The organism is Trichococcus alkaliphilus, from assembly GCF_003008695.1.
Classification (GTDB): Bacteria; Bacillota; Bacilli; order Lactobacillales; family Aerococcaceae; genus Trichococcus; species Trichococcus alkaliphilus.
This window is the reverse complement of record NZ_PXZT01000004.1, coordinates 115344-173014: the sequence shown is the minus strand read 5'-3', so window position 1 is coordinate 173014 and position 57671 is coordinate 115344. Positions and strand designations below refer to the sequence as shown.

53 protein-coding genes (2 of these 53 cut by a window edge) are annotated in these 57671 nt (G+C 47.7%); 21 read left to right on the top strand and 32 right to left on the bottom strand.

Annotation, left to right across the window (positions count from 1 at the left end; all coding sequences use genetic code 11):
- From pyrF to rpoN, 3 genes are all read left to right on the top strand, one after another.
- Positions 1–124 carry the 3' portion of an orotidine-5'-phosphate decarboxylase gene (gene pyrF / locus C7R73_RS05580; RefSeq protein WP_106449536.1) on the top strand. 590 nt of this gene lie to the left of the window's left edge, so the window shows 124 of its 714 coding nt (coding positions 591–714); the start codon falls outside the window, past its left edge; its stop codon occupies positions 122–124.
- A 1-nt stretch (position 125) separates the two neighbouring features.
- On the top strand, positions 126–758 hold the full coding sequence (pyrE, locus tag C7R73_RS05575) for an orotate phosphoribosyltransferase (protein ID WP_106449535.1): 633 nt from the start codon (positions 126–128) through the stop codon (positions 756–758).
- Between the two features lie 152 nt (positions 759–910).
- Positions 911–2242 (top strand): RNA polymerase factor sigma-54, encoded by a 1332-nt coding sequence (gene rpoN / locus C7R73_RS05570; RefSeq protein ID WP_153060351.1) that lies wholly within the window; start codon positions 911–913, stop codon positions 2240–2242.
- A gap of 197 nt (positions 2243–2439) precedes the next feature.
- Here the strand turns inward: rpoN and C7R73_RS05565 are convergent, their stop codons facing one another.
- On the bottom strand, positions 2440–4143 hold the full coding sequence (locus tag C7R73_RS05565) for an NFACT RNA binding domain-containing protein (RefSeq protein ID WP_106449533.1): 1704 nt from the start codon (positions 4141–4143) through the stop codon (positions 2440–2442).
- A gap of 1887 nt (positions 4144–6030) precedes the next feature.
- On the opposite strand from C7R73_RS05565, the gene trpX reads away from it, so the two are divergent.
- The 11 genes from trpX (at position 6031) to coaBC (ending at position 16766) form a co-directional block, all read left to right on the top strand.
- Positions 6031–7074 carry a tryptophan ABC transporter substrate-binding protein gene (trpX, locus tag C7R73_RS05560; protein WP_239992574.1) on the top strand — a complete coding sequence of 348 codons (1044 nt, stop codon included), beginning with the start codon at positions 6031–6033 and terminating at the stop codon, positions 7072–7074.
- Between the two features lie 5 nt (positions 7075–7079).
- Complete coding sequence (locus C7R73_RS05555) at positions 7080–7976, top strand: ABC transporter permease (protein ID WP_106449532.1); 897 nt, start codon at positions 7080–7082, stop codon at positions 7974–7976.
- Positions 7969–8763: an ABC transporter ATP-binding protein gene (locus tag C7R73_RS05550; protein WP_106449531.1), complete on the top strand. Its 795-nt coding sequence runs from the start codon at positions 7969–7971 to the stop codon at positions 8761–8763. Before C7R73_RS05555 ends, C7R73_RS05550 begins: the two co-directional genes overlap by 8 nt.
- A 19-nt stretch (positions 8764–8782) precedes the next feature.
- Entirely contained in the window at positions 8783–9637 is an 855-nt protein-coding gene (locus C7R73_RS05545) for an LD-carboxypeptidase (protein ID WP_106449530.1), read from the top strand.
- A 397-nt stretch (positions 9638–10034) separates the two neighbouring features.
- Positions 10035–10976, top strand: a complete 942-nt coding sequence (locus C7R73_RS05540; protein ID WP_106449529.1) for an aspartate carbamoyltransferase catalytic subunit — start codon at positions 10035–10037, stop codon at positions 10974–10976.
- 29 nt (positions 10977–11005) lie between these two features.
- Positions 11006–12283, top strand: coding sequence for a dihydroorotase (locus C7R73_RS05535; protein ID WP_106449528.1), 1278 nt, complete (start codon positions 11006–11008; stop codon positions 12281–12283).
- An 89-nt stretch (positions 12284–12372) separates the two neighbouring features.
- Entirely contained in the window at positions 12373–13026 is a 654-nt protein-coding gene (locus C7R73_RS05530; RefSeq protein WP_106449527.1) for a YczE/YyaS/YitT family protein, read from the top strand.
- A 121-nt stretch (positions 13027–13147) separates the two neighbouring features.
- Entirely contained in the window at positions 13148–13387 is a 240-nt protein-coding gene (gene nrdH / locus C7R73_RS05525) for a glutaredoxin-like protein NrdH (protein WP_086941426.1), read from the top strand.
- Between the two features lie 136 nt (positions 13388–13523).
- Complete coding sequence (locus tag C7R73_RS05520; protein WP_106449526.1) at positions 13524–13940, top strand: OsmC family protein; 417 nt, start codon at positions 13524–13526, stop codon at positions 13938–13940.
- A 102-nt stretch (positions 13941–14042) separates the two neighbouring features.
- Positions 14043–15521, top strand: a complete 1479-nt coding sequence (locus tag C7R73_RS05515) for a phosphate:AMP phosphotransferase (protein WP_106449525.1) — start codon at positions 14043–14045, stop codon at positions 15519–15521.
- A gap of 24 nt (positions 15522–15545) precedes the next feature.
- Positions 15546–16766 (top strand): bifunctional phosphopantothenoylcysteine decarboxylase/phosphopantothenate--cysteine ligase CoaBC, encoded by a 1221-nt coding sequence (gene coaBC / locus C7R73_RS05510; protein ID WP_106449524.1) that lies wholly within the window; start codon positions 15546–15548, stop codon positions 16764–16766.
- A gap of 672 nt (positions 16767–17438) precedes the next feature.
- Here the strand turns inward: coaBC and C7R73_RS05505 are convergent.
- Positions 17439–17822, bottom strand: coding sequence for a hypothetical protein (locus C7R73_RS05505; protein ID WP_106449523.1), 384 nt, complete (start codon positions 17820–17822; stop codon positions 17439–17441).
- A 173-nt stretch (positions 17823–17995) separates the two neighbouring features.
- Complete coding sequence (locus tag C7R73_RS05500) at positions 17996–18550, bottom strand: redoxin domain-containing protein (protein ID WP_161525871.1); 555 nt, start codon at positions 18548–18550, stop codon at positions 17996–17998.
- A gap of 278 nt (positions 18551–18828) precedes the next feature.
- Between C7R73_RS05500 and C7R73_RS05495 the strand changes: the two genes are divergently transcribed.
- Positions 18829–19974: a hypothetical protein gene (locus C7R73_RS05495; RefSeq protein WP_205076473.1), complete on the top strand. Its 1146-nt coding sequence runs from the start codon at positions 18829–18831 to the stop codon at positions 19972–19974.
- 13 nt (positions 19975–19987) lie between these two features.
- Positions 19988–20665 carry a PspA/IM30 family protein gene (locus tag C7R73_RS05490; protein ID WP_106449521.1) on the top strand — a complete coding sequence of 226 codons (678 nt, stop codon included), beginning with the start codon at positions 19988–19990 and terminating at the stop codon, positions 20663–20665.
- Positions 20666–20819: 154 nt separating this feature from the next.
- On the opposite strand, the gene C7R73_RS05485 is transcribed toward C7R73_RS05490, so the two are convergent.
- Entirely contained in the window at positions 20820–21371 is a 552-nt protein-coding gene (locus C7R73_RS05485; RefSeq protein ID WP_106449520.1) for a tyrosine-type recombinase/integrase, read from the bottom strand.
- A 365-nt stretch (positions 21372–21736) separates the two neighbouring features.
- Between C7R73_RS05485 and C7R73_RS05480 the strand changes: the two genes are divergently transcribed.
- Positions 21737–22705 (top strand): DUF1002 domain-containing protein, encoded by a 969-nt coding sequence (locus C7R73_RS05480; RefSeq protein WP_239992573.1) that lies wholly within the window; start codon positions 21737–21739, stop codon positions 22703–22705.
- A gap of 190 nt (positions 22706–22895) precedes the next feature.
- Positions 22896–23606, top strand: a complete 711-nt coding sequence (locus C7R73_RS05475; RefSeq protein ID WP_106449518.1) for a M50 family metallopeptidase — start codon at positions 22896–22898, stop codon at positions 23604–23606.
- A 74-nt stretch (positions 23607–23680) separates the two neighbouring features.
- On the opposite strand, the gene C7R73_RS05470 is transcribed toward C7R73_RS05475, so the two are convergent.
- The 7 genes from C7R73_RS05470 to C7R73_RS05440 all read right to left on the bottom strand — a co-directional run bounded on the left by C7R73_RS05470 (position 23681) and on the right by C7R73_RS05440 (position 29792).
- Entirely contained in the window at positions 23681–24061 is a 381-nt protein-coding gene (locus C7R73_RS05470) for a hypothetical protein (RefSeq protein WP_106449517.1), read from the bottom strand.
- 134 nt (positions 24062–24195) lie between these two features.
- Positions 24196–25461 (bottom strand): diaminopimelate decarboxylase family protein, encoded by a 1266-nt coding sequence (locus tag C7R73_RS05465; RefSeq protein WP_106449516.1) that lies wholly within the window; start codon positions 25459–25461, stop codon positions 24196–24198.
- Positions 25458–26162 (bottom strand): TrmB family transcriptional regulator, encoded by a 705-nt coding sequence (locus C7R73_RS05460; RefSeq protein WP_106449515.1) that lies wholly within the window; start codon positions 26160–26162, stop codon positions 25458–25460. Before C7R73_RS05460 ends, C7R73_RS05465 begins: the two co-directional genes overlap by 4 nt.
- Positions 26163–26317: 155 nt before the next feature.
- On the bottom strand, positions 26318–26935 hold the full coding sequence (gene udk, locus C7R73_RS05455; protein ID WP_106449514.1) for a uridine kinase: 618 nt from the start codon (positions 26933–26935) through the stop codon (positions 26318–26320).
- Positions 26936–27077: 142 nt separating this feature from the next.
- Positions 27078–28016 carry an AEC family transporter gene (locus tag C7R73_RS05450; protein ID WP_161525870.1) on the bottom strand — a complete coding sequence of 313 codons (939 nt, stop codon included), beginning with the start codon at positions 28014–28016 and terminating at the stop codon, positions 27078–27080.
- A 181-nt stretch (positions 28017–28197) separates the two neighbouring features.
- Positions 28198–29175, bottom strand: a complete 978-nt coding sequence (locus C7R73_RS05445; protein ID WP_106449512.1) for a hypothetical protein — start codon at positions 29173–29175, stop codon at positions 28198–28200.
- Positions 29176–29231: 56 nt separating this feature from the next.
- Entirely contained in the window at positions 29232–29792 is a 561-nt protein-coding gene (locus C7R73_RS05440; protein ID WP_161525869.1) for a helix-turn-helix domain-containing protein, read from the bottom strand.
- Between the two features lie 187 nt (positions 29793–29979).
- On the opposite strand from C7R73_RS05440, the gene C7R73_RS05435 reads away from it, so the two are divergent.
- Together C7R73_RS05435 and C7R73_RS05430 are read left to right on the top strand one after the other, a co-directional pair.
- Positions 29980–30699, top strand: coding sequence for an IS1096 element passenger TnpR family protein (locus tag C7R73_RS05435; protein ID WP_106449510.1), 720 nt, complete (start codon positions 29980–29982; stop codon positions 30697–30699).
- 223 nt (positions 30700–30922) lie between these two features.
- A complete protein-coding gene (locus C7R73_RS05430) occupies positions 30923–31891 on the top strand; it encodes a hypothetical protein (protein WP_106449509.1) in 969 nt (322 codons plus the stop codon).
- A 72-nt stretch (positions 31892–31963) separates the two neighbouring features.
- Here C7R73_RS05430 and C7R73_RS05425 read toward each other — a convergent pair whose 3' ends face one another.
- The 6 genes from C7R73_RS05425 to C7R73_RS05400 all read right to left on the bottom strand — a co-directional run bounded on the left by C7R73_RS05425 (position 31964) and on the right by C7R73_RS05400 (position 43444).
- A complete protein-coding gene (locus C7R73_RS05425) occupies positions 31964–32194 on the bottom strand; it encodes a MerR family transcriptional regulator (RefSeq protein ID WP_106449508.1) in 231 nt (76 codons plus the stop codon).
- Between the two features lie 76 nt (positions 32195–32270).
- The gene (locus tag C7R73_RS05420) at positions 32271–33527 is read right to left on the bottom strand and encodes a hypothetical protein (protein ID WP_106449507.1); all 1257 of its coding nucleotides are present in this window, start codon (positions 33525–33527) and stop codon (positions 32271–32273) included.
- A gap of 176 nt (positions 33528–33703) precedes the next feature.
- The gene (gene nifJ / locus C7R73_RS05415) at positions 33704–37243 is read right to left on the bottom strand and encodes a pyruvate:ferredoxin (flavodoxin) oxidoreductase (RefSeq protein ID WP_106449506.1); all 3540 of its coding nucleotides are present in this window, start codon (positions 37241–37243) and stop codon (positions 33704–33706) included.
- A 234-nt stretch (positions 37244–37477) separates the two neighbouring features.
- Complete coding sequence (locus C7R73_RS05410; protein ID WP_205076472.1) at positions 37478–38272, bottom strand: carbon-nitrogen hydrolase family protein; 795 nt, start codon at positions 38270–38272, stop codon at positions 37478–37480.
- Positions 38273–38373: 101 nt separating this feature from the next.
- Complete coding sequence (locus C7R73_RS05405; RefSeq protein ID WP_106449504.1) at positions 38374–40734, bottom strand: L,D-transpeptidase family protein; 2361 nt, start codon at positions 40732–40734, stop codon at positions 38374–38376.
- Positions 40735–40996: 262 nt separating this feature from the next.
- Positions 40997–43444 carry an AAA family ATPase gene (locus C7R73_RS05400; RefSeq protein WP_106449503.1) on the bottom strand — a complete coding sequence of 816 codons (2448 nt, stop codon included), beginning with the start codon at positions 43442–43444 and terminating at the stop codon, positions 40997–40999.
- A gap of 241 nt (positions 43445–43685) precedes the next feature.
- Here C7R73_RS05400 and C7R73_RS05395 point away from each other — a divergent pair, with 241 nt between their 5' ends.
- Positions 43686–44144, top strand: a complete 459-nt coding sequence (locus C7R73_RS05395) for a VanZ family protein (RefSeq protein ID WP_106449502.1) — start codon at positions 43686–43688, stop codon at positions 44142–44144.
- A gap of 60 nt (positions 44145–44204) precedes the next feature.
- On the opposite strand, the gene C7R73_RS05390 is transcribed toward C7R73_RS05395, so the two are convergent.
- From C7R73_RS05390 to C7R73_RS05320, 15 genes are all read right to left on the bottom strand, one after another.
- Positions 44205–44903 (bottom strand): DNA/RNA non-specific endonuclease, encoded by a 699-nt coding sequence (locus C7R73_RS05390; RefSeq protein WP_161525868.1) that lies wholly within the window; start codon positions 44901–44903, stop codon positions 44205–44207.
- Positions 44904–45116: 213 nt separating this feature from the next.
- Complete coding sequence (locus C7R73_RS05385) at positions 45117–46040, bottom strand: metallophosphoesterase (protein WP_106449500.1); 924 nt, start codon at positions 46038–46040, stop codon at positions 45117–45119.
- Positions 46041–46126: 86 nt separating this feature from the next.
- On the bottom strand, positions 46127–46549 hold the full coding sequence (locus C7R73_RS05380; protein WP_161525867.1) for a hypothetical protein: 423 nt from the start codon (positions 46547–46549) through the stop codon (positions 46127–46129).
- Complete coding sequence (locus C7R73_RS05375) at positions 46527–47474, bottom strand: phosphodiester glycosidase family protein (protein ID WP_106449498.1); 948 nt, start codon at positions 47472–47474, stop codon at positions 46527–46529. The genes C7R73_RS05380 and C7R73_RS05375 overlap by 23 nt, the downstream gene beginning before the upstream one ends.
- Entirely contained in the window at positions 47471–48184 is a 714-nt protein-coding gene (locus C7R73_RS05370; protein WP_161525866.1) for a GtrA family protein, read from the bottom strand. Before C7R73_RS05370 ends, C7R73_RS05375 begins: the two co-directional genes overlap by 4 nt.
- Before the next feature lie 42 nt (positions 48185–48226).
- Positions 48227–48529, bottom strand: a complete 303-nt coding sequence (locus tag C7R73_RS05365) for a glycosyltransferase (RefSeq protein ID WP_106449496.1) — start codon at positions 48527–48529, stop codon at positions 48227–48229.
- Between the two features lie 237 nt (positions 48530–48766).
- Positions 48767–49690: a cysteine synthase A gene (gene cysK, locus C7R73_RS05360; protein ID WP_106449495.1), complete on the bottom strand. Its 924-nt coding sequence runs from the start codon at positions 49688–49690 to the stop codon at positions 48767–48769.
- A gap of 184 nt (positions 49691–49874) precedes the next feature.
- Complete coding sequence (locus C7R73_RS05355; RefSeq protein WP_106449494.1) at positions 49875–51005, bottom strand: AAA family ATPase; 1131 nt, start codon at positions 51003–51005, stop codon at positions 49875–49877.
- 185 nt (positions 51006–51190) lie between these two features.
- The gene (locus tag C7R73_RS05350) at positions 51191–51862 is read right to left on the bottom strand and encodes a uroporphyrinogen-III synthase (RefSeq protein WP_106449493.1); all 672 of its coding nucleotides are present in this window, start codon (positions 51860–51862) and stop codon (positions 51191–51193) included.
- Positions 51859–52743: a hydroxymethylbilane synthase gene (hemC, locus tag C7R73_RS05345; RefSeq protein ID WP_106449492.1), complete on the bottom strand. Its 885-nt coding sequence runs from the start codon at positions 52741–52743 to the stop codon at positions 51859–51861. The genes C7R73_RS05350 and hemC overlap by 4 nt, the downstream gene beginning before the upstream one ends.
- 61 nt (positions 52744–52804) lie before the next feature.
- Complete coding sequence (locus C7R73_RS05340; RefSeq protein ID WP_106449491.1) at positions 52805–53578, bottom strand: formate/nitrite transporter family protein; 774 nt, start codon at positions 53576–53578, stop codon at positions 52805–52807.
- Entirely contained in the window at positions 53566–54537 is a 972-nt protein-coding gene (cobA, locus tag C7R73_RS05335; protein WP_106449490.1) for a uroporphyrinogen-III C-methyltransferase, read from the bottom strand. Before cobA ends, C7R73_RS05340 begins: the two co-directional genes overlap by 13 nt.
- A complete protein-coding gene (locus tag C7R73_RS05330; RefSeq protein ID WP_106449489.1) occupies positions 54534–54851 on the bottom strand; it encodes a nitrite reductase (NAD(P)H) small subunit in 318 nt (105 codons plus the stop codon). Before C7R73_RS05330 ends, cobA begins: the two co-directional genes overlap by 4 nt.
- Position 54852: 1 nt before the next feature.
- Positions 54853–57276, bottom strand: coding sequence for a nitrite reductase large subunit NirB (nirB, locus tag C7R73_RS05325; protein ID WP_106449488.1), 2424 nt, complete (start codon positions 57274–57276; stop codon positions 54853–54855).
- A gap of 390 nt (positions 57277–57666) precedes the next feature.
- A protein-coding gene (locus C7R73_RS05320) for a precorrin-2 dehydrogenase/sirohydrochlorin ferrochelatase family protein (protein WP_106449487.1) crosses the window boundary here: on the bottom strand, positions 57667–57671 show its 3' end. It continues 445 nt past the right edge of the window; 5 of the gene's 450 nt are visible here — the last part of the coding sequence; the start codon falls outside the window, past its right edge; its stop codon occupies positions 57667–57669.

Genomic DNA, 57671 nt, shown 5'->3' with positions numbered 1-57671 from the left:
TACACCAGGCCGCGCAAGAGAAATCGGCTCAAGCTTCATCGTTGTCGGTCGTCCGATCACCCAAGCAGCCGATCCGGTTGCAGCCTATCACGAAATCAAGAACCAATGGAATGGAGCGGAATAAAATGACGATAGCAAAAGAAGTAGCAAAATCATTATTGGACATCAAAGCAGTGAGTTTAAGCCCCCAAGACCCTTTTACTTGGGCATCTGGCTTGAGAAGCCCGATCTACTGCGACAACCGTGTGACTATGAGCTTCCCGGCTGTGCGCAAACAGATCGCGCAAGGATTGGCTGATCTGATCAAAGAAAAATACCCGGATGCAGAAGTGATTGCTGGAACTGCGACTGCAGGCATTCCGCACGCAGCCTGGATCGCTGACATTTTGGACTTGCCGATGGTCTATATCCGCAGCAAAGCGAAAGACCACGGAACAGGCCGCAAAATCGAAGGCAAAATCACCGAAGGCCAAAAAATGGTCGTAGTCGAGGACTTGATCTCCACAGGCGGCAGCGTCATCGAAGCTTCCAAAGCAGCTGAACTGGAAGGCGCAAACGTATTAGGCTGCGTCGCCATCTTCACTTATGAATTGGCTAAAGGAACGAAAAACTTCGCCGATGCCGGTTTAGCGATCGACACTTTATCCAACTACAGCACACTACTGGAAGTTGCCCATGAAACAAACTACATCTCCGAAGCTGAACTGGATTTGTTGAAAGACTGGAGCAAAGACCCTGAGAACTGGTTCAAGGGCTAAACTCACGTTAAAATGAATATAATGAGAACCCCCCGTAAACAAGAGCTTGAATCTTGTTTGCGGGGGGTTCTCATTAATTTTTTGCAAGTAAGCGCTCTAATGGTGGTATACTGTTTGCATATGTTTTTTGACAAGGACGAAACGAGGTGAAAATGATGGCGAAGCAGGAGTTCCAACTGAAACAAACGCAGCAACAATCGATCCGGATGACGCAGCAGTTGCGGCAGGCTTTGCACATTTTGCAGATGCCCATGTCGGAACTTTCCGCCTACATTGAGGACAAGGCATTGGGGAATCCGTTGATGGACATCAAAAAGCGGGCATCGGACACAGGTGCGGTGGCCGTCTCCAATGTTTACACGGCGGACAATCAGACGCCTTGGTATGAACGAATGGAAAGCAAGAATCAGTCGCTCTATGATTTTTTGCATGAACAGATCTATCTGAATATGAAAAACACGCCGCTCAGGCAGCTGGTGCTGTTCCTCATCCGATATGTGACCGATGACGGCTATTTGGATATCAAGCTGGAAGAGGCTGCGGAGGCAACTGCAGCCGAGGAAACGGAAGTGTTGGATGCCTTGACGCTGCTGCAGCAATTGGATCCTCCCGGTGTCGGTGCCCGCGACCTGCAGGAGTTTCTGATGCTGCAGACCGAAAGGGACGAACAGTCGCCCCCGCTGGCCTACTACATACTGGAAAACTATTTCAAGGAACTTTCTACCTATCGCTTGGAGTCGATTATGGACGCCGAGGAGATCGACCATGACGAACTGATTGAAATCATCACCTACATGAGCAAGCTGAAGACGAAGCTGCAGTGGGAGACCACATTCGAGGAGACGGTCTTCATCGAACCGGACATCTTTGTAGCCATAGCCGAGGACAATACACTGGATGTTTCGTTCAATCAAAGGGGCCTGCCATCGGTCGCGTTCAACGAAGACTATTACAGCGAATTGTTGGCGTTGGCGGATAAAGATATGAAACGTTATCTGGAAGAAAAAAAGAAAGAAATTTCCTGGATCCAGCAGTGTGTCCTCCAAAGGACGCAGAACGTCATAAAAATAACAGAAGCAATCCTGCAGCTGCAGACGGATTATTTCTTGGAAAAAGCCTCATCGATGAAGCCTATGACGATGAAAAACATCGCCAAACTAACGGACCTGAGTATTTCGACGGTGAGCCGAGTCGTGAACGACAAATACATGGCGACTCCGAAAGGTATCTTTGAATTGCGTTTTTTCTTCCGGAGCGGTTTTATGAAAGAGGATGACGGGGATCAGGTAGCCATCTCATCCATCGTGATTGAAACCGAAATAAAGGAAATGATCGGCCGCGAAGAAAAGGCAAAGCCGGTTTCCGACCAGGTGATTGCCGATCATTTCACCGCGCAGGGAATCGACATCTCCCGCAGGACGGTGGCGAAATACCGCATGGGTTTGGGCATACCCTCAAGTTCAAAAAGAAAAAGGACATTCTGATGTCGATCGGTGAGTGGTTAATGAGACGATCAATGGGTGAAAGTAGGGATGATGGGACCATACATTCCGCACAGCACAAATACGAAAATCGTGCAGGCATAAGAAGAGGCCCGAGAAATATTTCTCGGGCCTCTTTGCACGCTTTAGGAGAAGCGGACTTTGTATTATCGATATTGCGATGCAACGGTAACCTGCTCTCAATCGGCCTTCAGCGTCCGGACCAGTTCCTTATCCGGCGTTACATAAAGGGTTTTTTGCCCTTCGTAGATGACGAAGCCGGGTTTCGCGCCGTTTGGTTTGCGGATGTTCTTGACCGCAACGTAGTCGACAGGGACGTTCGAAGAATTCTGGAACTTGGAATAATAAGCGGCCAAGGTCGCCGCTTCAAAGAGCGTCTCCTCGGAAGGGTGATTGCTTTCGATGATTACATGCGAACCGGGTATGTTTTTCGTATGCAGCCAAATATCCGATTTTTTTGCCGTCTTCAGCGTCAGCTGGTCGTTCTGCACATTGTTCTTTCCGATCAGTATGGTCGTGCCGTCCGATGACAGGAATTTGTGGGGCTTGCTGGTTTTGTGTTTTTTCTGTTTACCTTTGTACTTTTTCTTCAAATATCCAGATTCGCGCAGCTCGTCCTTTATGTCCTCCAAGTCCTGCGGGTCGGAGAGTTGGATCAGCGTTTCGATGGATTCCAAATATTCGTTCTCCGCATGGGTATGTTCGACCTGCTCATTCACGTATGCGACGGCAGTGGTGAGTTTCTGATATTTGGAAAAGTATTTTTGGGCATTCTGGGAAGGGGTCAGCGCTGGATTCAAAGCAATCGTGATCGGATTCTCATCATCGTAGAAGTTGTTGAGCGTCACTTCCATATCGCCTTTTTTCATTTGATGCAGATAGGCCGTCAAGATCTCTCCCTTGATCCGGTAGACATCAGCTTTTTCCGTCTCCAACAGCGTCTGGTCCAGCTTCTTCAGCTTCAGCTGATTCTTCTTGCGTTCCGTATTGACGATATGTAGTAGCTCGGAAGCCACTTGGTTGATGCGGTCCCGGGATGCTTTTTCATCGTAGTAGGCGTCCAACAATTCGCTGAGGCTGTCGTAATGCCTTTTCTCTCCCGGAAGACTCCGGAATGGGAAGGGGGTAAAATGTTGTTTCTTTGCGGATTCCTCGGTCAATGTAGGGATAGCCGTGTCCAGTTGTTGTTTAAATGCGAGAATCGCATCCGCTGCAGACAATCCATCCTGCTCCGTATAGTAGCTGATTTCCATTGCGGAATCGCTGCCCAAGCCCTGAAAAGCTCCTTGCAATGATTTGAACAGCGGTAATTCATCGCTGAATGTAGCTGCGACAGATGCCAGTTCCTCTTTTTCCATCTCAAAAGGGTTCGCTTTGTCCTGATGGGGCGGCAACTGATAGGCGACGCCTGGATGCAGCGGCCGGAAACTGTTTTGGTAAAACGGCACATGCTTCAGGCAATCGATGATCATCCTGGTTTGCTTATCGATCAGGAAGATGTTGCTGTGGCGACCCATCAATTCGATGATCAATTCCATCTGGCGTTGGTCGCCGAGTTCATCGAAATTCCGAAACGAGAAAATGATGATCCGGTCGTTGCCCAATTGTTGGATGTCTTCGATGTAGGCACCCTCCAGATTTTTGCGCAGCACCATACAGAAATTGGGCGCTGAATCGGGGTTGGATAAGTTATCATTGATTACTTGTATCCGAGCGTAGGATGGGTGAGCTGACAGCAATACCCGTTTATTTTTCCGATTGGCTCGTATGGTAAGAATAATTTCGTGCTGAAACGGCTGATAGACCTTACTGATCCTGCCGTTTTCCAGGTCGCGGTTCAATTCCTTGACCATGGCACGTGTAAATACACCATCAAAAGACATGAGAACACCTCCTAGTACATGTCAATATACGCCTTTCATTATACCATATCATCTCCGGCGTCTGGCGTGTTTCTTCTTTGTGTCATATTTTGGTGCAAACCATAAGGGAAGGCGCACTTGGTATGTACCTATATTGTCATTCACCGGATGACAGATATCCAAAACGGCATGCAAGAAGGTAATATTCAAACCTAACAACGAACAAAATACACAAACATAAGTTTTGGTAATTCGGATAATATCAGAAGAAAGAAGAAACATGCGAAAATATTCGGGTTTTTACTTTTATTTTTCTAAAAGAAGTAGATTTATAAATAAACACATGTTCCATACGAGTGGTTGTTAAAAAATGCGACAACTATAAAGTGTATTTAAACAAGAATAGTATCAATTCGGCGAGGGGCTCCGGTTGCTGCTGGTCGCCAAGTTCATCGAAGTTCCGAAAAGAGAAAATGACGATCCGGTCATTGCCTAATTAGTGAATCTCTTCGATGATTGCTCCTTCAAGTTTCTTTCGGAGCACCATGCAGACGTTCCGATGTCCTGAAAGGCAAGGGGAGTTATTCGTTTTTTGGACATTCAAAATTCGGGAGGGGTGGATGAAAACAAAATACTGTTAGTTTCCCAAGTGAACAATCAACATAGTGACATTATATTTGATTTTCAGAGTTTGCCAATTTTTAATAAACAACAATGCAAGTTGTGTCGGATATCTCATTCAACAAATGTAAAGTTTTCGTGAACAGAGTGTAAAGATAGTATGATGAAATGCTTATACATAGGTATTTTTAGTGTTTTACCCCGGGATCCTTGGTGAACGATTTTGGAAGTTCATTCCATCAATTTACACGACTGGAAATTAATTCAGGATGGAGGTCACAGGGATCATTGCACTCAAAAATAAATAAAATAACAATTTTACATAAAAATGTTGCTTTTAAAACGATGGTGACTTATACTAAGGAAGTAATCGAAACATGGAAGCGGTTGCAACTCACTTGTCATCGTGTGTTTTGAATATCAGCACCACTGTGATTGGAGCCCATCATAATGGGGGCCTGCTGTTCCTTCATGACCACTAACAGAAAGTCATCAACTTTACTTCATGCGGTGTTGCAGAAGAAAAGGATTGCGATATCCAAACTGAATCCATCGCGACAACTAAACTTGGGGCTTGTCGCTTATTAAAAATCTCATTGCTGGGCATGGTGATGAGGATAACCTTGGGGGGATGGAGTACGTAATGGATGAATCAACAAGGTTGCAGGGTATGGTTTTTTGCTCATTTTTTCATAAGCTAAATCAGCAAACTTATACTGCCATTATTCAATGCATATCCATCCTTTATTCAGCACCCTTCGGTTACATGTATACGCAGAATAGGTGAAATCATTTTGAAAGCCAACTTGAACTTCCCCCCGAAGTTTTTTTGGGTCAATCAAAGGAAAAAGCATGATCACAGGGTGGTTCCTTGATCATGCTTTTTGTTTTGCGGAATGGAAAAGGTAAGTAATATGAGAATACCTCATCTTTTTCTAATCCTACTCTTGACTTTGTTTTTCCCATTGGTTACTATTAAATTATCAATCAAAAAGGAGCAATCAATCATGTCTGCATATACTCGCGTTTCCAAATTGAATTTTTTCGATTGGCAAAGCCACGTGGAGTAGGTTGTTCTTTGTGACGTATTGATTGTCCGTAGATACAGCCTCAGATGAAGCATCTGAACAGTATCTATGTGGATTACTAAAGATATTTAAGCCGCCACATAGACAATATCGGTCTGTGTGGCGTTTTCTGTATTCAGCCGCCATACTTGGTTCAGATGGCGGCTTTTTTTATCACCTTTTTACAAAATAAGAAGCATAAAAATTGGAGGAATCAGAAATGAAAAAATTATTCAGAGCACGCGCAAGTATCTTGACCCTAATGGCAGCGACAGTATTGATGGCATGCGGTAATTCGGATGCCAATAATTCGGACACCTCTTCGGACGGTTCCGCTGCAAGCTCCACCGACAGCATCAATCCGGATTTGCCTTACATTGGCATCATGCAATTGACGACCCACCCGGCACTCGATCAGATCGGGGAAGGCATCATCGACCAATTGGAAGAAGCCGGCTATGTGGACGGCGAAACGGCAACAATCGATTTCCAGAATGCGCAAGGCGACCAGTCAAATATGCAGTCGATTGCGGAGCGGTTCGTTTCGAATGACGCGGATATCATGATCGGCATCGCTACCCCTGCAGCACAAGCTTTGGCGAACGCATCCAGCGATATTCCGATCATTTTGGGAGCCATCACGGATCCGGTAGCTGCTAGTCTCGTGGAGTCAATGGAAAAACCAGGCGGCAACATCACCGGTGTCAGCGACAAGACTCCTGCCCGCGATCAATTTGTTTTGATTCAACAGTTGCTTCCTGAAGCCAAAACGATAGGTATCCTTTATTCATCCGCAGAGGACAATTCAATCAGCTCCGCTAAAGAGGCTGAGGAAATTGCTGCTTCACTAGGCTTGAAGACAGTCACGAAAACAGTCACTTCCACGAACGATATCGCGCAAGTCGCTGAAAGCCTTGCTTCCGAAGTGGATGCCATCTACGTACCGACAGACAACACCATCGCAAGCGGCTTAGCGACATTGATCCCGGTTGCGGATTCTTACAACATCCCGGTATTCCCCGCTGTGGACACGATGGTTGAAGAAGGCGGGTTGGCGACGATTGGTTTGAATCAATATGCGTTGGGTACCCAGACTGGTGCTGTGGCAGCTGATATCCTGGCAGGAGCCGATCCCGCAACTTATCCTGTACAATACGCGACTGGCATTCAACTGGTCATCAATCGAGCGAAAGCCGACCAATTGGGCATCACGATTCCCGATGATGTCGCACAAAATGCCATCTTTGTAGGAGAAGGAGAGTAGATTTAATGAACATGATTATTTCCGCCGTCTCCCAAGGGTTGCTTTGGAGTATTCTGGCACTGGGTTTATTTGTAAGTTTCCGCATTTTGGATTTGGCCGACATGACAACCGAGGGTGCGTTTCCCCTCGGTGCGGCTGTGGCTGTTCAAGCCATCACATTAGGAGCAAATCCTTATATCGCTATTATATTTGCCATCATTGCCGGCAGCTCAGCCGGACTGATCACTGGCTTTTTGATCACAAAATTGCAGATTCCCAGCCTTTTGGCAGGTATTCTGACGATGACCGGCCTCTATTCGATCAACCTGCGCGTGATGGGAAGAGCAAATATCAGTCTGTTGGGCAAAAATACGATTTTCACGGTTTTCGAAAATATGAATCTTCCCAGACATTTCGACACCATTACCTTGGGCTTGTTGGTAGTCGTCCTGATCATCGGGCTCTACGTCATCTTTTTCAAAACGGAATTCGGTCAAGCTGTCATCGCAACGGGTGACAACGAAGCAATGGCCCGCTCATTGGGTATTTCCACGAACACGATGAAAATCGTCGGCCTGATGATTTCGAACGGGATCGTCGCTTTGGCGGGATCCATCATCGCCCAGGACAATGGCTACGCCGACATCAGCATGGGTATCGGAACGATCGTCATCGGTCTTGCTTCAATCATCATCGGAGAAGTATTGTTCACGAACGTCTCTTTCAAAATGCGTTTGGTTTGCCTGATGCTCGGTTCGGTCCTGTACCGCTTGATCATGGTCATGGTATTGGAAGCCGGCATGAACCCGAATGACTTCAAGTTGATTTCAGCTGTATTGTTGACCTTCTTCTTGGCGTTGCCGAAAATCAAGGAAACTTATTATATGTACTCATTGCGAAAGAAGGTGAAGCGAAATGACTAATCAGGAAGCGATTTTGACGATGTCACATGTCTCCAAAACGTTCTACCCTGGTTCACCCAATCAGGTCAACGCACTGCAGAACGTCAATCTGACGGTCAGACAAGGCGATTTCATCACTTTGGTCGGAGGGAACGGAGCCGGCAAATCAACCTTGTTGAATGCCATTTCCGGAAACTTCCTGCCTGACACAGGCGACATCATCGTAAACGGACAAAATGTCACGTTCCTGAAAGAGGATAAGCGTGCGCCTTACATCAGCCGGGTCTTCCAGGATCCAAAAATGGGTACCGCTCCACGGATGACTGTGCAGGAAAACTTATCTCTGGCATACCGCAGAGGCCAAAAACGGACGCTGCGATTCGGTACTTCGCATGAAGAAAAAGCATTCTTCAAAGAGGAACTTAAAAAATTGGGCTTAGGCCTGGAGAACCGGATGGGCTCTGATATCGGGCTGTTGTCTGGCGGTCAGAGACAAGCTATCGCTTTACTGATGGCAACGATGAAAAGACCGGACATCCTGCTGCTGGATGAACATACGGCAGCGTTGGATCCGAAAACAGCTAAATTGGTTCTGGAATTGACGAATCAACAAGTACTCGACAATAACCTCACCAGCATCATGATCACCCACAATCTGCAGGACGCGATCCAGTACGGTAACCGCATGCTAGTGCTGCATCATGGTCAAATCATGAATGATTATGACGCTGAAACGAAGAAAACATTGACTCCCGAAAAAGTATTTGCTGAACTTCAGGAATTATCCATCCAAGACATCTTAGTCTGACAGAAAGGTAGTGATCTTTATGTGGAATCCGGGAGATACGATCGGCTTCATCAGCTGTTCGAACGGATTAACGAATAATGATCGCTCGCAGGAAATCTTTTCGTCGCTCAGCCGGAAACTCAAGCATGATTTTGGCATTGAGACGGTAATGAGTGACGTCCTTTTCCTGGATAAAGAGACACAGCAAACCGAGGCCCCTGCATCCCGTGCAGGGGCTTTATTGTCCCTTTATTCCGATGCGAGCGTAAAAGCGATATTTGACCTCTCCGGCGGGGATTTGGCCAACGAGATATTGCCTTATCTCGATTTCGGGGTCATCAAAAGGAATCCCAAGCCTTATTTCGGCTACAGCGATAATTCCGTGATCGTGAATGCCATCCAAGCCAAAACCGGCATCCAGAATATCCTCTATAATCCCAAAGTGCTAGTAAGCCGGGAGGAAGCATTCCAAACACAAGCCCTTCGTGATTTGGTCAGCCAAATCGATGCAGACTGGACTGAAACGTTTGAAATAGGCAGAAACAGTGCCTATCAGCAATCTTCGGCAGTTTTTGCAGGCGGGAATCTGCGTTGCTTCCTGAAGCTGGCAGGGACCCCTTATTGGCCGGAATTGGAAAACAAAGTGCTGGTCCTTGAATCGGCAGGCGGCAGATACGAAGCGATGTGCAGCGGGTTGGCGCAACTTGAACAGTTGGGCGCGTTCGAAAAAATCGATGGTCTGCTCATCGGGCAATTCACCCAACTGGCTTTGGACGGAAAAACGGCTTCTTTTCTGGCTGTATGCCGCAACTACGCTTCGCGGTACGGGTTCCGGGTATGGGAAACGGCCTTCATCGGACATGATGACCGTTCCAAGCCGGTGCGCATCGGCTAAGGGGCTGTTTCATGTTTGATCGAGAAAAAACACAGCATCCGCCTGGCCAGCATTGACAAAAGCGCCTGTGCGCGTTATTATTTTAGCAACAGAATGAATTTCCTTTAACGAGAGTCCAGAGAGACTACTAAGGAGCATATCAGGCGTACTGCGCCTTCATCATGACTTTATGCCCATTGTCTCTTTGACCATGGGCTTTTTTTCTGGAGATTTATCCTATCGCACAATTTAATAGCGAATGTGAGACTTTAAGGGGGTCCTGTGAGGCCCGCAAGGTCACTAGATGGCCGCTCTGTATCCAAATCCAGGAGCGGCTGGCCTAGAACCTGAAGAGCTTACAAATTCTTCGGGTTCTTTTTGCCTCCATTCACAAAAAAACTAATTGGAGGGCTTTAAAATGATGCAGACAACAAATCAGATCGCATTAAAAAACTTTGTAAGTGTCGAGGAACTCACGAATCTGGAAATCATGTCCCTGATCCTGCGTGCATCCGAATTCAAAAACGGCGCCCAACCTGACAGGAATTTGACTGCGGGAACCTACGCTTCGAACTTGTTTTTCGAGAACAGCACACGCACACACAAAAGTTTCGAAATGGCGGAACACAAACTGGGGATGCAAGTCATCAACTTCGACACTTCGACAAGCAGCGTCAGCAAAGGCGAAACACTGTATGACACGGTCCTGACCTTGTCGGCTATCGGCGTGGATGTGGTCGTTATCCGCCACAGCGCAGAAGCCTACTACAAAGAGTTGATTGAAAGCCCGGGCGTTACCGCGTCCATCGTGAACGGCGGAGACGGCGCCGGTCAGCATCCGAGCCAGTGCTTGCTTGACCTGTTGACGATCTATGAAGAGTTCCATACATTCAGCGGAGTGAAGGTGGCCATTTGCGGCGACTTATCCCACTCGCGCGTCGCCAAAACAAACATGCAGATGCTGCAAAGACTTGGAGCGACCGTCTATTTCACGGGTCCTGAAGAATGGTATGATCCTACTTTCGACCAATACGGCACTCACATGGACATTGATGACATCATCGGAGAAGTCGATGTCATGATGCTGCTCCGCGTCCAGACGGAACGTCATGGCGGAAAAGCAATGCGCTATACTAAAGCAGAGTATCTCGACCAATTCGGATTGACAGTCGCACGCGAAGCACGCATGAAAGAAACAGCCATCATCATGCATCCCGCTCCTGTCAACCGCGACGTGGAATTAGCGGACAGCCTAGTGGAATGCCGCCGTTCGCGGATAGTGACGCAGATGAGGAATGGCGTCTTTGCGAGAATGGCCATATTGGAAGCCATCGTGCACGGTAGAACAACAAACGTATAACCATTACAATTCACCAGTGGAGGGATAACATGTCAGTTTGGATAAAAAATGCGAAAATGTTGGGTCAAAAAGAGGAACTTATTCCTGTAGAGATATATGTGAAAGACGATAAAATTGCCGCGATCGGCCAGGATCTGCAAGGAACGGCTGAGGATGCCACAGTCATCGATGCCAAGGGCGGTCTGGTAACTCCCGGATTGATCGACGTGCACGTGCATTTGCGTGAACCAGGTTTCACTTATAAAGAGACGATTGAAACGGGAACACAGGCAGCCGCTCGCGGAGGCTTCACGACAGTCTGTGCAATGCCGAACCTGAATCCAGTTCCGGACACAGCCGAAAAATTCTCTGGGATCCAACAGCTGATCAAAGACACAGCCATCATCAAAGTCAAACAGTACGCGCCCATCACCGAGAACTTGCGCAGTGACGTGCTGACCGATCAGAAGCAATTATTGGAAGCCGGCGCTTTCGCCTTCACCAACGACGGTGTCGGTGTCCAAACAGCCGGAACGATGTATTTGGCAATGAAGGAAGCCGCAAAGAATAACGTCGCGCTTGTTGCGCATACAGAAGACGACTCGCTTTTGTTCGGAGGCGTGATGCATAAGGGCACCCGTTCCGACGAATTGGATCTTCCCGGCATCTTGAGTGTTACGGAATCGACCCAAATCGCGCGCGACGTTCTTTTGGCGGAAGCGACAGGCTGTCATTACCATGTCTGCCATGTTTCCACGAAAGAAAGCGTACGCGTCATCCGTGATGCCAAACGTGCAGGGATCCATGTCACTGCCGAAGTAGCTCCGCATCATTTGATCCTGATAGATGGTTCCATTCCAACGGATACTGCCATCTACAAAATGAATCCGCCATTGCGCGGCGCTGAGGACCGTGCAGCCTTGATCGAAGGTTTGTTGGATGGCACAATCGACTGCATCGCAACCGATCATGCACCGCACGGCGAAGAAGAAAAGCAAGGCGGCATGGTCGGTGCTCCATTCGGCATCGTCGGCATCGAGACAGCTTTCCAACTGATGTATTCCAACTTCGTTTTGGGCGGCGTCTTCACCTTGAAACAACTGGTTGATTGGATGACAGTCAAGCCAGCAACATTGTTCGGTATGGAATCCGGAACACTGGATATCGGTTCCCAAGCGGATATCGCCATCTTCGACTTGGCCAACGAATACGAAATCCGCAGCGAAGACTTCCTTTCGAAAGCGACAAATACGCCGTTCACCGGCTGGAAAGTCAAAGGCGAAACGCTTTATACACTAGTGGACGGCAAGGTCGTCTACTCAAAATAAATAGAAGATCCGAAGTAGGCAACGAATTGCAATTCGTTGCTTATTTCTTTATAATGACTTAGCAGAATAATGAATGGATAGGTGAAAAAATGACGAAACATTTAAAGAACATGTTACTGGTCATCGTGGCGGTCATCATAACTGCTATCGGAGCTAGCATAACAGTAAAAGCCAACGTCGGCGTGGGTGCCTACGAAGCCCTTAACATGAGCATCAACCAACTTTCCGGCATCAAAATCGGAACGTTGGCAATCATACTGAATATCACTTGTGTAGCGATCCAATGGCTATTAATGAAAAAAGATTTCTCGCTCAGACAATTATTTCAAATTCCTGTCACATTGATCCTTGGACAAGTGATGAACCTGATGCTTTATACGGTATTTTCCGGTTTGGCGATCGACCAGTACTGGGTGAAGATCGCGATGGTCATTTTAGGGGGCATTATAGCCGCAATCGGGGTCGGATCGATGATGGCTTTGAATTACATCAATATGCCTTTGGAGGGCGCTTGTATGGCCTTCAGTAACCGTTTTGGCTTCAACTTTGGGAAAGTGCGCCAAATGGTCGACGTGCTGTTGATCGCAGCCGCATTGCTGATCGCATTTTCTACCGACACGGCCATCACTGTGCGCGAAGGGACCATCATCAGCATGCTTTTCTTCCCGCCGAGCATGAATTTCGTCTATGAAAAAATCAGATTTTCGGCCGCTGCGCAGGAACTTTCCATCGATCTGGATTGATTCATTTTTGTTGCAAACCACTAGATATGGTTTGTTTTTTAATCAATAATACTGTATGATGTATCCATAAGCTTTATTCGAAAAGAAATTTTTTATCGGATAATCAATGGAGGGAACCATTATGTCGAACAAGAACGTCACAGTATATACGAAACCGAATTGCATGCAGTGCAATTTCACAAAGAAATTTTTGGATGATAACAGCATCCGTTATGAGATCAAAGACATCCAGGAATCCGAAGCGGCCTTGGCCGAAGTCAAAGAGTTGGGTTTCCAATCTTTGCCTGTAGTCGTTTTTGATGGCGTGGAGCCGTTTTTCGGTTTCAGACCTGATTTGCTTGAACAGTTGATCACGGCGTAATCGCGCAACATCCGACAGCACCAGATTTCCCATTGGGGGATATCCGGTGCTGTTTTTTTTCAGCCAAATGCGGTGAATCATGTTAAGATAGATGAAAGCAGCAACAAATTTCATGACTGGAAAGGGGCTATTTAAAATGAGTAAATCGTTATACCACACAGAAGTCATCAATGATGAGGGATTGAATGGGACCGTATCTGTTTCGGATGGGGAATCCTTGCAAACTTCAGACCCACTGAAGGATTTAGCCGGCTTCAATCCGGAACAGTTATTTGGCTTGTCATGGGCGACTTGCTTGAATGCTACAATTGAGGCTTTGCTTAAGGCAAGGGGAGCTGAGGCACGAAGCAAAGCGGAAGTGCATGTCGATTTCTGCAGGGAAGAAGACGGAAAAGGATTTTATTTCGATTTAAAGGCCTTTATTTCGGTCGAAGGCATGGAGATGGAAGCCGTCGAGAAACTTGCGCAATCCGCCCACAAACGCTGTCCTGTTTCAAAAATTATCGGCGACTACAATCACATCACATTGGAAGTTGTCCCTTACGCGGAGTAACTACCTCCAAATCGGTTGCTTCAATTAACAGCTAATCCGTATCACTTTGTTTCAATCTGTTTTATGATAAAATAGTAAAAAGCAGAAAAGGTGGCGTAGCATATGTTAACAGATTTCGATTTTGACAAAAAGGACACGACATTATCCGGCACAAAAAGATCCGAACTTGGCAACGGATTGGCCGCTTTGCAAAGAAAACTGGTAAACAGCGACTCTTCCATGCTAATCATCGTCGATGGCTGGGAATCATCAGGTAAAGGGTATATATTGAAAGAACTGACTAGGGAATTGGACCCGCGTTATTTCGAAGTAAGCGTCTTCGATGATGCAATGGACGATAATGCAGATCATCCGTTTTTATGGCGCTTTGCGAGGGATTTGCCCGGAAAAGGCCGGATTGCTTTTTTTGATCGCAGTTTCTATTCTGAGCTCATGAACGATTTGAAAGTGAAGGATGAACGCCTGGAACATCACCTTGGCTACATCAGTTTTCTGGAGCGCATGCTGGTTGCCGACAACACAATCGTCCTGAAATTATTTCTGCATCACTCGGAAAAAACGATGGAAAAACGGATTGAGAAATTGAAAGAAGATCCGTACAGAAAATTCTTGATCACGAAAGATGACGAAAAACAACTCAAAAAATACACTAAATATTTGAATCACTTCGACAAAATAATGGAAGCGACAAATTTCGAGGAGTCGCCATGGCACGTGATTTCCACAGAGGATCTGAAAGCCGCTTCCCGGGAAGCGATAAGCATCGTGAGCAGCACTTTGAAGACCCACCTGGAACAAGCTGAAAAAGAACCCGGTGTGCCGATTCGTCCTGGCCTGAAGGAAAAGCCACTGGATCATATCAATTTGAAAGCGGCCATAACAGAAGAAGAATACGAAGCGCAACTGGAGAAACTACAGGAAGAAGCGGGCGAATTGGTCTATGAAATGTGGCTGAAAAAGATTCCTTGCATCCTTGTGTTTGAAGGTACGGATGCAGCAGGAAAGGGAGGTGCAATCAGCCGTTTGACTAGGTTGATCGATCCCCGCAGTTATGACGTCGCCACGACAGCCGCGCCCACCGAAAACGAAAGTCGCTATAACTATCTTTGGCGCTTCTATCAAACTTTCCCGATCAAAGGAAAAATGACCATCTATGACAGAAGCTGGTACGGGCGCGTGCTGGTGGAACGTGTAGAAGGCTTCACGCCAGAGCACCGGTGGGCCGCAGCGTACGAAGAAATCAATGAAATGGAACATAATTTGGTCGACGATGGCTTGTTGATCCTTAAATTCCTGATTGTGATAGACAAGGAAGAGCAAAAAAGACGCTTCAAAGACCGGGAAAATGATCCAGAGAAGAATCACAAACTGACCGACGAAGATTGGCGAAACCATGAAAAATTCGAGCAATACGAAGAAGCCATGAACGAAATGGTGGCCAGGACGGACACGAAAGATGCTCCGTGGATCATTGTCGAAGGGAACCAAAAAGAATATGCCCGGATCAAAGTGCTAAAAGAATTCATCAGCCGGGCAAGAGCCTTCATCGCTAGCCACGAGGGCAAACAGCAAAAAAAATAGTCGAATGTAAGCGGGGCGTATAATTTGTTAACAAACAAGAAAGTAACCATATATGTAACGGGCGGCATTGCAGTCTATAAAGCAGCCGATCTCGTCAGAAAATTCATCAAAGCCGGAGCAGAAGTCAAAGTTGCGATGACTGCTTCCGCTCAGGAATTCGTCACGCCGTTGACTTTTCAGGTTTTGAGCAAGCACGATGTCTACACAGACACCTTCGATGAAAAAGATGCACAATTCGTCAGCCATATCCATTTGGCAGATTGGACGGAACTTGCCGTCGTAGCGCCGGCAACAGCCAACATCATCGCCAAAATGGCAAACGGCATTGCCGATGATTTTGTGTCGACAGCGCTATTGGCGACGACGGCTCCAAGGCTGATCGTGCCTGCCATGAACCAGCATATGCTGGAGAATCCGGCTACAGTAAGGAATATGGAAGCTCTGAAAAGTTATGGTTATGAAATCATGGAACCTGACACGGGCTTTTTGGCTGAAGGATACGAAGGCAAAGGGCGCATGCCTGAACCGGAAAATATTGTTGAAGCAGCGCAGCTGGTCGTTCTGAATAACGCCAAAGAACTGCCTTTGAAAGGCAAAAAGGTGCTCATCACGGCAGGTGGAACAAAAGAGCGCATAGACCCGGTCAGATTCATCACCAATGATTCTTCCGGCAAAATGGGCTACAGTTTGGCGAAAGCCGCTCGTGACTTAGGCGCTGAAGTGACATTGGTAACCGCAACGAATCTGTTGCCGATTCCTTTTGGGGTCGAACCAATATACGTACAATCGTCCGAAGAAATGGCGACGGCAGTTTTAGATAAATTTCACAATCTCGATATGGTCATCATGGCTGCTGCTGTATCAGATTACAGGCCCAAAACGCAAGCGTCAGTAAAAATCAAGAAAACGAACGAGGATTTGACGTTGGTTTTGGAGAAAACGATGGATATCCTGGCCGAACTCGGAAAAAGAAAAACGGGTCAATTTTTGATCGGTTTTGCGGCAGAAACGCATGAAGTCGAACATTATGCGTTGGACAAGCTGAAACGCAAAAATGCGGACATGATCGTAGCAAATGACGTTTCAAAAGAATATGCAGGATTCAACAAAGATACAAACGAAGTGATCATTTACCAAGCGGATAAAGAACCGATCCAAATTTCGGTGAGATCAAAAGATTTGATTGCGGAAGAAATATTATACGCAGCGATTGATTCGATGCATGATGAAGTTGGCACGGAATAAGTTAAAATAACAAATAAATAACATAATGTAGCAAAATTGCGATAACAGTGGTTATTTCGCAATTTTGCTATTTTTAGGTGGTGCGATCAGGATGAATTTGATTATTGCGGTTACTCATAACTTTTATACTTATCTTTGTATAATATATATTATGTAAACTAGAATATAGAATTTTACCAGATACGATTTGATGCGGCCTGAATCCCCCGTTTTTCACGTTTTTGTAGGTCCAAAAAAATCGACTAAGGTTATCTAAGGTTATCTATTGATAAATATGGGCAGCAAAGGCATTATTTTTCATGTTTATCCGTTGGATTCGTTGCTTTAGGGTTAATCAAATTATAAATGCTGGCAATCCAACAAAATAATTAGCTGGACGATCAACGATTGCAAGCATTTATGGATTAGATTGACATGGATTGACATAATCAGGTCGCTGCAGATAATTATTGTTGAAGGGCCAGCTGATTAAAGTTATTGAGCCGCGATTGAAGGAATCTTAAGGCACAGGAAGGTTTGCATTGGTATTTGGGTCACTTGGTTTGAATTAAAGGAGTTTCTATATAACAGGTCTTAGTATAAGCCTGAAATGCAAATCGGCTTATCCGAGCTGATTGAGCTGGATAAAATCCTGCCCGAATCACAGATAAGCCTGATCAAGTATCTTAGTTGTCAGTCGAAGTACGCAAAAAGCTTTTCTTTGACTTCCTCAAGAAATTCCAAATCTGATGCAGTAGGATTTTCGATTTCCAGCAATGTGAGATAATCATCCGTATCCACGCTGTTGACGACCAGTTCGGCTAAAGAGCCATGGGGAAATTTATTCATACGGATGTCGAGCCCAGCTTCCAGATAAGCACGATTGCAACCTGAACAGGACTGAACCTTCCTGATCAAATCATCATAATTCACGTTTTTTCTTTGCTCAGTCACGATTTCTTCCATGAAGGCAAGGATATCTTGTTCCGTTTGACTCTTGTATTCCGGAGCCACCCTTTCTTTCAGAACCAGCAAAAACTGCTCCAATTTCAATCTGTTGACTGTTACGTTTTTCATAGTACCATTCACTCCTCGCTCCAGACAGGCTAACAGTTTCGTTTACAACTATATATTACCACCATGGGAGCTGATTGGACGAATGATAGCGTTTGGAGGAAAGACAACAAAAAAGCGGATGCGCCCTTTCCTTCTGTCGGAAAATGGTCGCATTCGCTTCTGATTTTTTATTTTCAGCTTCTTACAGGCACAGCCTGCAACATTTGGTACAATTCTGATGGAGATGGCACGTCGCTTATGTTTACTGAGTAATGGCTCAAAACAACTTGCCCTTTTCTATCGACGACGATTGTCGCTTGCAGTTGCAGTTCATTTCCCTCAAAACGTTGACATTCGATCCCATAGTATTCGAATTCCAGCAGTTTTTCTTCGGAAACGCCGTAAACAAGATTGCGCATTGAATCCGCTGAAGGGATATCAAAGTGTTCATACAAGGATTGCTCAGGGTCCGCTATGACGGTATATGGGATTTTCATTTTTGCTGTTCTCTCGGAAACAGCGGCTTCTGCCCCTTGTATCACCATCATGATCTCGATCCCCTGATCTTTGAGGAAATGATAGGCATCCCGGTATTTCAGCATGTCCAGTTGACTCATACCGCAGCCCAGATGTCTCAGGAAAATCACCGCAGTGAAATCGCGTTTCAGCTGAGATCGGAAACTTTTACAACTTCCATTCTTCGTCAAAAATAAAAAATCGTCTATTTCTGTTCCTTCGGTCAACTTCACTTGGCCCACCCCTTCCGCATTTTCCCCACAACATTTTGTTTCTGCTGCAGATTTCCGTTCAATTAACACAATTTGTTGACTCTATGTAAGAATATCTTACCGTTTCTTTCTGATTTTGTCGATGATATTGTTACATTATTCGTCAGAAAATCTGACATGCATTTTTCTGAGGGCTGTAAGTGTTGGCATATTTATCCAATGGCTTTAAATTGACAGCGCTTACGCACTGTGATAGATTGACTTTGATGAGGAAAACAAGTACTCAAGGGGGTGTGTGTATGGCAAGAGGAGGCGGTGGCGGATCACGGGGAGGTGGTGGTTCTTTCGGCGGGAGTCGTGGTGGCGGAGGCCGCAGCAGCGGTGGTCGCGGCAGTTCTTTTGGAGGCGGTTCCTTCGGCGGCAGTAAAGGCGGTCGTGGTGGAAGCAAAGGAGGAAGCGGATCTTTTGGAGGCGGCGGGTTTAATATCCCCCGTTCTTCCGGTTCAAGCGGTCCGATTTTCCGGAGCGGCCCCATTATCAGAGGGCCATCTTCCGGCGGTCCCAATTATTCCGGTGGAAGTCCCAGAGGTGCTCCAGGCTGCGGTTTAGGTTGCGGTATGATTGCATTGGTCGTGATCATTCTGGTTGTTGTTTTCGGTTTGATTTTCTCTTTCAATACTGGATCTTCACTTTCCGGTTCGGGCGGCAACAACGAAATCACCCTTTCTACAGTGGAACGGGAGCCCCTTCCGGATGGGTCGGTCACGGAAACGGATTATTACACAGACACGATCGGTTGGATCGGAAACCGTTCTGAATTGACCTCGGGATTGAAGCATTTCTACGAGAAAACCGGTGTGCAACCCTATCTGTATTTGACTGATGACATCAATGGTTCGACAAATCCTTCGATGGAGGATTTGGAAAACTTCGCAAATGAAAAATATAACGAGCTTTTTGCGGACGAAGCCCATCTGCTGTTGGTATTCTTCGAATATCAGCCCAGCATGTACATGGATTATTATGTGGTCGGCACGCAGGCGGCCACCGTCATCGACACAGAGGCTGGCGATGTCTTGCTTGATTACATCGATTCCTACTATTATGATGACAACAAAACGGACGAAGAGTTTTTCAGCGATGCGTTCCGGGATTCTGCTGATCGCATCATGAAAGTCACACGTTCCCCATGGATCGCTGTTCTGATCGTGTTCGGCGTCACCATCCTGCTCGCCCTTCTGTTCTTATGGTGGCGTCATGCCAAAAAACAAAAGAATCTGGAAGCGCAGCAAACCGAAGACATTTTGAAGACTCCGTTGGATACATTCGGCAACACCGAGGCGGAAGAACTGACGAAAAAATATGATACCGATGTCCCGCAGCAAGTCGATACCAGCCCTACTCCGCAGGCAGAAGACGAAACCCAGGAAGACACGAACCCATAAGGAGGAAACAGAAATGGCAATACTAGAGAGATTTTCGGATATCATCAGCGCGAACATAAATGCTTTGATCGACAAAATGGAAAATCCGGCAAAAATGATCGACCAATACTTGCGCGACATGATGGAAGATTTGGCTGAAGTCAAAAGAAGCACAGCCGGGGTCATGGCAGAAGAGACCCGGACCAAGCGTTTAGTCGATGAAAACCAGGCAGAGGTCATCAAATACACCGATTATGCCAAAAAAGCCTTGGAAGCCGGCAATGAGAACGATGCCCGCATCTTCCTGACCAAAAAGCAGGAATTGGAAAATGTCGGTGCAGGATTGGCTACTTCGTACGCTTCGGCTCATGAAAATGCCGTCAAGATGCGCCAGATGCATGATAAACTGGCAACCGACATCGAAACTCTCAAATCCCGCCGCGAAATGATCAAATCCAAGATAGCGGTCGCCAAAACCCAGGAAACCCTGAACAAAGCGACGGATTCCATCGCCAGCACGAAAGGTGCCATGAGTTCTTTTGAACGGATGGAAGAAAAAGCCGACAAAATGTTGGATCAGGCGAATGCGATGTCCGAATTGAACATGAAACCGATCGATGAAGCGAAAGCGCTGGAAGAAAAATACGCCAGCCAAGGATCGGCATCTGTCGAAGATGAGCTTGAGAAAATGAAGAAAGATTTGGGTTTATAAACCTATCTCATATTCACAAAAAGTGCACCCTGCCCATTTTGGCAAGGTGCACTTTTTGCTGATTTTGCAGAAACGCATTTTGAGGCGATTTCAAATGGAATGATGTATCCACCATCACGAAACTCTCTCAAAACGCGTTATTTTTTTATTGTGGTTAAAATCCGAAATCGACCCGTTTGTAAACGTTGTTGATGTTCTCCTGGGTGATGTCGATATACCGGAGTGTGACCGCTTGTGAAGAGTGCTGAAAAATTGTTTGGAGCAGGGAAATGTCGACGCCCTGCTTGTAGGAATGGTAGCCGAAACTCTTGCGCAGCGAATGGGCGCTCAAAGTGATGCCGATCATATCCCCTGCATGCGCGATGATGCGGTGTGCCTGCGTACGCTTGATATGACTGCTCTTGTCGGCGTTGGAATAGAACAAATAATCAGCAGCAGCCAGCCCCTCCCTTTCGACATAATCCGAAATGGATTGCTTCAAGCGGTCATGGATGGCCAGTTCTTTCTTCTTGCCCGTTTTCATCTCGACGATCTGATACGACTCTTTCCCCAGTACTTGCCCTACCTTCACGTTCAGGATGTCGCTGATGCGCAGACCTGTCCGGATGGCATACTCCAGTAGCAGGCGATTTTTCGAGTGAGGCGGATAAACGTCCATCAATATTTGGATTTGGCTGATGTCTTTGATTGCATGGGTGGTATTCACTGAAATGTCCTCTTGTTTTCTTTATTTTATGCCCTCCGATATCCGGGGTTTTTCGGTTGATTTCGATAAAAAAAGCATACCATTTTGGTGTTGATAAATCAACGTTTTACGGGGAACACAATTATACATGTGTTCCCTCATTTGGCGTCGAAACTCACCAATTATTCAGTTGCAGAAACGACTTTTCAGGCGATTTCGCGCATGACTGCCGCCAACTGTCCGCGAAACAGCACGACAGGCTCTTTTGGGGAATACTTTGACTTTGCGTCGCGGAAGCTTCATAATTATTTAAAGAAATGATAATACATTTCCCAGGTTATCTTTGGTACAATGCAAGCATGCTACGAAAGAAAGAAGGTTTAAAAATGAAACTGAAAAAAATTATGACAACAGGCCTTGCTTCGTTGACCTTATTGGGAATCACCGCTCCGGCAGCGTTCGCCGATAAAGTCGCAATCGAACCGATCTTCACTTACGGCGAAAGTCTGAATGCCGCCCAACTGGAGAAAACCAGAGAAACACTGGGAGTAGCCGAGGGAACGAACGAGTTGGTCGTGGCAGTCAATGAATTGAACGGCTTGCTGCAGGATGATTACCCTTATAGCCAAGTCTATTCCAGCACGTACATCACGCCTGCCGACAGCGATGGTGCTGTTTCGGTGGAAATCCTGACTCCTGAAACCATCACTGCGATCACAGAGGCGCAATATAAGAATGCAGCCATCACAGCCGGCGCAGTGGATGTGGACATCAAGGTAGCATCCGCTGTCACAGTTGACGGATCTGGTGCATTGGCCGGTGTTTACAAAGCTTTTGCTGATTCAGGAAATACACTGGACGCAGCCGCTGTGGAAGTCGCCCAGGAAGAGTTGGCGGTCACTTCTGCAGTAACCGAGGAAAACCAAGCCGACAGCGGCTATTCGGATGAATTGATGAACGCTGCAATCGTGGAAATGAAACAGGACATCCAAGAAGCCAAGGATGCGAACAACGGTAACATCAGTGCTGACGACATCCGTCAAATAGTTGAGGATGTGCTGAAGAACTATAATCTCGACAACATCCTTTCGGCGGACAACATCACGAACATCCAGAACCTGATGATCAATTTCGGCGACATAAATCTGACAGCTGAGCAAAAAGAACAGATTGCCGCTTTCGGTGAAGAGTTGCAAGCGACGGGCGGAGAATTGTTCGAGCAGGCAAAAACAGCCTGGAGCAATGTCGATCAGGAACAACTGAAGGAAGACAGCATGGGCATTTGGGAATCCATCGTCCAATTCTTTACCAACCTTTTCGGTGGGAACGACAGCACTACGACTGAAACCGAATAACTGAAGATTTACCAGCTGCATAATAAAGAAGCCTCCCTTTCTGATTTTATCGAAAGGAGGGCTTCTTGCTATTTAGGGATTCATTTGGAATTAATCATGATAATTCCCTATCATCTTCATAAAAAAATAAAATTTGCATGTTATCCTCTTGAATGAGTACTGATGCATTTATCGAAAGGAGGATACTCGTATGATGGACCTTCCCGTATTGATTGCCCTCTTTTTTGCGGTAGCTTATTTCACCTTTTCCAGCCGCGGCATGATTGCTTATACGTTCGGCATTTATCTGGACCTCCCCAACGTCATCATCCATGAATGCGGACATGCTCTAACAGCGCGTTTATGGGGTGGGAGCATCCAATCAGTAAAATTTCATATTCTCCCCTCGATCGTCAAAAGCGGCGGAATCCTCGGTTTAGCCGAAATCGGAAACCGCAGCGGACTGGGGATATTTTTTAGCCTGCTCGGCGGTTATGTTTCGCAAGCATTGTTCTTCGTTGTAGTGTCCTATCTCTATTTACAAGGACTGTTGCTGTGGATCATTCCGCTTTTCTTATGCATCTATTTGCTAACGAATTTGCTGGCTAAAGAAAAGAGCTTTTGGCAGAATCTGATCATCCTGATTGTGATCGGAGCTTCCATTATGCTTTACCGTAACAACTACAGCTTCCTGTTGCGGATTTATCAGTCAGTGGACGTCATCACAATTGGTTTCGTCATCTGGTATATGCTTGGCTTGGCGCATCAATTTTTCATTGTTTTGCTTTTGAAAACTGACAGCCATTGGGACGGAACAGCCTTGGCGACGAAGACGTATATCCCTACCGTAATCTGGAAAGGCTTCTTTCTCCTTGCCATGGGTGGAGCCTATTTCGCTCCCTTTTGGCTGCAGTGGTTTTAAATTTGGAACCAGACAATCAAAAAAAGCTGACGAACCGCCTGCATAAGGGCGGTTCGTCAGCTTTTTGGTTGGTTTTATTGTTGGGCCAGATGCGCTTCAATCTTAGCGATGTCTGCCAGATCTTTTTCCCTGTCCAGCTGTTTCTTCATAACGATGACTGATTCCAGGCTCGCGACCGGAACCTCGTCGATCATCGTGATATCCCCTCTATGCCAATCCTCGAAAATTTCCACATCCTCGCTGAAGATCACTTTGCGGGCGAAGGCGCCTTGTTTGATCGGGTATCCCTGAGCCGCTAAATTTCGGAACGCTTCCTTGGTGCAGCTGATGTCGATATCCTTTGTTTCCTCTTTAATGCCATGCATAACCAGTGCCGTCCCGGTGATGACGCAATAATCGCCAGGCTTCAACGGAAGCGCTGATACGCTTTCCTTGATCGTTTCTTTTCGGAACATGTATCTCACCCCTCGTTTGTTCATCCAGGGAACATTATATCATGCAGTCAGATCAATTTATTGAAGCGAAGCAAAAAAAGACGGACCAACGAACATTTTCTGCGCTCGTTGGCCCGCCTAACATTTGTTTCCGTTTATTTTACGTCTTTGAACAAGCCCGTGAAGTCGAACGTTGCAAAGTAATCCGCTGGTGTTTCCGCGCGACGGATCATTTCCGTGCCGCCGTCTTCTTTCAGGAGGATTTCGGCCGAGCGCAATTTACCGTTGTAGTTGTAACCCATCGAGAAGCCGTGCGCGCCTGTGTCATGGATCACGACCAAGTCACCGATGTCGATTTTAGGCAGCATGCGGTTGATGGCGAATTTGTCGTTGTTTTCGCATAAGCCGCCGGTCACATCATACATGTGATCTTCTGGTTGATCTTCTTTGCCCATCACAGTGATGTGGTGATAAGCCCCATACATCGCCGGACGCAACAAATTGACTGCGCTGGCATCCAGACCGATGTAATCTTTGTAGATGTGCTTTTCGTGGATGGCCGTTGCCACCAAACAACCGTATGGCCCAAGCATGTATCTGCCTAGCTCTGTATAGATCGCAACATCTCCCAGGCCGGCCGGCACCAAAATTTCTTCAAATGCCTTGCGGACACCTTCGCCGATTTTTGCTACATCTGCAGCTTTTTGTTCCGGAAGGTAAGGGATGCCGATTCCGCCTGAAAGGTTAATGAAAGTGATATCCGCGCCGGTTTCTTCCTTCAGTTCAACGGCAGTCTGGAACAGGATGCCTGCAAGGATCGGATAGTACTCATCCGCTACGTTGTTACTGGCCAAGAATGAATGCAGGCCAAAGTGTTTCACGCCTTTTGCCATCAATTTCTTGAAGCCTTCCGTCAATTGCGGACGTGTGAAGCCGTATTTTGCGTCTTCGGGTTTGTCCATGATTTCATTATTGATCGTGAACTCGCCGCCCGGATTGAATCGGCAGCTGACTGTTTCCGGCAATCCAGCTGCTTCTTCCAGAAAATCGATGTGGGTAATGTCGTCCAAATTGATGGTCGCATTCAATTTGCGAGCGAATTGGAAATCCTCCTTAGGCGTCACGTTCGATGAGAACATGATTTCATCGCCTTTGAAGCCGAGTGCATCGGCCATCATCAGCTCTGTATAAGTCGAACAATCGACGCCGCAGCCTTCTTCCTTGAGAATCTGCAGAATGGCCGGTGTCGGTGTTGCCTTCACAGCGAAGTATTCTTTGAAGCCTTTGTTCCAGGAGAAAGCCGCATTCAATTTGCGCGCATTCTCACGGATACCTTTTTCATCATATAAATGGAAGGGTGTCGGATACTGTTGTACGATTTCTTCCAATTGCTCTTTTTCAACAAATACTTTTTTTGTCATTTCGCTTCAAATCCTCTCATCATTTCGACTACTTTGATTTCGTTCTGCAACGATTCTTTCAATAAATCAACTACATTTTTCTTCCCGGAATACAGACAAGTGGAAAACTCGCCCTCATCGATATCACCAGTCAGAACGGTCGTGGAATCCACGATGATCCTTACTTGCTTCTTCGGCTTCTCCAAAACATGGACAGTCATCCCATCCTGCGGGAATGGCGTATCGGTTATGACAACCATTTTTATGCCGCGCTGATGTGCTGCTTGCATTTCCGTCAAAAGTTCCGGCAGGATATTCCCGGAAACGGACAAGTAGACGCGTGACTTCGATTCTGAAATCATATTGCGCATTTTGTCCATTATGCGGTGTTCGCCTGTGATGGTTATGTACCCCTCCGCATCTTCTCTTCTTTGGGGGATATTCTTAATCAATTCCTGCTTGGATTCCTGAAGGGATCGGATTTTGTTCCCGCAGAATTCCTCCACCGGTACTGGCGTGTAGCGGGTCGTCTCCCCTTCGATGATGAAGGCCGCTCCTTTTTCAACCAACGAAGCCAATGATGCATAGGCGTTCGAGCGCGAAATACCGGTTATTTTTGATACTTCATAACCGTTCAGGTCCCCGTCCGAAAGCAAGGTCAGGTAGATGGTCGCTTCATGTCTGGTCAGATTAAATCGCGTCAACAATTCTGTGTTATCCACTGAATAAATCCTCCCATTTCAATGCGTGTTCTGCTTTTTGTCAGTAGTATTACTGCATAGGAACACTATATACTATTTCCGTTTTCTTGTCTATTTCTAATGCTTTTTTCATGTAATGTTTTTTTGGGATTTATCTATTGGGAACGTATAGCTCTTTAGACATGATGGTGGCTGTAGTGCTCAACCAAGTCCCCGAGCATATCGGTGGCGATGTCGTTCTGGCCTCCGCGCGGCACGATGATGTCGGCCTGGATTTTGGAGGGCTCGATGAAGGCATCATGCATCGGTTTGACGGTCGTCAGATAGCGGGCAATCGTACTCTCATACGTGCTGTTCCGTTCGCGGATATCCCTTTCGATTCTTCTGATCAGGCGAATGTCCGGTTCCGCATCGACAAATATTTTGATGTCGATCATGGATACCAACTTGGGTATGGCCAAAATCAGAATCCCTTCCAGTATGACGACCGGCTTGGACTCGATCGGGGTCGTCTTTTTCGAACGTGCTTGCAGACTGAAATCGTAGATTGGCGCCTCAATGTCTTGTCCGGAACGGAGTTTGGCCAAATCTGAAATCAAGAGTTCGTTATCGAAGGCGTTTGGGTGATCGAGATTCAGGTTTTCGCGCTCAATTGCGCTCAGATGCGTTTGATCCTTGTAGTACCAATCCTGCGATACATAGACGACATTGCCCTTGCCCAGTCTTTTCGCGATTGTTTTCGCAACGGTTGTTTTGCCGGCTCCCGATCCTCCGGTAATCCCGATGATGATCATCTTTATCGTCCCCTGTCATAAGATGGTTGTGTTCCTTATACATCCATTATAAGCTTTCACCGGGCCATAGGCGAACGCGAATGGACAAAAAAGGAAACAAGAATCTGCTTCTGCAGCAGGCTCTTGTTTCCTTACATTGTATTCAAATCAAGAATAATGATTTCAGGACCGTTATGAACACAACCAAACTGAACATCGAGAAGATGGTAGTGAAAACGACGATTTGACTCGCCAAATCCGGGTCCCCGCCCATCTGTTGCGCCATCGTGTAACTGGATACGGCTGTTGGACCGCCCAACAGCGTCATCATCGGCACCAAATTTTCTCTGGTCAATCCGTAGAGGACAGCCAGCGTCAGACCGATTATTGGGATCAAAACCAACTTAAAGAATACCGTCATTGCCAATTGGATCCGCGCATTATTCAAGGCATCAAAGCGGAAAGTACCGCCCATGACAATCAGTGCTAACGGTGTGACCAGCCCTTTGATGCCGCTCAGCGTATCGTCGAGGAACAGAGGGAATTTCAATCCGGAAAGGCTGATCAGGATGCCTACTATCGTACCGATGAACATCGGATTCTTAAGGATATCCAAGAGGATGCGAACGGGTTGGATTTTATGATCCGAATAGATGGAAAGCGCTACGACGGACAGAACATTATTCAAAGGAACGATGACCGCAATCAGTATCGAGGTCATCCCCAATTGGCTTTCCGACAACAGCGATGTAGCGATCGGCAACCCGAACAGGACAAAATTGGAACGGAATGTCCCTTGCAGCATCACACCGCGTTTGGAATTGTCCTTTTCGATCCACGGAATGAATAAAGCAAAAAGCAAGAAGAAACTTAAAGTAAGTCCGACAGCGAAAAAGAGCACATCGACTCTGAAGGTGCTTCTGACATCCGCTTCGTAAACATTCATAAGGAGATTGATCGGCAAAAAGAACCGAAAAATGGCATTATTCAATTTTTGATAAGTCGTGCCATCCAACAGTTTGGCCCGCAATAACCCCTGCCCGATCAACATGTACAACAATAAAGGCATTACTGCATTCACCGCAATGGAAAAATTCCCCAATAAATCATCTCCTTTTTTGGAAGTATAATTAATAATACATAGCCTTTCTGCGTAGTAAAAGGCTGAATCAAGCGACAATATCAGTGTACCATAGATTTTCGTTGAAGGGACACTGATTGCAGGAGGCAGGGATAATTTGAATGGATCCTTGTCAGGGTGCTGATCAATAGCAGAGTACCCTTTATCTTCCTGCTGCGCGCAATACGTACAAGGCATCTGATGTTACCCACTCATTGCCGTTCTTGCCGTCCACTTCCCCCCAAACCAGATAAGTACTGTTTGATGGTCTATCTGCAGTTTTTTCATCAAGCGTTCGGCCATATTTTGCTTCCATCGGCCAGCTGCCATCCGGGAGCCGTTTGGATTCCAAAAGCTCCAACGCATCATCGCAACGACTATCTGTAACGATCCCCATCTCTGCCATGACCTTCAAGGCGAAGAGGATATCATAGTGCCAATAACAAGGATAATGCAATAATATGAAATCGCTCTTGATGATCCTGTTATTCGAACGCCTGCGGAAAAGGTGGCGGCACAGGAAGACCTCGGCTGCTTTTCCACATGCCTCCATAACCTCTTTATCACCAGTCTTCCTTCCGTAGAGAGCCAATGCCCGCAATGGGATCAAAGATTCAGTGAAAGACGAATCGTCAGCCTGCGGATTCGGATCACAGTTCCATCCGCCATCCGGCCACTGCCATTTCAAAAGCAAATCCACCAACAACTCTGCCGACTCCATCCTGGACTGATCGGTTAAGCTTAACAGGGAATACAAGGCATTCCCTTGTTGAGAGGCATGCCTTCGGAACCTTCCGTTGACAGGATCATTTTCCCAGAATTCCGGTTTCAGCCACTGCTTACAGACTTGGTCGATTATCGGCAAGATAGTGGGATCGTTTTTTGGATAGCCGAGGTCAGCCAAAAGCGTTAGAGCCCAATGCGCGCCATCCCATTTTTTGTATGGATTGTCCAACGGCAGCAACAGTCCGGAAGCGTCTTTTTTGCTCAGGATTTTATTGACCCGATCTGAATGTTTTATTTCCGACAGCAGCTCGCCGATTTCGGATGAATCAGGATTTCCTCCCGATAACCGGACCCTGGCTGCATACCGGATGGATGGCTCTGGAGATTGTAATAACTTTGCAACGACTGGATACATGACACAGGCTCCGCTCTTGGCCTTAGTTCGGCTGATACAGTTTGACCTAATCCGGGTTATTGCCTACAAGACCATGTCTTCCTGTTGGGATCGTAATCTATCTGATTTCCCATGATCCTCAAAATCTCAATATACCTTCTGATGGCGGCTTCGTTTTTGTCGATGGCTTTCGCCAATTCCTGTGTCGTGGTTTCCGGATTTTTTTCGATGAGATCCCGGATCTGGATAATATTGGAAAGTGTATGGATCGTGGCTTCGTCACTTTTCGCTTTCTGGCTTGCCTTCGACAAGAGCCCAGGCAACTTGTCCTTCAGTTCGGCAAAGTTTTCAAAAGCTTCTGCATGTGCGGCTTCCGTCAATCCGTCCACCACCGGGCCAACCAATATCACTTTTGTCAAATTGCCGTCGACCTCCCGGAAATATTCCGACAGTGCGACAACGGCTTCCTTATCCAGCCTCTCCGTGGTAATGATGGACAGGAAATGGCCTGTTGACATCAAATCGCGATAATCCCCTACAGTCAACAGCTCGCACTCTATCCCTTCGCTGCATTTGCGTAAATAGTCGATTTCCTCACTCGTCAATCCATAAGCGCTGATGTATCTACTGTCCAACATACAACTTCCTCCTCCATTATCACATTCTCTCCCTGAAAAACCTTTGTCAGTACCATTATAACGAAATAGATTTGTAAACTGCATTTCAAAACCTTGCATTTCCAATAAAAAAGCCGTGTGTTAATCTTTGCTCGCATCCTTAAGAAAGGGTTATACTTGAGTAAAGCAGAGAACAGGGGTGGTCAAGATGATTTATGAATTCAGGGTTGCTGTCCGTGACATCGGCGTGCCTATATGGCGGGATATCCAGGTGAGCAGCGATGAGACTTTCTACGATTTCAACAGCATCATCCAAGCGGCATTCAGTTGGAGCGGGTTTTTCGAGCATCGTTTTGAAATCACGCGCTCCGGCGGCACAGACCTCCTTCCCATCATAATCGAGGAGACACCATTAGACACCTTGGAAGATTATACGGACGAGAGCGACCTCAGGGAATATTCCAATGAGGAACGTGAAGATGTGGATGAAATCGAGGAAAATGACTACGACTATCACGATGAAAACGACAACGCGGAAAATGAAGACCAAACGCTGCAGAAATTTTTCACCGATATCGATGATGCAGCGACCTACATCTATTTCACGGATGCCGTCATAGAAGTGGATATCCAACTCACTGAGATGGTTGCGCCTCAAGAAGGTGGCCGCTATCCGATTTGTGTAGCTGCCGAAAATGCCAGTCCGGACGAAATGGAAGACCGCAGCACGATTCTGCAAAATCGGAATATATTGAAACTGACGGACACACAGGATTTGATCCGCTTGATCAATTTCGCGTTATCCCAGTTGGGCGACTCGGATATTTTCGATGCGGAATACGAAGACTTTGGGTCAGAATATGCAATCGATACAAGTTGGGACGATTTTCCGTCTGATGATGCGGAAGATTCGCCTCCCAATTATTGAATGTTCTGATAAACAGCAGTCCACCCTGAAAAAAGTGGGCTGCTGTTTTTTTGTGTCCATTCCGCCATTCGGCTGGTCATACTTTCTTAACAAAAGAATCGTCATTCCGCAACAAATGCATCATAAATCTGTGTTATGATGTCCTTTGAATGTTCCTGAACAGTGGAATCAGTTTTTGATGCTTCTGTTTTTAGAGCAAATTGACATACAAGGAGGCTTAGGTATGACTTACCCGATCATCATTGTTTTTCTTCTTTTCCTGACGTTCATCCATATCATGAAAAAACGCAATGGCAAGGAATCCAGATTTCCGTTCACATCAGTGATTCTCGGCGTGCTTTTTGGATACCTGCAGCAAGCCACTGCTATCGGCAGCATCATCGGCATTCCGGATCTCGGCCTATACATTTCATTGGGATTTTTCATTCTCGCGACGCTGCAGGTCCTATTCGGAAAAAGCAAGCAGAAACGCGAAGCGAATGCACGATTCCGCAGCGGCCTATCCGGCTTGATCCTGGGATCCGGCTTCCTCTATCTGCACACCCAAACAGCGAGCGATCAACTCATAGCTGCCAGAACAGGCATTTCCGATTTGACACTCTATTTGGCTATCGGTTGCTACACTCTGGCGGCCTTGTCCTTTTCAGCCAATCTGAACAAACTCCTGAAGAAGCAAGGCACTCATCTAAGAAACGGCGTACTCGGTGCGCTGTTCGGCACATTTTTCCTTTTTCTGGATACGCAAACGGTAGCAGGCGACTTTTTGGCGAACACCACCGGGCAGAACAGCCTGCTTTTGTATGCCGCACTCGTCAGTTATGCGATTGCCATCTTCAGCATTCTTATGGAGGGCAACAAACGCTTGAAAGTGACTAGCGGCAACCGCAAACGCGCAATCCTGTGCGCAGGTTTGGGAGCACTGTTAAGATACATCCATCTCCGGACAACGGTGGATGACCTGTTGGGCGTTTCCGGTTGGATGGGCACCCTTTCGTTCGGTCTCTTCATCGCAGCCGCAATCTTTCTGGCGCTGGATCTGTTCAAATCCGGCAAATTTCAAAGCAAAAAAAAGGCCTCCAAGCAGACTGTCAAACAAACGAAACCTGTCTTCACCCCGGATCAACCGGCTATTGAAAATGCGGAAACAAACGGCCTTTCGCGGAGTGAATACAGACGGAAACAAAACCCGTAAACTCCCAAATAATTACCTTCCTAAACGAAAAAAGCAGCGGACTCTCATCAATAAGAGAGTTCGCTGCTTTTTTCAATCCTCGTCCTTGATGTCGGGATCTTCCGGAAGCGGCGTATTCAAATAGGCCTCCAATTCGTGTTTGTACTTTTCCCTTTGTTCAATGAAAAAATTGAACTGATTGCGGTTCAGCAGTATATCATCATCCACGCAAATTGTGCGGATTTGGCGCTCGCGGATCAAACGATGGATTTCACTGACCGGCACTTCCAGATAGTCGGCCGTTTCTTGAATATTCAAATACATAATAACACCCTTCATAAAGCTCATTTCATTCATTTTACACCAATTCCGGAAATTTCGGGAAAAATTTTCTATCCTATCAGCGCAGGCGATTGATATCGGGATTGAAGTAGTTCTTACGCTTGACCCAGACCGGGCCGTCGCCTTTCGTAATCAAGAGCACATCGATCGGTCCGCCGACCGTTTCCATGGAAAAGGAAATTTTCCCTTTGAAGGAAGTGATGTTGACCAACGTCTCCGCAATCAGAGCGAGTTCCTCCTTCGGCATCGAATCGATCGTCATCAATACGGGGGTCAAATGCCGTTCCTGTTTCATGTTTTCGAAGGCATTAAGGCCCGATTCGATCAGCGTCGCCTTCAGTTTGTTGATTTCCGAAGCGTCGTTTTCCTTCAATAACTTTTTCTCCGTCAGTTCCGAAACAAATTTTTCAAGCGTGGCGCGGAGCAATTCCCCGAGGTCAGCTTCCAGATCCGGCGCTATGCCGTTAATGACCGTATGTACCATATCCTGCTGCGCAAACGGGACAATGGCCGAGGAACATCTGTCTTCGGCGAAATCATTCATCACGATCTGGCGCACAGTCAGCCGTTTTTTGATCACTCTATCGACGACGCCGGCTATGTCGTACTGGTAAATGCTGGGGAACAGCTCACTGTAGCCGAAGCCGGCAATCACCAGTCCGGAGTACGTGTCGGGATAATAACTGTCGCTATATACATAATTCCGCACGATTTTATACAGATCCGTCTTGAATTTATCGTAGAGGTTCAAGCCCAAGAACACGGTATCGAAAAGCTCCTTAAAAACCTCGTCCAGCTTCTCCCCGTAAAGGTCAGAGAAAACTTTGATCGGCGCCTTTTTGGTGATGCTCTTCATTTTCTCGCTTTCTTTCAACAACGCCGGAATCTTTCCCTCGACAGCTTTTTGGTAATCGGCCAGAGTGAATGCCCCGGGTGAAGGGATGTAAGTCGTATTCTCCAAAATATTGCTGACATTCTCCGCATATCCGATGATGAGCACTTCGGTAAAGATTGTGGAGTAGATTTCATCCACACTTTCTAAATAATTGAAGAATTCCGTACAGTAATCCCAGACCGAATCCAATGGCCGGTCCCCGATTTTCTGATGGAAGCCTGTTACGATAATTTCCCATGGAATCCCCATGAATTGTACATTCCCGAACATCATGATGCCGATCGAGTGGGTCGGTCCAAGCGAAAAAATCTTATTGCCAGAATTGAATATTTTCATTTGTTCGCTGTTCCCCATCGTCAGAGCGGAATCAGCCGCCAGGACCAATCCGTTTGCGTTCAATATCCCTACTTCTGCCGTCATGACGCATCCTCGCTTCCTTTGAAGACCTTTTAAAAAAACGCTTTCTTTCCTCCATTATATCCTTCATGGTCGCTTTTCTCAAAACATTAGGGACGCAGTCGCAACTTTGGATGATTGCCTGAATGCGAAAAAAAAACCAGTCACCACTATTGGGCGGCGACTGGTCAGGATTGAAGCTAGTCAGTATAAGAATCCAAGCGTGCATAGGATTGATAACGGTCTTTTGCAGCCAGGAGACTTTCATCGAAGATCTCCTGCACATGCGCAGCATCATACTGGTTATACAATGAAGAATAGCGGACTTCTTCCATCAGGAAATCCTGGAAACGTTCAAACTGCGGTTCCTTGGAATCCAACTTGAACGGGTTTTTCCCTTTCAGTTTGTTTTCCGGGTGGAAGCGGTAAAGATGCCAATAGCCGACATCCACAGCGTCTTTTTCGTGTTCCTGCGAAACGGTCAACCCGCACTTGATGCCGTGGCTGATGCATGGCGAGTAGGCGATGACGATGGAAGGACCATCGTAGGCTTCCGCCTCGGAGATGACTTTCAGCGTATGTCTAGGGTTTGCGCCCATCGCGATCTGTGCGACATATACGTACCCATAATTCATCATCATCATGCCCAAATCTTTTTTGCGGACCGGTTTGCCGCCGGAAGCGAACTCAGCGATGGCACCCAGGTTGGATGATTTGGAAACCTGTCCGCCTGTATTGGAATAGACTTCGGTATCCAGCACGAGGATATTCACATCTTCCCCGCTTGCGAGAACATGGTCGATTCCGCCGAAGCCGATATCATAGGCCCAGCCATCGCCGCCGATCATCCAAGTGGAGCGTTTCATCAGATAGTCCTTATAGCCGACTAAATCGTTGATCAGTTGTTGGACCTTCTGATCCGTTGTGTCAGCAGTTTCCAAAGCCTTGATGTAGGCTTCGGCTAATTTGCGGGCACTGTTTTTGTCGTTGAATCCCTCAGTCCATGCTGTGGCAGCTGTTCTGAGCGAATCGTCGAGCTGCAGGCTCAAGAGCTCCCCTGTCAATTCCAATGTCCGTTGGCGCAGTTGTTTCGTCGCATGGTGCATCCCAAGGCCAAATTCCGCATTATCCTCAAGCAGCGAATTTGCCCATGATGGCCCGCAGCCGGCTTCATTGGTCGTATACGGAGTCGAAGGAGCCGATCCGCCGTAAATGGACGAGCAACCTGTCGCGTTCGCAATCTGCATACGATCGCCCACTACTTGGGTGACCAGTTTGATGTATGGCGTTTCGCCGCAGCCGGCGCAGGCACCCGAAAATTCGAACAACGGTTTTTCGAATTGGCTGCCTTTCACCGTGTTGATGCCGACAGGATTTTCTTTGTGCGGCAGACGGATCATGTAATCCCAGTTATTGTTTTCCTCCAGATGATCCTCGCGGTTTTTCATCTCGATCGCTTTTTTGCGTGCCGGACAGGTCAAGACGCAGATGCCGCAGCCCGTGCAGTCGGCAGCGGACACTTGGATCCGGTATTTGTAGTCTTTGTATGGGCGCATCCCGTCCAGGAATTCCATACCTTCAGGGGCATTGGCTGCCTCGTCTTCGGTGGCCAGGAACGGTCGGATAGCGGCATGCGGACAAACGAAGGAGCATTGATTGCACTGGATGCATTCCTCGGGATTCCAGATTGGGATCTGGACGGCGATTTCGCGTTTCTCGTATTGCGTCGTCCCCTGCGGGAAAGTCCCGTCAGCCCGGTCCAAAAAGGCGCTGACAGGCAATTGGTTGCCTTCCATCCGTTCCATCATGCTGGCGATGTTGCGGACAAAATCCGGGTGGTCATTCAAGACTTCCGGCTCATCCTGCGCATCTTTCCAGCTTTCCGGGATGCTGATTTTTTGGACACCTTCCATGCCGGCGTCGATCGCTTTCTCGTTCATGGAAATGATCGCTTCGCCTTTGTGCCCGTATGATTTGCGGGCTGCTTCCTTCATGTACTGCATTGCCTCTTCAGCAGGTATGACCGGCAGTATTTTGAAGAAGGCCGCTTGACAGATCGTGTTGATCCGCCCGCCCAGGCCAATTTCCTTGGCAAGATTGATGGCGTCGATCGTATAGAAGGCAATCTCGTTTTCTGCGATGTACCGTTTCATTTTGGCGGGCAAACGCGTTTCGAGATCCTCGGCCCGCCAATTGGTGTTCAGCAGGAAAGCGCCGCCCGGTTTCAGGTTCTTCAGCATGTCGTATTTTTTTACATAGGCATGGTTGTGGCAAGCCACGAAATCAGCTTTTTCGATCAGATAGGGCTCATGGATGGGTTCCTTTCCGAAGCGCAAATCGGAAATTGTGACACCGCCTGATTTTTTCGAATCGTAGGAAAAATAAGCCTGTACATGCATATCGGTATGATCCCCGATGATTTTGATCGAATTTTTGTTGGCCCCAACAGTACCGTCGGAACCGAATCCCCAAAACTGCGCCTCGAACGTGCCTTCCTGACGGACGTCGATCTGTTCATCGATCGCAAGCGAAAGGTGGGTGACGTCATCGTTGATGCCGATTGTGAAGGGATGCTTCGGTTCCTCCTTCTTCAGGTTTTTGTAGACTGCGAACAATTGCTCCGGCGTTGTGTCCTTCGAACCCAAGCCATAACGGCCGCCGATGATCATCGGACGGTCAAGGCGATTGTTGAAGGCCGCCACGACATCCAAAAAGAGCGGTTCGCCGATGGAGCCGGCTTCTTTCGTGCGGTCGAGAACCGCAATCCGTTTTACGGAGTCCGGTAAAGCCTTCATAAAGTGCCCGACGCTGAATGGACGGTAAAGATGCACATTGAGAACACCCACTTTTTCCCCTAAGCGGTTCAGGTAATCCGCCGTCTCGCAGGCAGTTTCATACACGGAGCCCATGCAGATGATGACCCGCTCGGCATCCGCAGCACCATAATAATTGAACAGGCGGTAGTCCCGGCCGGTCAACTGGTTCATTTTTTCCATGTAACCTTCGACAATTTCCGGGACAGCATCATAATACCTGTTTGCGGCTTCCTTGGTCTGGAAAAAGACGTCGGGATTCTGAGCCGTTCCCCTCAGTGTCGGATGGTTCGGGCTGAGGCTGCGGTCACGGAACGCTTTCAAAGCATCCTGATCCAGCATTTCCGCGAGGTCGTCATACGATTGAACCTCGATTTTTTGGATTTCATGCGAAGTCCGGAAGCCGTCGAAGAAATGCAGAAACGGCACGCGACCTTTGATAGCCGCCAAATGGGCTACAGCTGCCAAGTCCGTCGCTTCCTGTACACTTGAGGATGCCAATAAAGCATAGCCCGTCTGTCTGCAGGCCATCACGTCCGAGTGATCGCCGAAGATGGAAAGCGCATGGCCCCCCACTGCACGAGCGGCAACATGGATGACGGATGGCAACAGTTGCCCGGCCATTTTGTACAGGTCGGGTATCATCAGCAACAATCCTTGCGATGATGTATAGGAACAGGCCAAAGCGCCCGCTTGAAGCGCTCCATGAACAGTGCCCGCTGCTCCGGCCTCGGATTGCATTTGGGTTACTTTCACGGTTTGACCAAAGATGTTCTTGCGGCCCACCTGCGCCCAATGATCGACAGCATCGGCCATCGGCGAAGAGGGTGTAATGGGATAAATCCCTGAAATTTCAGTAAAAGCGTAAGATGTATAGGCTGCGGCCGTATTTCCGTCGACAGTCATATACATTTTCTCGTTGGACATAAAGTATTCCTTCTCTCAAATTGTATAGTTCACATATAGGTGATTAATAACAACTGTTTTTTCGGCCATATCCTGCAGAATGGCATCAACCGATGCATTTGCATAACTTCATTATAGCAAAATAGTAAGTGCTCCGGTACACAAAGAAAGGCATTTATTCCCGAATGTCAGAAAGCTTAAGGATTCTTTATGCATTTATTATCTTTATCGATTGGTATAATCCATGAAAATCTTTCATTCCGAAGCCGGCGGAGTGAGGATAGGAATTTGCCTTCTTACGGATGCAACGCGTTCGAGATCCACTGTTACGATCGCCATTTCTTCCTCAAAACCAAGTTGGGTCAGAACGCTTCCCCATGGATCCGCCACAAGCGAATGGCCGTAGGCATGGTAACTGAAATCGAGATCTCTAGCAGGACTGACCCCCACCATGAACAGCTGGTTGTCGACTGCGCGCGCTCGGAACAGCAATTCCCAATGCGCTGGGCCGGTCGTCATGTTGAACGCTCCGGGCACAACGCAGACAAGAGCCCCTTGTTTTTGAAGCTTCTCCCAGTCGCTTTGGAAACGGATATCAAAACAGATACCCAAGCCGAACAGGCCGAATTCGGTCTGAAACACACGCATTCCGTCTCCGGGAGTCAACGTATCGGATTCCCTGAATGCTTGCCCGCCGTCGACCCGGATATCGAATAAGTGGGTTTTGCTGTAGTCGTGGATTTCGTTGCCTTGCCGATCGAACGTATAGCTTGTGTTGTATATTTTATTTTCCTTGATCTGGGGAATCGATCCGCCGACCACATAGATGGCATTTTCTTTCGCCATCTCCGCGAGCTTTCGGTAGGTTTCCCCGCCTTTCGGTTCAGCGTAATCTCGGAAATAGGCGTTATCATAAGGACAATTGAACATTTCCGGGAGCACCGCCATATCTGCTCCACCCTGTGCTGCTTTCTTGACCAATTCCTCTGCCCGTTTTAGGTTCGCTTCCTTATCCGCTGTGACCATCATCTGAAGTAAGGCTATTTCCATCCCCATCACCCTCCTGTTTGTTTTTATCAGTATAACGTTTTACTGACGAAGTGTCACAAAAAGCAGGGACGCCTGAGTGTGGCCGTCCCTGCTTTTCAATTTTAATAGACTACGACTGGTGTCCCGACCGGATAACTGTAATACAACGTCCGGACCGCTTCATACGGTGTGTTGACGCAACCGTGCGAACCATAGTAGAGGTAGATATCACCGCCATAGCCATGCGTCTGCCAAGGCGAATCGTGCAAACCGACCGAGTTGCCCACAAATGGTATCCAGAAGCTGACAGGCGAAGCATAGTCCTCGCCGATCAGGACCGATGGCGATTGTTTAAACGGCTGGATATAGAACAAGCCTCGCGGCGTAGCGTTATTGGCTGATGGTTTGCCGGTGATGACCGGAGCGGAAACGAGCATCGTCTCGCCTTTATAGGCCCAGACGCTTTGTTGGCTCAAGCTGACGATGATGTAGCTGTTGCCAATGTAGTAATTGACTCCGGACATGCTGCGGAAATACCCGTTGATCACTGTCCAGTCCGGACCTTTTGCATAGGTCGGCAATCCTGATAGTGCCGCTTTGTCCACCCAACCGATGTAGTTGCCGTTCAGGGAAATCAGGACGTAATGACCATCAGCTGATTCCTTTACCGCATCGACTTGCTGTCCGACATAGCTGTCCGTGCTCGTCCGCCACTGGTAGCCGGGATAGCCCCAAGGTAACGTGTCGACCGAAAAACCGGCCTTCGCGATTGTCGGTGAGTAGTTCACGATGGTTCCTCCGGAAATATTCTGTGCTTGTGATCGGTAGCTGAAATCCCCTAAAGCTTTCTTGTCAATCCAACCGATTTTTTTACCGTTCAGCGAAAGCAGCACATACGCTCTGTTGGCTGTCTCTTTCACAGCCTCAACCCGTTGTCCCAGGTAATCGGTTGAAGTGGCCATCAGTTGATAGCCAGCGTAACCCCATGGCAGACTGTCAATCGAATAACCCGGTGAAGTGATGGCTGCTGTATAGGCAACTACGACCGCAGAAGCTACATCCTGGACTTTTGGTGGAATGGCGACATCGCTAAGGGCTCGCTTATCGACCCATCCCAATCGGGTCCCGTTGGAAGAAATCAAAACATAAAGGCCGTTCGGCGACTCTTGGACAGCTTGGATGCGCTCTCCAGTATGGTTGCTGGTGTTGTCGATTTGCCCATATCCGGCATAGCCCCAAGGCAAGCTGTCTATAGAAAATCCGGCTGCTGCTATCGTTGCTTTATAATCCACTGGTATCCCCGTCGCCAGCTCCTGTACTTTGGGTTCGACATAGATATCCGTCAGTGCCCGTTTGTCGATCCACCCCAATCTGTTGCCGTTCTGAGCGATCAGCGCATAGAGGCCGTTGGCGGTCTCCTGGACTGCCTGTACGCTTTGATTCAAGTAAGCCGAACTTGTTGTCATTTGGGCATATCCGGCATAGCCCCACGGTAAACTGTCGATGGAAAAGCCGGCTGCGCCGATTCGGGCAGCATAGTCCACCGTCAACGCTGAGGCAATATCCTGCACTTTAGGCTGACTGTAGATGTCCGACAGAGCGCGCTTGTCGATCCAACCCAACTTTTCTCCATTGAGGGAAATCAGCACGTACTGACCATTTGCGGTTTCTTTTTCAGCCTGTATTTTCTGATCCAAATAAGCTGTGCTCGTTCCCATATACATATAGCCAGCGTAGCCCCAAGGAAGACTATCAATCGAAAAATCTGTCCTGCTGATGCGTGCAGTGTAATCAACGGCAATCGCTGAAGCAAGGTCCTGTACCTTAGGGATGATGACAATATCGGATAAGGCGCGCTTGTCGACCCAACCCAACTTTTCTCCGTTCAGCACTGCCAATGCGTAAAGACTGTTCTGCGATTCTCTGATCACCTCGATTTTTTGACCTACAAAATCGTTCGTCATGTAGCGGAATGCATAGCCTGAGTAGCCCCAAGGCAGACTGTCGAGCGTAAAGTCCCCTTTTGCAATGACAGCTGTGTAGGAAACGGCAACGTCAGAAGAACTGTCCTTCACTTCGGGTAGTGTCGTAACAGCCGCTGCATTCATTTCCACTGCGGATGCAGGCTCAAGCGGAGTGGCAGCGCTTGGTTGAGGGTCGGCTTTGGTAACATCTGGTATCAATCCGGTCACTGGAGGGATGCCCTCGTTGCTTGCAGGCACCACTTCTTCAGGTGCTTCCGAAGCGTTATCCGATGGCGGAACATCAGCAGCTTTGTCTGTATCCTCATAGAGGATGGATGATTGCTCGATCATATCCGGTGTTTCTGTTTGGGACGACTCGCTCCCGATGGTGCTGCTTGCATTCGCTCCGGTAGTTTCCGCAAAAACTGAGGGTGCCGGTGCCGCGGTCAGCATGGCTGCGGACAGACCGCAAACCATAACGGCACACCATTGAGATTTGACTTTACGCAATTTTTTCATGACTTACCCCACCAATCTGTTCGATATTGTAAAGGCTTACATATGTTCACGCAGAAAATTTGGTGATAGCGATTCCTAAATCCATTTCATACTTTTATTATATCAATATATTTTATATCTTCAATATATTTAATCTAACACCTGTTTTTTATTGAAAAATTGGCTGCCGGACATATGAAAAGAGCCGAGCTGAAACCGGTAGGGTCCCTGCTCAACTCTTCCTTTCAGCTAAAATACACGCGACTATCCTCCCAAGGATACATCATTCTAAGTCGTACTCGTCGCTACTGACGCTGCCGTACCGGTCACTTGCAGCTTGAGCAGCTTCGATGCTCTTGTTGTATTTTTCCAGTTTCTGTTGGACTTTATGGAAGACGCTGCCTTCCGTGAAATTTCCGTCCGATTCGCGTTTTCCGCAATTCAGCCCCGTCAACAGCTCGATACCTTCCGAAACTGTTTTGACGGAATAGATATGGAATTTAGCAGCATTCACTGCCTCGATGATTTCCTCCTTCAGCATCAGATCGTCCACATTTTGATTCGGAATGATGACCCCTTGCTCTCCAGTCAAACCTTTCGCCTCACAAAGATCGAAAAAGCTTTCGATCTTTTCGGTGGCACCGCCGATTGGTTGGATTTCACCTTTCTGATTGATGGAACCCGTGACAGCAAGATTCTGCCTCAGTGGCGCATCACCAAGGCTGGACAGGAGCGCATAAAGTTCAGCACTGGAGGCACTGTCCCCGTCGACACCTCCGTAATTCTGTTCAAAAGTCAATTGGGCGCTTACTGCCAGCGGTTTTTCCTGTGCAAACTGCCCGCCGAGAAAGCCTGCCAACGTCAATACCCCTTTTGAATGGCTACTGCCGCTCATTTTGGTTTCGCGCTCAATGTTTGTCACTCCGTTCGAACCGATATAGGTACGGGCTGTGATCCGCGTCGGGTGGCCAAAAGCGTATTCTTCGGTCTGGATCACTGAGAGGCCGTTCACTTGACCGATGACTGAATCCTGAGTATCGATCATGATTTTGTCCCTCAATAACATTTCCTGGAATTTTTCCTCGATCATATTGGCCCTGTATTTCCTGTCAGCAAGAGCTCTTTTCACGTGAATATCCGAAACCATCGGTGCCCCCTCGTGTTTGGCGATGGCGCTGGATTCATGGACAATCTCCGTAATTTCGTTGAATTGAGTGGATAATTTGGTCTGATTGCCCGCAAGACGTGATCCGTACTCAATGATTTTACCTAAGCCGCTTCGGTCAAAATGGAGGATTCCTGTTTCCTCACAGATTGAGCTGATGAATGAGACATATTTTCTGATATTCTCTCCGTTGCGGTCCATACTGATATCGAAATCGACTTTTACTTTGAACAGTTTCCTGAAATCTTCATCATAAGTCAGCACTTTGTAGAATATCGGACTACCGATCAAAATGATTTTGACGTTCAATGGAATGGTCTCTGGTTTCAGAGTCACGGTCGGCACATAGCGGTACTGCTCGCCGATGTTCTCGATCAAGGCTTGTTGATGTTTCAAAACTTTTTTCAGGGCATCCCACATGAATGGATCAAAAAGGACATCTTTGGCCTGCAGCACCAGATATCCGCCGTTTGCCTGATGGATAGCGCCGGCTTTTACCATGGTGAAATCAGTGGTCGTGTACATGAATTGATTTTTGTATTCGATTTTCCCGAAGATATTGTAATAATTCGTAAAAGGTTCAATGATCGCCGGAGCGCCTTTACTGTTTTCATTGTTCACAAAGAGGTTGACTTTGTATTTTATGAAGGGGTCACCGTCGTTTTCCGGCAATTGAAACGGATTTTGCGCTTGCGGTGCATCGGCCAAACGGAAAATGATGTTGTTTTCGGTGATGTCAGTCTGCACTTTGTCGAGATAATCCTGGATTTTTTCCGAATATGCGTATTTTTCTTTTAATCTGGCGATGGGAGGTTCCGTCGCAAACCGGGTGATCTGCCTGTCCAATTCCTTGAGCTGTTTGTCGGCCTCTTTTTCGAGTGCACGGGATCCGCGGATAATTTCATCGAGCCTCTTTTCAAGCTTGTAGGTATTTTCATCAATGGTTTTGCGTTCTTCAGCCGAAAGAGCTTTATATTCTTCCGGGGAAAGCTGCTTGCCATCTTTGATCGGTATCAAAGCCACGCGTCCAGGTGCTTGCCGAACGACGAATCCCGATTTGAGAGCCTCCTGTTCGATGCTCCGAAAAACAGAATCAACCTTTTCCTGCACCACTTGGATAATGGTGCCTTTCTGTTGATCATAATCACTGCTCTCGAACGTTTTCGGAATGAGGCTGCGCATGTCCTCAACAAACTCGGTCATGTCATTGCGGAATACTTTGCCCTCCCCTGGTGGCAGAGACACCGCGATTGGTTTGTCCCGATCGGCAAAATTATAGATATAGCACCAATCATCAGGCGTAATGCCTTTCTCGGCCAATCTGGATACTACCGTCTGGACGTAGGTGCTCTTTCCGGTTCCTGGTGGGCCGGAAACGAAAATATTGTAGCCAGGCACTGTCATTCCCAAACCGAAGTCCATCGATTTCACGGCCCGATCCTGACCGATGATGCCTTGCAAGGGAGGGACATCCCTGGATGATTCGCAAAAATTCAGTTCGCCGGTATGGAGATAACTCCAGCGCAGCTTCTCGACCGGAATACGGTATTTTTCTTCAAGCGACATGCAAAGGACTCCTTTACTGTTGGATTGCGCTGTTTGTGCCGGCAAAAGTCATCTCCTGACACCGGGACGTAAGCGCTATCAATCTCCAACTCTATTGTATAACAATTTTGCTGAGATGTGGAATGTTTTCCTTTTTGATTTGATTATTACACCAGTAATTATTTCGCAAAAATCATTATCCACTTTTCAGGCATGGCTTGCTGCGTTATACTGATTTAATAGGACGGAGGGACCCACGAGCATGCGTTTTACTTTTAATACCAAATTTACTGCTTTATGCCTCTGGATGGGCGTCATTTTTCTCCTGTCGCACCAAAATGGTCAGGATTCATCCGAAACAAGCGGCATCCTTTTGGAATTGCTGAAATTGATTGGGATCGGGCCCGGCAGTTCCATTCAGGGTGCACTCAGTTACCTTGTCCGTAAGGCAGGCCATTTCAGCGAATACTTAATTTTGGCTATCCTGTTTTTGCGTTATCGGAAAGAACAAGGATCAGCGGGAAAATCAGCTTTCTATGCGTTGCTGTTCGTATTTCTGTATGCCTCATCGGACGAATTCCATCAGTCCTTCGTTCCGGGAAGAGGCCCGGCCTTTTCAGATGTATTGATCGATACAGCAGGGGGACTGACCGGCATCACGCTTTATGAATGGAAGCAGAGAATGATGGAGCGTCAAAATCCGATTTACTGCAAAAAATAAACAGGCATCCATTTCTGATGGATGCCTGTTTTAAAATGATAGGAGCTTTATACCGCATAGCTATTCGACAGCGTCTTTGGGCTCGTTGAAGACATAGACGTTCAGGTCGACCGAATCATCATCGACACTCTTTGCCATGATGTGCAGCCCTTCGCATATCAATGCATCGCCCTTGAAGAGGGGCGTTACCCGATAGCGGACGGTGGTGCCCGATTGAATCGCTTCACTGACAATTAATTCCGAGGCGAAATACATTGCTGGATAGTTCGCGTTGCGATACAACGTCACCAGATTTCGCCAGTCCTCACCGCTCCCGCCGAGCACATCCGCCAGCAGATGACCGCGGTTCAGCTGTTTTGGGTTCGCATCATTCTGATTGCTTTTCGACCAGCCAGTCGGCAGGATGCTGCTGTTTGCATCGGATCCCGTCTGGTACATTTCCGGCGTGATCATTGCGTCCATTGTCGTGACGCGGTTCAGCTCATCCAAATCGCCGTAACTGATCCAGCCTTCCCCTTCAAAGTGCATTTCTGAATCAGCAAAGGTACTCTTTCCACCGTTTATTTCAATGGTATCCGCACCTGTATATTGAGGCGCATCATCCGTGGACAGGATTACTGAAGTAGTGGTTGTACCGTCCTGGTTTGAAGTCGGATCGACTCCTTCGTGTATCTCGATCCAGGTAAGGATGAGAAACCATGTAAATAGCAACAGCAGCCGCAACAGTTTGTGCTTGCCTGAAGTTTTTCTTTTTGCCATTTCTTCCCCCACTGTTAAGAATTGAAACAGCGTTCCATTTGCATAAAGAATAACTTCATTCAATGAACGCATTCCTTCATTCTATCAGTCAACCCTTGGGAGTGCAAACCAATTTCCGCCAACGAGCGAACGCAATCCCTTTTGCTTTTGCAGTCTTTCGTTTTGAAAAAAAAAAGACTCTTCTAGATGGCAAGAAGAGTCGGTTGCGCAATATTATTCAGTTGCAGGTTCATTTTTGACACTCGCCCGGATATCGAATTTCCCGATTGGATCCGGTCCGCGCATGATTTCCCGTCTGATCTGGAGCAAGCCATCTTCATTCACCCGTGTTTTCCATCTGACCAATTGGATCTGGCCACCGGTAATCTCGATGGCAGTGATGCTTGTTGGATAGATGCAGCAACCCGAATTGAAGTAAGGCAAATCTTTGGTCTTCGGATATTTGAAGCGGTGCGTATGGCCGCAAATCAGCATTTTTTCATGCTTCTGGATCCACTTCACGTAGTTTTTTTCTATTTTATGCCGTTTGTTCATATTTTTCACGGGACTAGTCGGGCTCTTGACGCCGAATGCGTGCAGGAACCGCCAAAAGTACTTCAGGGAAAGCATGGTTGGGTACCACAGTTGATCGTTCGGCAGATCGCCCTGCATCCCATGAACGACGAATATTTCCTGTTTCGTCTTCCGGTCCTTCAAAACCAATGCTTCGATTGGTCGGATTCCAGGGAGGAAATCATAGAAGAACTCGGAATACTCATCGTAGTTCCGGAAGTAATTTCGTTCCACATACCATTGGTTTTTCAGAAAGATATTGTGGTTCCCGTAAATCATGATCAGACGTTTTTCGTCATAAAAACGTTTCAGGATAGCGAATACCTCCGGATGGGCATTTTTGATGTGCTTGAATTCGTGGTGTTCCCACAGTTCATCGCCATCCCCGTTTTCAACGTATATGAACTCATTCTTATAATAATATTCCATCGCATACAAAAAAATGTTTTTATTCCGTGCGAATTCATCTGATAAGCTCCCATCGCCCCTGTGACAGTCACTCAAAAAAACATAATTGGATGTATCGTCGATGTATTCAATCCTTGCTTTTTCGTAGGCTTCCGTCAGTCGTTTATCCGTAAACATGCACTACACCTCATCTCACTGAATCCATTAACTCTATTATAGTTCTCTAGGACCCGAAAGGCCACTATTTAGAGTGAACGACAGAATCAGTTTGGTTCGGATACTCCCTTCGATGTTCCCGACAGCAGGGTCAGGCTGCCCAAAAGGACCATACCGAAGCCAACAATGTAAAAATAAGGAAGATAGACAGAATCAGTACCGGCAATTTCCAGAACCCCCATCAAGAAACTGGCGACTGTGAGAGTGGCGATCCCCGAATGGTAGAGGTTGAAAAAGCTGCGGAATCGCTCATCAGTACCAATTCCAACCCTTGCTCGGCTCACGAGATAAATGAGCAGGCCTCCTGCTAAAGGGTACAAGAACATCCAAGTCATTGACGGTGATGCGACACCGTGGCCGAAAAGCCTGTAAATCTTTTCGATGATGACCGTGACAACCGTCAAAATGAGGTAGGTAAGGCCCGTTTTCTTTGATACCAAAAACTTGTTATTCATATCCAAAATAGACAATGTCGCTCACCTCCCTTTCCTCTGTACTGTTGCCGTTTGTCGGATTATTGATGATTTCACCGTTGAAATACAGTGTCGACGAGCCGCCGCCATCCAAATTATAGGCCGCGACAGCCCCTCTGTTCTTCATTTCTTCCGCCAATTGCAGCAGCGAAAAGCCTTCACTTTCGTCGGTCCGGCCATCCGATACGATGATGATGTAGTGCAATGGCGAGATTTGGCCGATGGCAGTCCGCGGATTGCTGGTCATTGATTGGGATACTTCGCTGGAAGCATCCACGGTTATTTCTCCACCTTCGATCAAGGAAGGTCCGAAAGAAATGATTTGCGCAATGTTTGTTGTGTCCAAGGAAGACAAACTCGTTTCATTTTCGGAAATAATCGAGAAGTCGCCCTCATTGTCAATGACTAATGCCTCCGCATCATCGGTCTCCCTCGCTGTATCGCGGTAGAGTGTTCCATTCCTGAGGACATATCCAGCATCCCGGAAGCCATAAAAATCGCCGTTGATGGCCAGTATCGCTTCATGGCTCGCAGCGATACTTGAAGTGGCAGCTTTGATGTTCCTGCCGTATGTGTCCTGCGCTAAAGCGGTTTTCAGAAATGAGGCATCGGAGACTTGGATATCCACCGCATAATAGGTGGTGTTGTTGCTCCGTCCTGTCTCGATGGCTATTTTGATGTTTTCATCTTCGTAGGAAGTTTCGGTGACGATAGCCTCAGTGGTCGTTTGTTCATCAATGGTTACGGATGCGTCCGAATTTGCCTCTTCAACGACTGTGCTAGTCGCAGTAGCTGTAGCTGCTACCTCAGACAGCGACTTTGGGATTACGAAGGCATCCAGCAGAACGAAGGCAGCAGCAGCACCCAACAGGATTGCATAGATGACGGCCCAACGATAGGGTTTTGATAAATATTGCTTCATAGAATGGCTGGTCCTTTCTTTACCGTATTGAATACGTATTTTTTTTGGATTGCGTAGCTGGCAAAAAAGAGCAAACCATCAACCAGTGCCTTTACCAGCACCAAAGGGATCGGCAAGCCGCTAAGAAACTCCACCAACAGCCAACTCAAAGACAGTTGCGAAATGAAGAGAGCACCGTATTTCATTCCTTGGTTTCCAAATGACCGTGCGTTTTGGAATACCCAATGCTTATTCAGCATGAAATTTATGGCTCCTGAAATGCATCTGGCCAACAGGGTCGCAAGGCCTATTTTCGCTGTCAGGGCTGGGAACAGGTAGGTGCTGAACCATCCGAACAAAGCGAGGTCCAGCAGAGAGGACAGGGCTGAGGACAGACTGTATCTCAGGATATTCCAATAGATGCGGACCGAGTCCTTGATTGGATTAAAATGTGAAGCTCGATTATTCTCGATGTAGATGGTCTCAATCGGCACTTGCTTGAACGGAATTTTGTTTTCCGCAAATGACATAAGCATGTTCATCTCATACTCGTATCTTTCCCCGGTCAGTGCGAGGCACAGATCTGCGTACCGAATCGGAATACCGCGCAATCCGGTCTGGGTATCTTGGCAACGGATGCCTGTCGCTGCACGGAACACGCAAGAAGTCATTCGGTTGCCGAAGCGGCTACGGAAGGGAATGCCCTTTTCTTCGAAATTCCGTACGCCCAACACAAGTGCCTGAGGATTTTGGCTCAGCGCGCCGGCGATTTCTCAGATGTTTCCGGCCGCGTGTTGACCATCTGCGTCCGCTGTCACAAAACTTGGGATATCCGGATACTTGTCCAAAAGGAATCGTATGCCCGACTTCAAGGCCCGCCCTTTGCCGAGATTCCCGGTATGCGTGCAGATATCGCATGCATATTTGCTTTTCAAAAGTTCGAAAATTGCTGCATGTTCCGCACCACTGCCATCGTCCACCACGATAGTGTGCAGATCCTGTTTCTGTAGCTCTTCAACCAATAAAACCAACTTTTCGTCAGGGTTAAGAGCTGGAATGATTACGACTGGTTTCATATTGACGCCTCCTAATTTTTCAGTCCGGCCAACCGTTGCTCCTTTTCTTGTTCTGATTCCATTTTAAAAGAACGCACCCCCTCATTTCCTCGAAATCCATACGAAGAATTGCGGAAAAAAAGTAGCGAAACATACACAAATATAAGCTGCCACCAAATCTAGCGCGCAAAAAAAGTGCCCCAACCACAGGAACAGCTCCTGCTGTGGTTGGGGCACTATCATTATTCGGTATATTGCTTAATTTTGAAATACTGGTGTGGAAAGGTATCTTTCGCCATTGTCCGGTGCAATCGTCACTACCGACTTGCCTGCACCAAGTTGACCAGCCAAAGCGATGGCTCCTGCTACTGCCGCACCGCTGGAGATTCCCACAAGAATGCCTTCTTCTTTGGCCAATCTGCGGGTCATTTCGAAAGCTTCTTCACTTGAAACCTGGAATACGCCGTCGAATACAGCCGTGTCCAAAACTTGAGGAATGAAGCCTGTACCGATTCCTTGGATCTTATGCGGTCCTTTTTGGCCGCCGCTCAATACCGCTGATTCGGAAGGTTCCAAGGCATATATGCCGACATCCGGATTTGCTTTTCGTAAAGCTCTCCCTACCCCTGTAATCGTGCCACCAGTTCCGACAGCCGATAAGAAGGCATCCGGGCCGACACCATCGAATGCTGCTATGATTTCCGGGCCGGTAGTCGTTTCATGGATAGCCGGATTGGCTGGGTTTTCAAACTGCAGCGGCAGAAAATGTCCAGGTTGGGCTGCAATTTCTCTGGCTTTCGCGATTGCTGTAGGCATCCCCTCAGCACCGGGAGTCAACACGAGTTCGGCACCATAAGCTGAAAGCAACTGACGGCGCTCGATGCTCATCGTATCCGGCATCACAAAGATGGCTTTATAGCCTTTCGCTGCCGCCAACATCGCCAAACCTACGCCTGTGTTGCCGCTGGTCGGCTCAACGATCGTGTCGCCCGGCTTCAAGATTCCCTCTGCTTCCGCTGTCGCGATCATATTCAAGGCGATGCGATCCTTTATGCTGCCGCCGACATTGAACGCCTCTAATTTCAAATAGACATCGGCAAAGCCTGCCGGTACGACTTTGCTTAATTTGACGATCGGCGTATCTCCGATCAACTCTGCTACAGACGATACGATTTTAGCCATGTTAATTCCCCCGTTAAGTTTGTTATGTGCGATTTATGTGCCAAAATTCGAAAAAGATGTTCCTTTTCTGAACTGGGTGATAGGGGTAGCATAACACGCGATAGCTTCCGTGAAAATCAGACATAAACGAACAAGGGTGATCGTTTTTCCCGAACACCCTGCAACTTAAATTTTCGATGTCTTATTAGCTGTGCCCCATCATCTGATCAATCGCTTCTTTTGCTTGTTTGTACCGGGCATAATAACTGAACTCGTCCTTATCGCCGATTCCTTTTGCATCCAACATGACGACTTTATCCAAATTTCCGCTTCTTGAGATTTCCTCCAGCATCATCTCATGGATGGTCATCAAAAAGGCATCCTCCGAAAATTCCATATTTCGGTATCCATCGTCGACATATTTCAGAGTCGGTGGAACAACCAGGATCAAATCCCACAGTTGGCGCGCAATGAACGCGTTGGCTGACTGCTCCACGATTGCGTACTCTTCCGAAGTGATCGCATAATCCTCATCCTGAGCGCCAAGGCGTGCGTAGACTTTTGTGACCATCACATCCGTGTCCAAAATCGCCATCCCTTGACTGGCGGGATCCGCGATCGTGTCCCGGTTCAGCTGGAACTGACCGGTGACCAACCGCTGGTAGTCCATGCCATCGAGTTCGAAATCATTCACATTCGATTCCTCTTGGTACTGGCGTGAATATTCGAAACTGTAGGGACAGGAATACAGTTTCGCCAAATCCTTGACCAGCGTTGTTTTGCCACCACTCGGGGCGCCCAAAACCAGCACTTTTTTCGTGAATGCGCGCCGGAAAGGCAAGGCGATGGCGTTAAAATAGCGCAAGGCATCATTGCGGATATTCAGGCCGGTGACCGGGTACAGGCTCGTGTCCACCAAATGGACTTCATCCTCGGACTCTTTTCCCAATGCCTCAGCCTGCGCTGTTTTCCCGGTATACCAGATCTTTTGCGCATCACTATGCTGCAATGAATCAGCTATCTTGAGCTTGATGATTTGCAACCAGGACTCCCAGTCGTTTTCTTTTTGCGGGATGCCTTGGCCGGCTGCCATCACGACATAGATCTGGTTATCATCCGCAAACAATTCGCGCATATACCGGAATCTTCTGTAGACATCCAGACCGAACGGCTCGCCGAAATCGCCCTCCTGGCCGCAGACGATCACGACGCAACCGTCATTCTCCTTCTTGGCCTCCAAGATGACTTCCAAATGGCCGATATGGCAAGGCGCGAAGGCTCCAAAAACGATGCCAATCCGGCTGCCGCTTAATTTATCTTTGTACAGATTCCCCATCTCGATTCTCCCTTCTGCAGAACGTATTCTATAAGGTACGAAACCTATCTTTTACATACATTCTACAACTTCCTCACGGCAGCGTATAGCACGAAGGCCTTCGCCAAGTTTGGATACCCGGAAAACAGGCCGATCCGACAAAAAAAGCAGGCGCGGAGATCGGGATGATCTTTGCACCTGCTTGCTTATCGTTGGAACAGAACACCCTCATAGCCGCTGTCGTTGATGGCTTTTTTTGTCGTAGCACCTATAGCATAGAAAACGAGCGGCTTTTTTTCGGTTTTGTTGTAGACCGAAAGAAATCTCTTCCATGCCGACGGGCTGGCGAAATAAACAGCGGACAGTTCACCCATATTGAGCAGCTCCGCCAATTCCGCTTTGCGTTCCTCCAGGAAGACATTGCGGTACAGGACCGAACCGGTTACCTCATTTTCGATCCCCAAAAGTTGTTCGATGGAATCATCGGCGAGCTGGCTCTTCGGGTAGAAAATCGATGTCCCCGCTGGAAATTGTTCTTGCCAAGCTGAAACAAACTGTTTTTTTGTTTCCTGCGGGCTGACGAAAGCCACTTCAAATCCACAAGACCGGACCATTTCGCCGGTTTTTTTGCCGATAACGGCAATAAATGGCCGATGTCCCTTTTCGATGACTGCCAGAACGCTTGCTACAGGCGCTTGACTCGTAAAGAAAAGCCACTCGACCGCGTTGATTTTTCTTTTGATGGCTTCCGTTATCGGCATCTGTTTGATTTCACATAGGGGGATTTCATAAAACTGTCCGAACCCTTGCGCACGGAACCGGATTTGATCTTCCGCATTCATGACCAAGGGCCTTGTCAACAACATCGCTTTCTTCATGGCAATAATTCGTCCGCTGCTGTTTCCGCCAGCTTCAGCGGATCTTCTCCGATGTAACGTTTCGTGACTCCGGTTTCGTCGATCGAACCTGCTAAAAACGCTAAAAATTCCCAGTTTCCATCATTCAATCGATGCGCATAGCCGCCTATCGGCAAGTCGCAGTTGCCATTTGCGCGATGCAGGAAGGAACGCTCCGTAAGACAAGCCAATGAAGCAGCTTCATCATTGATGCCGCTGAGCAGCTCAATCAGTTCCTTGTCCTCCTCCCGGCATTGGACAGCCATGATTCCTTGCCCAATCGCCGGAACACAGACTTCCGGTTCAAGCATGAGCGTATGCAGTCCCTTCAGATAGTCCATCCTTTCAAGTCCTGCCGCCGCCAGGACGATACCATTCAAATCTTCTTCCTTCATCTTCCTGAGGCGGGTTTCGATATTGCCGCGGATCGGCACAAACGACATGTTCGGAAATGCAGTCTTCAATTGGTTGATCCGGCGCACACTGCTCGTGCCTATCACTAAAGGCGCTTTTGGCCCTGAAAAGGGTTTGTCGTCGTTCCAGATCAAGCAATCGAGCGGATTAGCCCGCTTGGGTGTCGCGACGATGGTCAATCCTTCCGGCAAACGGGCAGGCATGTCCTTGAGGCTGTGCACAGCAAAATCGATTGTCTTATCCAACAATTGGGCCTCGACTTCCTTCACAAATACGCCCTTGCCGCCGATTTGCGTCAAAGGCACATGCACAAGCCTGTCCCCTTTGGTGGTGATGCCAACCACCTCGACTATTACTGTGGGGTCCACTTTTTTCAGAGCCTCAATGACCAGCTCGGTTTGTTTCAGCGCCAACGCACTGCTGCGCGTCCCTACTTTTAGTGTCTTCATGCAGCGACCTCCCTTCTTTCACTATTATAGAGGACTTTCGCTTGTAATCAAACGGATATCTTCACTTCTGCATACCGATTCTGTACGCCATGAAATAAAGCCCGCCCATGAAGAAACCGCCTCCTACCAGATTCCCGATCCAGACGATGCTGATGTTCAGAATAAATTCCGCCCAAGTCGCCCCACCGGCAAAAATTCCTGCCGGGATCAAGAACATGTTTGCAACGACATGCTGATAACCAGCAATCACAAAAGCCATGATCGGCAGAAAAGTGCCGAAGATTTTCCCGATGAAATCCTTGGCTGCATAGTTCATGTAAACGCCTGTGCAGACCAGGATATTGCAGGCAACCGAAGAAAAGAACAATTGAACGGGTGCCACATCGATACGGCCTCTGGCGACAGCAATCGTCCTATCGATAAACGCTCCTTGCAGCGTGCCGGACAAGTAGCCAAAGAAGTAAGCTACAAAAAGGGCTCCAATCAGGTTGAAGAGTGTGACGACTGCCATGTTCTTCAACCATGATTTTCCGGATATTTCTTTTGCGAACAACGCAAGTGATACGGACAACATATTCCCCGTCACCAATTCACCGCCCACCAACAGCAGGCAGATGAGTCCGACCGGGAAAACCATCGCCCCCAATAAGTTGACGAGCGTACCCCACTCAGCTGGCATCGATCCCATTGTGCGGATCATGGCAACGCCCGCCAGTCCTATGAAGACACCGGCCATGATACCCAATGCAGCCATTGTCGTGATACTGTAATCGGCTTTATGTTTGCCTCTTAGAATGGCTTCTTCTAATAATTCTTTCGGGCTCAATGCTCCCATAATGGCTTCACCTTTTCCGCTTCATATATATTTTTTGCTGTTGCATCATCAAAGATGATGCTATCGAAATGCTGTTCCGCCAAGTAGTGGCTGTTTACAGCATCAAAGCGGCGGTCGCGTCCTTCGCCTACTTGCATCCACCAGACATCTGCGCCCTTTTGCGTCTGTTCGAGCAAGGCTTCCATAACTGGTTTCCGGGTTGAGACGTACAACTTAGAGTCGCCTTTTTCAGGCAAGTCAGAAAACCAGTCGAAGCGTTCCCCGGCGTGGACGACTTCACCCAGGATGATCATGGCCGGATTCTCGATTTTGGTTTCGCTGATTTTTTGCCTGATGTCCGTAAGCGTTCCTTGTATTTTCGACTGTCTGCCGTATGTACCCCATTGGGTTATCAGCATGGGCATATCCGCTCTCATTCCTTGCGCCAAGGCTGCCTCCACGAAGCGGTCGAGCGCCTCCACACCCATATAAAGGCAGACGGTCTGGCCATTCAATAATTGCTGGAAAGTGTTTTTCTCGTTATCGATAAGTCTGCCTGTCGTGAAAGTCACCGAAGTGGCTATGCCTCTTTGAGTCAGCGAAATGCCGCTGTAGCTGGCTGTGCCGCTGGCGGCAGTGATTCCTGGCGTGATGTCGAAACGGATACCCGCCTCTTGGCACGCCTCCAATTCTTCCGTCAGACGCCCAAAGATGGCTGGATCACCGCCTTTCAGACGTACGACAGAGTCAAGGGTGCCGGCGGTTTCGACCAGCTTCGCATTGATTTCAGCTTGTTTGATCGATTTCCGATCGGGTGTTTTGCCGACATAGATGAAAAGGCAAGTCTCCTTGCAATGAAAGAGCAACAAAGGATTAACCAGCCGGTCGTAGATGACCGCATCGGCGTGCTGCAACAGCCGCACACCTTTGGCAGTCATCAATTCCGGATCGCCCGGTCCGGCGCCGACGAAATGGATCATAAGGAAGCGACCTTCAGGTATATGTTCCCGTCTTCAAGCAACAACTCATACACCTTTAACAGGCCTTCATCAGGATCCTGGATGCGCCCGTCCAGCAAGGAGATTTTATAATCCCGCAGCGGTTCGTAGAGATATTCCCCAGATACAATCCCTTCCAGTACTGGCCCGTTTGTCAGCGGGCAAAAATCTTCGATGGCTGTGATGCGGCCGTCGGATAGTTGGAAAAGGGCTATCTTTTTTTCTCCGATTGAAACGGAGCGCCCGACTTGCGGCAGCAAGGCATTTGTTGTTGTCAAAAATATTTTTTCTGTCATCTTAATCACCCACCGTCACAAGTTCTCTTCTGTCAATCGAATACAATTTTTCCTGGATGTCGCGATCGCCGACAATTTCATGCCATGGATCTTTCCGTTTCACTGCTGTTGCCACATCCAATGCCTCAATCAAGTCTTTCCTTTTTGCAGCATCGCTCAGGATATGTTTAACCGCTTCAAATCCTAAACGTTCCATCCATGGAGCGGTCCTTTCGGCATAAATGCCTGTTTCGCGATAGTACTGCAGCAAAGCGCCGCAATATTCGATAACTTCTTCTTCCGTTTCCACTGTCGTAAGAAGCAGGGCTTCCTTGACTTCAGTACCGCCATTTCCGCCGATATAGATCTGATAGCCGTTCTCCACACAGATGATGCCGAAATCCTTCACGCCGGATTCTACACAGCTGCGCGGACAAGCCGATACGCCGACTTTGAATTTGTGCGGTGTGTCGATGAATTCAAAGCGTTCTTCCAATTTGATGCCAAGCCCCATCGAATCCTGGGTTCCGAATCTGCAGAAGTTCTTCCCAACACAGGTTTTGACCGAGCGGAAGGCTTTCGCATAGGCCTGTGCTGAAACCATGTCCAATTCTTTCCAGATGGCCGGAAGGTCCTGCTTCTTGACGCCGTAAAGACCAATCCGTTGGCTGCCGGTGACTTTCACCAATGGCACGCTGTATTTTTCGGCTACTTTGGCGATCTGCAGCAATTGCTGCGGATTCGTCTGGCCGCCCCTCATTCTCGGAATGACCGAGAACGTTCCGTCCTTTTGGATATTGGCATGCATCCGCTCATTCACATAGCGTGATTGGCGTTCATCTTTATGTTCAGTCGGGAAGGCGACATTCAAATAGAAATTGACAGCCGGTCTGCATTTCGCGCAACCCTCAGGATTTGCGAAATGAAGTTCCCTGAATACATCTGAGCTTTTCGTCAGATGCTTCGCATAGATCTGCGTCATGACTTGGTCCCTGTTCAAATCCGTGCAGGAACAGATGCCGGTTGAAGATGTGACGCCTTCGCCCAGTTCATGCTCCAACAAAGTTTGGATCTGCGGTTTGCATTTTCCACAACTGGTCCCGGCTTTGGTTACTTTTCCGACTTCAGCTACATTCGACAAGCCTTTGTCGCGGATGCCTCTGATGATGTCGCCTTTCGTGACGCCATTACAGCCGCAGACGGTCTCTTCATCATCCCAGGCAACGACGTCATCACTGCCTGCGTCTTCACCGGCGGCCTGCAGGATCGCGATCGATTGCAGATCAGCGATTTCCTGGCCTTTTTTCATCATGTTGTAGTATCGGTTTCCGTCAGAAGTTTCGCCGTAGAGGACGATCCCCTCGATGCGGTTGTCCTTGATGAACACTTTTTTGTAGTTCCGGTTGACGCCGTCAAAAGCTTCGATGCTCTGCATCCCTTCAGTGTCCATGATGTTCCCAGCCGAATACAGATCGCATCCGGAAACTTTCAAGGAAGTGAACGTCTTGGATCCTTGGTATGGTTTTGCTTCGATGCCGGTCAAAACGTCAGCCAGCACTTTCCCCTGTTCAAACAAAGGAGCCACCAATCCGTAGGTTTTTCCGTCATGTTCCACGCATTCTCCTATTCCATAGATCGACGGCAGATTGGTTTCCATGAAGTCATTCACGACAAGCCCGCGGTTTACTTCCAGACCGGCTTCGCGCGCCAATTCGGCAGCTGGTCGGATGCCGATCGACATGACGACAAGATCCGTATCGATCGTGGTGCCGTCCTTGAAGCGCAGTCCGGTGACGCGCTCGTCACCCAATATTTCAGTTGTCGCATATTCCAGCAGGAATTTCAGCCCCTGTGCCTCCAGGTCCCCCTGCAACAATTTCCCTGCTCTTTCGTCCAATTGCGTTTCCATCAACCATTTGGCCAAATGGACTATGGTGACGTCCATTCCCTGCAGCTGAAGGCCTTTCGCGGCTTCCAGCCCAAGCAAACCGCCGCCGATGACAACAGCTTTCTTGTGCTTTCCTGCAGCTTCCATCATTTCAGCCGTATCATCGATGGTGCGGAAAGCGACTACGCCGTCTTTCTGCGAACCGGGTATCGGCAAAATGAAAGGATGGGAACCTGTCGCAAAAACCAGTTTATCGTAAGGAATCTTCAGCCCTTTTTCGCTTGTGACCATCTTGTTCGCTGTATCGACTCCGACCGCCGGATCTTCATTGATCAGCGTGATGTTGTTCTCTTCGTACCATGTATATGGATTGGTGATGATTTCATCCACCGTCATTTTATTCTGCAGCACATTGGATAGCATGATACGATTGTAATTCGGGTAGCATTCCTTCCCGATGATGGTTATATCATAGCGTTCCGGATCCCTTTCCAGAATTTCTTCAACCAAACGAACCCCTGCCATACCGTTTCCGATCAAGACCAAATGTTCTCTCATTTGCGCACCCTCTTCTATTCGTTGTTATAAAATTCACAATAAAGGATTTGTGAATCATTTAATATTAGGGAAACGCCTATGTTTTATTGAATGCCATATTTTGGACAAAAACGTTGTGCGCGGATGCAACGGAGAAAGCAAAGGAGAGCATACAACGGAGAATCTGCCTCCGGTCCGAGTTGCCCAACTCCGGTCAAGGCAATCTGGCCGGAGTTACGGCTGCTTTCACCATGCTCAGCTCCGATTAAGCAGCCTTCTCCGGAGGACAGCACGTAAAAGCGCCGTTATCTCCGGCGAAGGGGCGCTCGTCGGAGTTCCGGTATAGAACCACCTGTTTTCCCGTGGTCATCCCCGCTTCGCAACTCCACCCGCAACAAAAAAACTCAAGCACTAGG

Coding starts and splice junctions, on each gene's coding strand:
- udk (WP_106449514.1), bottom strand. CDS start 26,935: ATGATCATCATCGGGATTACCGGAGGATCGGGAGCCGGCAAAACAACC.
- nifJ (WP_106449506.1), bottom strand. CDS start 37,243: ATGTCCAACGAGAAAATGTATATGACTGTCGACGGAAATACGGCCGCA.
- C7R73_RS05445 (WP_106449512.1), bottom strand. CDS start 29,175: ATGTATCCAGTCGTTGCAAAGTTATTACAATCTCCAGAGCCATCCATC.
- C7R73_RS05350 (WP_106449493.1), bottom strand. CDS start 51,862: ATGAAGAAAGCGATGTTGTTGACAAGGCCCTTGGTCATGAATGCGGAA.
- C7R73_RS05475 (WP_106449518.1), top strand. CDS start 22,896: ATGATGGACCTTCCCGTATTGATTGCCCTCTTTTTTGCGGTAGCTTAT.
- C7R73_RS05530 (WP_106449527.1), top strand. CDS start 12,373: ATGACGAAACATTTAAAGAACATGTTACTGGTCATCGTGGCGGTCATC.
- cobA (WP_106449490.1), bottom strand. CDS start 54,537: ATGATCCATTTCGTCGGCGCCGGACCGGGCGATCCGGAATTGATGACT.
- C7R73_RS05365 (WP_106449496.1), bottom strand. CDS start 48,529: ATGAAACCAGTCGTAATCATTCCAGCTCTTAACCCTGACGAAAAGTTG.
- C7R73_RS05420 (WP_106449507.1), bottom strand. CDS start 33,527: ATGACGGCAGAAGTAGGGATATTGAACGCAAACGGATTGGTCCTGGCG.
- C7R73_RS05495 (WP_205076473.1), top strand. CDS start 18,829: ATGGCAAGAGGAGGCGGTGGCGGATCACGGGGAGGTGGTGGTTCTTTC.
- C7R73_RS05330 (WP_106449489.1), bottom strand. CDS start 54,851: ATGACAGAAAAAATATTTTTGACAACAACAAATGCCTTGCTGCCGCAA.
- trpX (WP_239992574.1), top strand. CDS start 6,031: ATGAAAAAATTATTCAGAGCACGCGCAAGTATCTTGACCCTAATGGCA.
- C7R73_RS05385 (WP_106449500.1), bottom strand. CDS start 46,040: ATGTTTACGGATAAACGACTGACGGAAGCCTACGAAAAAGCAAGGATT.
- pyrE (WP_106449535.1), top strand. CDS start 126: ATGACGATAGCAAAAGAAGTAGCAAAATCATTATTGGACATCAAAGCA.
- nirB (WP_106449488.1), bottom strand. CDS start 57,276: ATGAGAGAACATTTGGTCTTGATCGGAAACGGTATGGCAGGGGTTCGT.
- C7R73_RS05480 (WP_239992573.1), top strand. CDS start 21,737: ATGAAACTGAAAAAAATTATGACAACAGGCCTTGCTTCGTTGACCTTA.
- C7R73_RS05440 (WP_161525869.1), bottom strand. CDS start 29,792: ATGTTGGACAGTAGATACATCAGCGCTTATGGATTGACGAGTGAGGAA.
- C7R73_RS05435 (WP_106449510.1), top strand. CDS start 29,980: ATGATTTATGAATTCAGGGTTGCTGTCCGTGACATCGGCGTGCCTATA.
- C7R73_RS05375 (WP_106449498.1), bottom strand. CDS start 47,474: ATGAAGCAATATTTATCAAAACCCTATCGTTGGGCCGTCATCTATGCA.
- cysK (WP_106449495.1), bottom strand. CDS start 49,690: ATGGCTAAAATCGTATCGTCTGTAGCAGAGTTGATCGGAGATACGCCG.
- C7R73_RS05555 (WP_106449532.1), top strand. CDS start 7,080: ATGAACATGATTATTTCCGCCGTCTCCCAAGGGTTGCTTTGGAGTATT.
- C7R73_RS05550 (WP_106449531.1), top strand. CDS start 7,969: ATGACTAATCAGGAAGCGATTTTGACGATGTCACATGTCTCCAAAACG.
- C7R73_RS05390 (WP_161525868.1), bottom strand. CDS start 44,903: ATGGCAAAAAGAAAAACTTCAGGCAAGCACAAACTGTTGCGGCTGCTG.
- C7R73_RS05425 (WP_106449508.1), bottom strand. CDS start 32,194: ATGTATTTGAATATTCAAGAAACGGCCGACTATCTGGAAGTGCCGGTC.
- C7R73_RS05405 (WP_106449504.1), bottom strand. CDS start 40,734: ATGAAAAAATTGCGTAAAGTCAAATCTCAATGGTGTGCCGTTATGGTT.
- C7R73_RS05410 (WP_205076472.1), bottom strand. CDS start 38,272: ATGGAAATAGCCTTACTTCAGATGATGGTCACAGCGGATAAGGAAGCG.
- C7R73_RS05535 (WP_106449528.1), top strand. CDS start 11,006: ATGTCAGTTTGGATAAAAAATGCGAAAATGTTGGGTCAAAAAGAGGAA.
- C7R73_RS05490 (WP_106449521.1), top strand. CDS start 19,988: ATGGCAATACTAGAGAGATTTTCGGATATCATCAGCGCGAACATAAAT.
- C7R73_RS05355 (WP_106449494.1), bottom strand. CDS start 51,005: ATGGGGAATCTGTACAAAGATAAATTAAGCGGCAGCCGGATTGGCATC.
- C7R73_RS05515 (WP_106449525.1), top strand. CDS start 14,043: ATGTTAACAGATTTCGATTTTGACAAAAAGGACACGACATTATCCGGC.
- C7R73_RS05430 (WP_106449509.1), top strand. CDS start 30,923: ATGACTTACCCGATCATCATTGTTTTTCTTCTTTTCCTGACGTTCATC.
- C7R73_RS05520 (WP_106449526.1), top strand. CDS start 13,524: ATGAGTAAATCGTTATACCACACAGAAGTCATCAATGATGAGGGATTG.
- rpoN (WP_153060351.1), top strand. CDS start 911: ATGATGGCGAAGCAGGAGTTCCAACTGAAACAAACGCAGCAACAATCG.
- C7R73_RS05540 (WP_106449529.1), top strand. CDS start 10,035: ATGATGCAGACAACAAATCAGATCGCATTAAAAAACTTTGTAAGTGTC.
- C7R73_RS05470 (WP_106449517.1), bottom strand. CDS start 24,061: ATGTTCCGAAAAGAAACGATCAAGGAAAGCGTATCAGCGCTTCCGTTG.
- C7R73_RS05505 (WP_106449523.1), bottom strand. CDS start 17,822: ATGAAAAACGTAACAGTCAACAGATTGAAATTGGAGCAGTTTTTGCTG.
- C7R73_RS05395 (WP_106449502.1), top strand. CDS start 43,686: ATGCGTTTTACTTTTAATACCAAATTTACTGCTTTATGCCTCTGGATG.
- C7R73_RS05545 (WP_106449530.1), top strand. CDS start 8,783: ATGTGGAATCCGGGAGATACGATCGGCTTCATCAGCTGTTCGAACGGA.
- hemC (WP_106449492.1), bottom strand. CDS start 52,743: ATGAAGACACTAAAAGTAGGGACGCGCAGCAGTGCGTTGGCGCTGAAA.
- nrdH (WP_086941426.1), top strand. CDS start 13,148: ATGTCGAACAAGAACGTCACAGTATATACGAAACCGAATTGCATGCAG.
- C7R73_RS05565 (WP_106449533.1), bottom strand. CDS start 4,143: ATGTCTTTTGATGGTGTATTTACACGTGCCATGGTCAAGGAATTGAAC.
- C7R73_RS05340 (WP_106449491.1), bottom strand. CDS start 53,578: ATGGGAGCATTGAGCCCGAAAGAATTATTAGAAGAAGCCATTCTAAGA.
- C7R73_RS05465 (WP_106449516.1), bottom strand. CDS start 25,461: ATGACAAAAAAAGTATTTGTTGAAAAAGAGCAATTGGAAGAAATCGTA.
- C7R73_RS05400 (WP_106449503.1), bottom strand. CDS start 43,444: ATGTCGCTTGAAGAAAAATACCGTATTCCGGTCGAGAAGCTGCGCTGG.